Origin of the sequence: Rossellomorea aquimaris, assembly GCF_008180865.1 — a bacterium.
In the GTDB taxonomy this organism is placed as follows: domain Bacteria; phylum Bacillota; class Bacilli; order Bacillales; family Bacillaceae_B; genus Rossellomorea; species Rossellomorea yichunensis.
In genome coordinates this window covers 114,430-170,764 of sequence record NZ_VTEX01000002.1, presented here as the reverse complement: position 1 = coordinate 170,764, position 56,335 = coordinate 114,430, and the positions used below count along the sequence as shown (strand labels likewise).

Sequence of the window (56,335 nt, the reverse complement as noted above, 5' to 3'; positions counted from 1 at the left end):
CCTCTAAATAGGCAATTCCAATATGGATTTGGCTAATTGAAGGTCCGTCCCTCAAACCATATCTTCCCATCCTCAGCTGTTTGTGGTAAGATGATTATAATTTATGAGAAATGGAGGTTTTCCTTTTGATTTTAATCAGACTACGCATCCGCAATTTGAACGCTTAATTGAATATGTTCAAAGGCTCTGCCTGTGTGCAGGGTAAATGGGATCGGTCTGACTATTTTTAAAGGAATTCTTCATTTGACGTTGAATGAAGGAAAGAGCGGCTGAATGGCTCCTCTTTCTTTTCTTCTTGAAAAAATAGAACTGAATACTTACCGAGTGGTGCCATTTTGTGTGTTTTCTTGGGAAAACGCCAGGGGAAAATGCGGTCTTCTTCATGCGCCACCGGTTTATTCAAATCCATTTACGAAAAGCACAGGCAGAGGCCTGTGTTTTTTTCTGTACACACTAAAAGATAGGAAGTGACGAAGTAATGGAAGAACGTTTAAAAGCAATCGCCATAGGCGTTAATACAAAGGATAAGAATAATGACTTCGAATATTCGATGCTTGAGTTAAATGGATTGGCAGAAGCGAGGCATATTGATGTTGTCGGTGAACTGACTCAAAATCTGCCCCGTCCGAATCATGTTCATTATATTGGTAAGGGGAAGATCGAGGAGCTCCTGCCACTTATTGAAGAGTGGGAAGCAGAGGTGCTCATTTCGAATGATGAGCTGTCTCCTTCGCAAATTCGTGTACTGGAAGAGAAGCTCGATATTCGGGTAATGGACCGGACGATGTTGATTCTCGATATCTTCGCAGAACGTGCGAAAACCCGGGAAGCGCAACTTCAAGTAGAGGTAGCTCAATTGCAATACATGCTCCCGCGTCTTATAGGACGCCGTGAGTCACTGGGGCGTCAAGGCGGCGGCTCAGGACTCGCGAACCGTGGTGCGGGTGAAACGAAGCTCGAGCTTGATCGACGTAAGATTGAAGAGAAAATCACAGCGTTGAATAAAGAGCTGGATTCCCTCGTCGACTTGCGAAGTACCCAGCGTAAGCAGCGTCGAAAGAGTGAGATACCGGTCGTATCCCTTGTCGGATACACAAATGCAGGGAAGTCTACGACTATGAATGCTTTCGTAGAAAAATTCCATCCAAACGAGAATAAACAAGTATTTGAAAAGGATATGTTGTTTGCGACTCTTGAAACATCGGTGAGAAATATCACCTTACCGGACAAAAAGGCATTTCTCCTGACAGACACGGTTGGATTCGTTAACAAACTGCCCCATCAGTTGGTCAAAGCGTTCCGTTCAACACTTGAAGAAGTGGTGGAGGCTGATCTCATCATTCACGTGGTTGATTATTCCGATCCCCACTACGAGAAATTGATGAAGGTGACTGATAAAACCCTTGAAGGCATTGGAGTGGGCGACATTCCAGTCATCTATGCCTTTAATAAATCAGAGTTAGTAGAAGGAGAGGTTCCTAGAGTCGAAAAGGATCGAATTTATTTATCGGCTAAAAAGAGAATCGGGATGGACGAATTACTGGACGTCGTGAAGAGTTATATTTTTAAAAACTACAAAAAGTGTCAGATGGTTATTCCTTACGATAAAGGCCATTTGATTTTTTATTTCAATGAACAAGCGAATGTAGTGGAAACAGAATATGAAGAAGCTGGGACAAAATTGACAATCGAGTGTAAGGTAAGTGATTTTGAAAAATATCAACAGTATGTCATTCAAGAATAAATAGGAAAACAGGACCTTTTTTAGTCGAAAGGTCCTGTTTTTATTTTTGATATTATAGTAAGTACCTTCCGATAAGTCTTTCGGAACTAAGGGGGAAGGCGAGTTTTTCAATGGCTCATGAACCATTTAGACCTATTTAAGAAAAGTTTATCCCCATAAAGGAAGGGGTAGAATGGCTAATAATTTACAAAGGAGGGTCCTGTAACTATGAAAGCCACCTATACAAAGACGTCTTCAACAAGGAATCTATGGTCCGGTATCTTATTTGGGATGGGGATCGTTGCATTTATTGATGAAACAGTATTCCATCAGTTGCTTCATTGGCATCATTTTTATGACAAGTCCACAACAACGATAGGGCTAGTATCTGATGGTTTTTTTCATGCATTTAGCTGGTTTGCTACAATCGGCGGGTTATTTATGTATGCTGATTTACGCCGGAAAAAAGTATTGTGGATGAAGAGATGGTGGGGAGGCATTTTGCTAGGTGCAGGAGGATTTCAATTGTATGACGGGACAGTGCAGCATAAGTTGATGGGAATTCATCAGATACGCTATGTAGAGAATGTCATTGTGTATGATATTGTCTGGAATGTGATTGCGGCTGCTATGATTCTTGCAGGTTTCTTATTGGTTGTAAATACTGGATATAAAAAGAATGAGACTGTTGCCAATGCACGCTGATCATTCTATTACACAAGCATCTCAAGGCATCGGTTCGGTTTCTCAGATTCTTCTAACCATTCCATTTACAGTGATATTTGTCCTGTATCTGCTTGCTGTGGTCGTTTCCAATCGCAAACATAAACAATGGCCAATTTCCCGTACAATCTTATGGATCGTCGGTGTCTGCTGTGCTTTAAGCGCAGTATCAGGACCCTTGGTTCAGCGGGCACATATGGAGTTTATTTCCCATATGCTTGGTCATTTGCTCCTTGGAATGTTGGCCCCTCTACTCATGGTACTCGCTGCACCGGTGACACTTGTACTGCGGACCCTGCCTGTCACTTTGGCCAGGAGGCTTTCACGAATACTGAAAAGCCGTATGATGGGCATTATCAGTGACCCCATTGTCGCTGTCATCCTCAATATTGGAGGCCTGTGGGTTCTTTACTCAACCAGTGTGTACGAAGAGATGCATCAATACATTCTCCTTTATTTGTTCATACATATCCATGTTTTTCTGTCTGGATATCTATTCACAATTTCCATGATATATATTGATCCCGCTCCACATAGAACCAGTTATATTTACAGAGGAACTGTATTGATCCTTGCCTTGACCGGTCATGGCATTTTGTCGAAATACATATACGCCTATCCTCCAGCCGGTGTCCCGCGTGAACAGGCAGAGAGTGGTGGGATGATTATGTACTATGGCGGAGATATGATCGATTTGATCCTGATCATTATCTTCTGTTATCAGTGGTATAAGGCAGCCCGGCCGAGAGCTAATACAAGGAAAAGTAAAGGCAGTAAGAATTTTATGGGGACACGGAGGGGTTCTAGTACGCCTCGATAAATCTCTACATGTTTATCTGCTTCTGGAGGAGGTAAATATATAGAAATGTAGAGAAAGGAGCATGCAGATGCCAACATTAACTGTAGGATTTCAAACCATGCCAAACGGAAAAGACGTGGATACACATGGCGTTATCCCAAAAATGATCGAAGTGGTAAAAGAATCAGGCTTAACATACGAAGTGGGGCCGATGGAAACGGTGGTCGAAGGTGATTATGATAAAATTATGAGCGTCATTAAAGAGACCCAGGAAGTAGGGATACAACACGGGGCAACCGAGGTTTTCACAAATATTAAAATGCATTATAAAACGGACGGAGTATCAATCGCAGACAAAAAGAAGGATGTTTGAAAACCCACTTCCGATTATAAAGAGTGTGATTATTAGCACCTATGTTATAGGTGCTAAATTTTTTATGGGGAAGAATGGATATTTCTTTCATTAGAATCTATTTCAGTAACTGAGTTCTAAAGGCATTATATTCTTTTCGAAGTTTAAGAAGAGGTTATTCATTGACAAGAATTGTACATGCTCCTTCATCTGGGCTCCTGCATAAAGTAAATGCAGAGGAGGGATGCATATGTTTTTTCCGCGACGATATCCTGTGATACCGTGTGATGTTCAACAAGAATGCTATCCGTATTGGCCAGAAGTCAGAAACCATTATGAAGATGGTCTGTTGCCACATACTTATCAACAGTTCTATCCACCATACGAGCAGCAACGTGATTTAAATTATTATCCACAACAGCTGAACTATTATGATCCTTATAAAGGATTCTATGAACAACCTGTCTACGAAGATCCATTTGATTGGCGGGCAAACTGGAGGGAATGGGAGGACCTTGGGGCACCGCCACGGGGAATGAAGGGTTCACCTGCCGTTTCTTCCTGGCAGGCTAACAGGCTGGATACATTTGTACGAGGTGAGAATGACAGAATGTATCACAAATGGTGGAACGGTTCCCGCTGGAGTAATTGGGAGGATCTCGGTGCACCAAGGAGAGGTTTAAGGAGTTCCCCGGCTGCCGTGTCATGGGGACCGAACCGTATTGATACGTTTGTCAGAGGGAATCGGGATACACTTTGGCATAAGTGGTGGGATGGATCGAGATGGAATGAATGGGAAGACCTTGGAGGACCACCACGTGGGTTCAAGGGAGATCCTACGGTTGCATCATGGCAAGCAAATCGCCTCGATGTTTTCGTGCAGGGGAATGACAACAATCTCTGGCATAAATGGTGGGACGGAAGCCGATGGAGCCAATGGGAAAACCTCGGAGCTCCAAGAGGCGGTTTGAGGGATTCACCAGGTGCTGTATCCTGGGGGCCGAATCGAATCGATTGCTTTGTAAGAGGAAACAATGACCGGATGTGGCATAAGTGGTGGAATGGTTCCCGCTGGAGTAACTGGGAGGACCTGGGCTCACCGCCTAGAGGATTCGAAGGCGCTCCCGCAGCATCATCATGGGCTCCGAACCGGATCGATACCTTTGTTCGTGGAGACAACAACAATATGTGGCACAAATGGTGGAATGGTTCCCGCTGGAGTAATTGGGAAGACCTTGGAGCACCAAGAGGAGGCGTTCGTTCTTCACCGGGAGCCGTGTCATGGGGCCGTAACCGAGTGGATGCCTTTGTAAGAGGCAGAAACGATCATATGTGGCATAAGTGGTATGCTTGATAGGTGGAATCATCCCTGTGTGTAAATAATCCGTTCTTTTTTGGAGTGCATAACCTATAAATGACATAAAAAACGTCCTGTGAATTGGCACAGGACGTTTTATTTCTATATCATGGGTCATTCCACTTTTTATTTTATACCTATGAACTGTTTTTTTACTGAGAAAATTCCGTTTCACAAAAATAATTTGGATCAAATTAATTCGTTTAAAGGAGATAAACTTTCTCAGTCGGACTGCTTCACACTAAGGACGGTGATCGTAACAAGGATGACCACCATGCCAAGAATTTGAATGCGGGTCAAGTGATCCCCGATAACCAAAACGCCAAATAAGGAGGCTGTCACGGGCTCTACCATAGCGACCATCGAAGCATTTGTCGGAGTAGTCAATCGAATTCCAGTCACATACAATATAAAGGACAGTCCAGCCCCGAGGATCCCTAACAGTAAAAACCATCCTATATCCCTTGACGCCAACACAGCAGCTGCTTCACCCTTGTCCGTAAACAGAAAAAGGATAAGACAAAATGAAAAAAAAGCAATGGTTAGCGTAGTGTGTGGGTTTCCGATAGAAGAGGCATTTTTAAACCCGAATATAAACAAAGCATAAGAAAGGCCAGCAGCAAGTCCCGCTGCCACCCCAAAAAAACTCACTGAAATCGATTCAGTATTGTAGGCACCTGTAAGCAGGATGATCCCCAAAAGAACACCGGTAATACAGCCCCATTTAAACCAAGTAGAATGTTCTATTCGTAAAAAGAAAGAGGTTAACAGGACGAACACAGGTGCGGTGTACATTAAAGTAGCGGCAACCGCAACGCTTGAGGCTTCGATACTTAGAAAATAAAAAGTGAAGTTTCCAGCAACACCAACACCTGCAAATAAAGACCATAAATATAAACGGGTAGAAATGCCCCGATTTTGTCTAAAGCGAAGAAGAAACCACACCAAAAAACATATAAATCCAACAACCCCCCTGTAAAGTGAAATCACAATAGGATTCCAGCCCTTGTTCATTAAAACATCGGCAATCCCACCACTAATACCCCAGCATATAGCGGCCAGCATAACTAAGCCTATACCTGCAAATTTCATCGTGTGCCTCCTAAAGAAAAGTTATGGTGCGAATTTTTGAGCAAACCTAGCGTGACCTTAATAACTTAAATTTAATGACCAAACAACCCTCTATACGCTCTTGAACAAACATATGTTGATTAATAAAGGTATTAATGGTAATTCCTTTAGTTTTCCTTATTTAAACCCCTTAATTTTGAGTTACCAACAATCGGGGGACAATAACGGAGTAAGTAGGACATCATCTATTGTATCTCCTTTAAACTCAAATGAATTTGAGTATGTTCTAAATTCAGAATTCAAAGATAGGATATTTTCAGAAAGTCTTACCTCAAAACAGAACGGTTTAGTGTGTAAATAGGGAAGATTTTTTTCTTTGAAATGAAGGTATGGGCAAAGCTTTTGTCCAAATTACTATAACTAAATTGGAAAGGAGAAAAGAAAATGAAATCACGCAGGCAAAAAATGAGGATCTAAAAAAGGTTATGGGTCTGTTAGTGAATGCAGCCACCTGGTTAAAGACAAAAAGGACGAAGCAATGGAGATACTATCTGACTGATTTAGATGGAAACGAAGAAGAGGTCCTTCATTCAAACGAAAACGAGGCGACCCATTTTGTTGAAAAAGAAGGTCAACCCATTTTCCCTCTAACCCTTAAAAAAACAAAGTGGAAAGGTTTTGGACCTAATCCCTTAAAATGAATTTCCCATATCCACGGCCTTCCAGTAAATACGAAATCATACTATAAATATAAATCCCGGCATGATCATAAATCACACCGGGTTACTTTTTAACTGGCTTTCTTCCTTGGTTGGGCTTTCATCATGGGCATGTACTCATTGAAGTAATGATTCGTTTCACGAACGATGACCTTATAAAGTAAAATAAGGGCAATCAGGTTTGGAATCATCATCAAGGCGTTAGACATATCAGCGAATGCCCAAACGAGCTCCAGGTTAGCAACGGCACCAAGTCCGGTTGCTAAAATATATATGAGTCTGTAGGAGTTAGCAAAGCGATAATTCGTCAAATACTCGAAGCATTTCTCTCCATACATATACCAGCCGACGATCGTCGAGAATCCGAAGAAGATGACGGAGAAAGATACGATGTATTCCCCTACAGTACCGAGGGCGTGTCCAAATGCCGCACTCGTCAGTGCCCCGCCGTCAAGACTTGGCGCATGCTCGACACCCGATATTGCTCCGCCTGTCGGATCCCAGAAGCCTGTGATCAGCAGGACCAGACCAGTCATCGTACAGACGACAATTGTTACAATGAACGTACCCGTCATAGCGACAAGTGCCTGTTTAACCGGATGATCGGTTTTCGCGTTACCTGCAATCAATGCAGCCGTACCAAGACCAGCTTCATTGGAGAAAATCCCACGTGAAACCCCGCTTCGGATCGCTTCACTGATAATGATTCCTGTGAAACCTCCAGCGGCAGCTACAGGATTGAACGCATAATAGAAAATCATTTCAAATGCCGGAATGATCATGTCATAATTCAGTACGATGATGATCAATGAACCGCCAATGTAAAGGAATGCCATGACCGGTACAAAGAAGGACGCCACGGTACTGATCCGCTGAATCCCTCCAAAGATGATCAAACCTGTCAGGACTGCTAAAACGATTCCTGTTACGACATTGTTAATTTGAAAGCTTGATGTCATAACGTCTGCAATCGTATTGGACTGTACGCTGTTTCCGATTCCAAGGGCAGCAAATGCACCGAATAAAGCGAAGGCAACAGCAAGCCATTTCCACTTGCTTCCGAGACCTTTTTCAACGTAATACATTGGTCCTCCGGAGTATTCACCGTTTTTATTTTTCACACGGTACTTCATAGCAAGCAGCGCTTCTGCGTATTTCGTCGCCATTCCGAGAAGGCCGACAACCCACATCCAGAAGATGGCTCCAGGTCCACCAATCGTCAATGCCGTAGCAACCCCGGCAATGTTTCCGTTACCGATGGTCGCTGACAAAGCAGTCATCAACGTTTTGAAGTTACTGATATCTCCTTCAGATTTGTCAGCAGAAGAAGAGGGTTCTTCTTTTGTAAAAGCAAGTTTAAATGCATACAATAGCTTTCGGAACTGCAGCCCTCTAAGCATAAACGTCAAGAAAAGGCCTGTCCCAAATAACAGTACTAAACTTGGTGTCCCCCATAAGAATGAATTAATCTTGTCTAGCACATCTAACATAGAATCCTCCTTGTCATCTCATGTTGTAAACGTTTTCTTTGTGAGTTTCCATCTACTATTTATATAGTATTCCGAACAATCTGTCCATAATAAAAGTCGAATTTCCAGAGATTGAGCCTTTTTTAGTAGTAGGCGTAGTTGGAGGGACGGACCTCGGATACGGTCACAAGGGAAGTGCGTCCCAAGTATTATTGAAGGGTGGAAATCGCGTAACAAAAGGGACGGACCCTCTTCGGCTGAACGATGATTTTTCTTTATCGCTCAGTTTGAGAGGTCCGTCCCTCAAAGTTATATCAGTGTAATGATTACTATCACGAGCAGCGGTCCCACCAAAATGAGGTATCCAAGAGGTCTGGCGAAGTTCAGGGTCCAGCCTACTCCGAAGCGTTTTTCAACGAAGATGGAGGGGTCTTCAGGGTTGAAATAGAAAAGCCCTCCTTTCCAGTATTGATCGTCATCTGCATTGATCACATCGCCGGTGCCTTCATCGATGACTTCTACGTCCAAGTCTGAATCCTTTTTCCCCACCTTGATGGCCATAAGGACCGTCCCTATCAAGACGAGTGCAGAGAAGGCCAGTGGCATGGTGATGATCAGCAGGTCGCTGACGCTATTTTCATACAGGGTGGTGAATTGCAGGAATGTAAAGAGCATGCTTATCAGAATGGAGATGAAGAATAACAGCCAGCTTGTGTACTTGCGCAGACGGAGCTGTCGGACACGTGATGCTTTTATATTCCCTGCACTCAGCTTGATCCCGGAATTCCTTGTGAGTTCATTGACCCCTAGGAACATTGCATTCATCACCAATAATACAAGTGGCAAGGTCAAAGCAGACAGATAGGTTTTGGTCGTAAATGAATCCGGTTTGCCATCGGGTCCCCAGTGAGTAGGGATCTGGTCCGGCAAATTATTGTAATTCACTAATGTAAACACCATTAATCCAACGGTGATTACCATGGGGACTACATATACTATCCAGGGTAGCATTTCATCTCTCGTTCTTAAGTTCAATTCTGAAACTTTCACCTGTTTGCGATCCTTGAACCATTGCTTTTCCCGTTTCAGTGTTGTCACTTTCATATGAAAATAGAAATAAAGGGACATCGAAATAAATAGGATGACAAAAGGCAGTAATAAGCCTGCTAAAATGAGGTGATTTTCAGTGGATGGAATGTTTTTTGACCAGATAAAATAGAGAGCCAATGCCCCAATTGAAATGAAAAATGTTAAGATTGCGTAGAGTTTTTTGTAATGTAGCAACTGTTCGTTCCGTATTTCATCAACAGGTATCGTTACACCAAAAACCACCGTTCGTTTTACGATAAAAGGAATGGTAATTTGCAGAACCATCAAAAATCCCACCGTGACGAATAAAAGCGCCATTTCCATTTATTACTCCCCCTTAACCTTTAGGATAATAGATGAAACTAATTCTTGAATTTCTTTTTCACTCATGCCGAATACCATGGATTCCACTACAATCGGCCGCAATTCTTCTGATATCTGATCCAGTCGGGATGGCGGGATTTCTCCCTCAGATGGCGGACAAATAACAGCCCCAGACTTTGGAACAATGCGGATCACACCCTTGCTTTCCAATTCATGATAGCTTTTATTCACCGTGTGCATGTTTACACCCAGGTCACCGGCAAGACTGCGAACGGACGGGAGGATATCACCTGGCACTAATTCCCCGCGGACAATTCCCTCCATGATCCCATTCTTGACCTGAGAATATATCGGTATATCTGATTGAGGTTCTATTTGGATAAACAAGGATTCACCTCCTAGTTTGTTATATGTTTAGTATAACAGAATTGTTCTAGTTTATGTAGAACAAAACTATTTTTCCAGAAAAAGTTAGATTATTGAAGGAACGCTCGTTATAATTTGATTATAAAAAAGAAAATTCAGTGAACGGAAGCAATCAACACCCAAACCTTGTCATCACAACTGACAAATAGATTGCAAAAACTAACTTGGACCACTTTAATAAAGACGGGAAGTTATGCTAAGGAGTGAAAAATGTTCATGAAGAATCAAGGACTAAAAATCGTAGAATTGACATCGATAGAGCAGCACATTGAGGAACTTTCTGATCTTTTGATGAAAGTAGTGGATGACGGGGCTTCAATTGGTTTTTTATCCCCAATGGCTCGTTCAGCAGCGAGGGACTTCTGGCGACATGCACTGAGTCCTCATGTGATTCTATATATAGCCTGTGTGGATGGTAGTATTGCAGGAACCGTGCAGCTTCACCTATGCACCAAACAAAACGGTACCAACAGAGCCGAAATCGCAAAAATGATGGTCCATCCGAAATTCCGCCAAAAAGGAATTGTCCGGTCCCTCATGGAAATAGCGGAGAAAAGAGCTAAAGAAGAGGGACGGACCTTGCTCATCCTGGATACGGTCGAAGGGGCACCTTCTAATCATTTGTATACGTCCCTTGGATTCGTTCAGGGAGGCCGGATTCCCGACTATGCAGCTTCACCTTTTGGGGAATTAGAGGCAACCATTATCTACTACAAACAGATTTAGAAGTTTGTGAGAATAAAATAATTAGAGGGACGGACCTCAAATCCTCAAATCAATCCATATTCAGGTGATTTTTAACGATTAGAGGTCCGTCCCTCCAAATAGGTCGTATGAGTAGTAAGCACATTTATTTTAGGAGGAAAACATGGAGAAAAAATATCCCTTTTTGATTCTATTTTTGAGTTTGTTTGCAAGTTTCTTGTTGTTGACGGCATGCAGTGATTCGAATGCCAAGAGCGAGGAAACGATGGCGGGTAAAAAAGAAGAAGATTTGTATGAAAAAGAAAAGAAAGAGATGGAAGATAAAATAGGTGTAATGGAGCCACTTCAATTAACTTCCTACAGCGAGGAAATCGGTGTCACAATGAATGAGCCGTCATACAAGGAATTTGCGGCAAATGGGCAAGTGACCGTTGATGGGGAAATTGAACAGTATTCAGAGTTGAAGTCGGACTACGCCTGGATCAAGGTTAGGGCAAGCCAAGAAGGACCTGCGGGGAATCAGCTCGAATACTACACTCCCATCAAAGACGGCAAGTTCAAACAGGAGATCCATTTTTTCAATGGAGAAGGAAAGTATAGTGTGTCTGTGCAGCTGCCAAGCAAGGATCGAGAGAATTATTTCTATGATACAGCTTCCTTCACGGTTCATAATGTGAATCCTGACATAATGAGGGATGTGACGCTCACACCATTTGGCCAGGAGGCCGCCTTGTCCTTGAGTGCTGAATCAAGCTATATTAAAGGCAATGAAATTTTTCCATTGAAAGGAGAAGCGGTTAACCTGACGGATGAAGACACCATCATGCTCAGGTTAAAGAAGGATTCTCAAAACTGGACCCATGTCATTCCCGTTAAAAACGGACAATTCAGTTATGAGGTTCCTTTATTTTTCGGGAAAGGAAAACACGAGCTTGAGGTACTGGTACCGGATGAAGATCGTGAAAGCTACTACCAGACGGCCACCACTCTAATCATTGATAATGAATCTGTTAGGGTGATGAGTCCGATTGAGTACGCTGATAAATATCGTGAGCGTGGCGTAACTCTGGAATCTCCTCATTTTGGCGGGGAGAAGTCGGATGGTGTTTACTCTATCAAAGGGAGCATCGATCCAAAAGCTGAATTCGGTCCGGAAACGACGCATATTTATATCACCACGAAAAAAGGGGAGGACGAAGCTCTGGATGTTATACCTGTAGATGATTTTACCTTTGAGGATTCCTTTTATCTCCGGTTTGGACCAGGTACTTATGAGGTGACCCTCAGCGTACCTGAAATCAAGGAGGAGAATAGCGATTATTTCAGATTTTTCGGTTTTGCGAAGTTTGAAGTGGAATCGACAGGTGAAGACAAGCGGGACCTGCTGCCTTCCCGTGGGGTACAGTCAGGTGCGCAGGAAATCAAGGAGCAGGCGGAAACCGTCACAGCCGGGCAAACTAGCGACAGGGATAAGGCGAAAGCGATCTATGATTATGTCGCAAAAAATGTTTCCTATGACGTTGAGAAATATGAAAATGACGACTTTAACTGGGATGATAGTGCATTAAAAACACTGGAAACCAGAACGGGTGTGTGTCAGGACTATGCTTACCTGGCGATTGCCCTGCTTCGTGCCAGTGACATCGAGGCGCGATTCGTTGAAGGAAGAGCAGGGGGGATTTTCCCTGGAAGGCATGCTTGGGTGGAAGCGAATCTTGATGGGGAATGGGTCACTTTGGATCCGACATGGGGATCAGGCTATTTAAAGGACGGTAAGTTTGTACCGGCTTTCAATGAGGATTATTTTGATCCGGATATGAATGAATTTAAGAAGACGCATACACGGACAGGTGTGTCGTATTAGAAATGAATCATATAAAGGGACCGGCTCCAGTCGATGGAGGTGGTTCTTTTTTTATAAATTAGAGGTAATAATTAGCTATATTGTGAATGAAAGCCATAAATAGTACACTTGATTAATGAAAGAATTCTTATATTCAGGAGAGTAGTGAATGGATTTTACACAAAATAAGAAAACAGTATTCATGCTTTTTATCATAATGATCTTATTGGAGATTGCAGATTTTTCATGGAAAACAACTGATCAATCCAATGTGGGAGTGTCGCTATTTCTCCATATTGGTTTAGTGCTCTGTATGCTTTCTTTGTTATTCCTACTATTCAAAGGGAATTGGAATGCTTCAAAGGAATTAACGAAGAGTAATAGGAATTTAAACAACATTTTTGAGACGCTTGATGTTGCCATTTGGTCTCATGATATGAAATCCGATGTTCTCTTAATCACACCTGGAATTGAGAATTTGTATGGATATCCTTTGAACAATTTTTATCAGGATACACTTCTTTGGAAAAAAGTGATACATCCAGAGGATTTGCCGGTATTAAATGAGAGGGAAGAAAAACTGGGTGCCGGTCAGGCATGTGTGAGTGTATACCGCATCATCAAGCCGGATGGTAAGGTTCGCTGGATTCAGGATAGAGGCATTCCCTCTTTGGATGAAAATGGAGAAATGATTTCTTTTACCAGTGTGCTGTTTGATATCACCAATCGGAAAGAAAGTGAAGATCAATACCGTAGTTTAGTAGAAATGTCTCCAGATATCATTGCGGTCATTAGTAACCAAAGGTTTGTTTATATCAATGAAGCTGGCAGCAGATTGATTGGTGCCAAATGCCCCGAGGATATCATGAACATGGATGTTTCCCATTTTACCAGTCTTGAGAACATCGAGAAAATAAGGGAGCAGACAAAAGATTCGACCTCAGGGGAACGATTTGAACTGACCGTTTATCGCCTAAACGGAGATTCAATAGAGTTGGAGATTTCCGCGATGCCCATTTTATATGGAGGAAGGATGGCAATACAGTTGGTTGGACGAGACATTACGAATCGTAAAGAGACTGAGAAAACCATCCGTACCATGGCCTATTATGATTCACTGACAGGGCTTCCAAATCGAAACAAATTTAAACAATACTTAAATGAGTCAATTCGTGAAGCTCCTGATCAATCGATTGCCATCTTATTTCTGGATCTAGATCGATTTAAAGTCATCAACGATACGAAAGGGCACTCTACTGGCGATATCATACTTGAGAAGGTTGCCCTCCAATTGAAGAATGTGGTGAAAGACAAAGGGATTGTGTTTAGGCAAGGAGGAGATGAATTTATTATCTTACTCTCCAATTTGAATGAGCAAGAGGTCGAAGAAACGACGGGTGAAGTATTACATAGTTTCAACAGTCCAATCGTCATTCATGAACAGGAGTTCTTTGTGACACCAAGTATCGGTATCAGTATGTACCCAAAGGATGGAGCGGACCAGGAAAGTTTAATCAAACATGCCGATACAGCCATGTATTTAGCGAAGGAACGCGGTAAGAATAACTATCAATTCTATTTTCCGGAGCTTGAAAATGCCTCTTCAAGGAATATGGAGCTTGAAAATGGATTAAGAAAGGTATTGGAGCTCAAACAATTAACTCTCCATTATCAGCCCAAAGTGGACTTGGAAACGCATGAAATAATTGGTGTGGAAGCCTTGATACGCTGGGAACATCCGGAACTTGGAATGATCCCTCCGAGTGAATTTATTCCTTTGGCAGAAGAGACGGGATTGATTATTCCGATCGGGGAGTGGGTTCTTCGAGAGGCTTGTCGACAAAGTCAGGAGTGGGAAATGAGCGGGTTAGGCATCATTCCTGTTGCAGTTAATATATCTGTGAGACAGATAAAGGATGATGGATTTGTTGACATGGTAAAAGAAACCTTATCATACCTCCAGTTTGACCCAGATCGGCTTGAGCTTGAAATAACCGAGAGTATCATGCAGGACTTCGAAAAATCAACGAAAGTTCTCAATAAGCTGAAAAAGCTTGGCGTCATCATTTCCATGGATGACTTTGGAACAGGTTACTCTTCTTTGAATAATTTAAGGCATTTACCGATTGATAGTATTAAAATAGATAAATCGTTCGTAGATGATAACATGGAAGATTCAAATCAAGTTTCAATCGTAAAAGCGATTATTGATATGAGTCGAAATATGAACTTTACTACTATTGCTGAGGGAATTGAAACAGAAAATCAAGTCTTGTTCCTGAAACGGAATGCCTGTCAGGTAGGTCAGGGATACCACTTTAGCCGTCCATTAACTGGACCATTATTAGAAAAGTTTCTGGTGGAGTGGGGAAGGGAACATTCTGAACGTGTTTGGCTGTGACGAAAACACTTTGACTAAAAGGACGAACGAAAATAATATATGACTCACAGTGGGTCAGGTATAATGGAATGCGATGTATTTTAAATTGAACATGAATAAACAATCATTGGAGGAAATGAACACGATGTCAGAATGGCCAAATTGCCCAAAGTGCAACTCAGAATACACGTATGAAGATGGAAGTCTGTTCGTTTGCCCCGAGTGTGCTCATGAATGGACAACAAATGCAGCAACAGAAACGGCAGATGAAGAAAATGTGGTCAGAGACTCAAACGGAAATCTCTTAGCCGATGGTGACTCCGTTTCGGTCATTAAAGATCTGAAAGTAAAAGGAAGCTCATCCGTCCTCAAGATGGGAACCAAAGTCAAAAACATCAGACTCGTCGAAGGAGACCACGACATCGACTGCAAAATAGACGGCTTCGGAGCCATGAAACTAAAATCCGAATTTGTGAAAAAGATATAATGCGTGAGTAATGTGAGAGGGACGGACCTCTGATGAGCGATTAACCTGGTGGTTTGCTGATCAAAGGTCCGTCCCTCTTTCAGATTTACGGAAATGATAAACTTATATAGCAGGTACTCAGAGTTTTGGAGGGATGAATGGTGAATGAGAATGCAATGGGCAGTCCCCTTCAGGTTGGTGCCCCGATTATAGAGAGAAAGGTAGGTTATGACGGTAAATTGGTGGAACATCACTGCCGGCTCTTGAAGGCGGGAGTTGAGGATGTGGTCCTTTTTCATAGAATAAAAGATGCCTTTACCATGAGAACAAACCAATCAAGCTTAACCATCCCAGAGGGAAGCTACACCCTGGCGCACTATTGGAAGGCCCGCGCTTATAATGTGTATATTTGGAGAGATCATCGGGGTGAGTATTTAGGTTCCTATTTTAATATTGTCAGAAATACTAACATAAACAATGAAGTAGTATCTTTCGAAGATCTTATCATAGATGTCCTCGTATTTGCCGATGGAAAAGCTTCCGTTCTGGATGAAGAGGAGCTACCCGTTTCCATGGAGGAGTTTGAGAACGGGTATGTTCTGGAGGAATTGCAATTATTAGTGGATAGCCTTGGGGGGTTCCTTCCAAAGCTTATTTCTGATACGAGGGTTCATTTTCCTCATGATGATCTTCTTGGATGGCTTAGCGATTCAAAAGGTAGAAGGGAGGTATCTGAGCAACAGGATGAAATCTAAAGAAAATGAAGAAATCATCAATCCGGCTTCAGGTGCTGTCATTATGGCTCTTGGAATCTTTCTTTATGCTGCTATTGATGCTTTTACATGGATCAACCATACCACTGGAAAAATACTGACTGTGTCCCTGGTTGTGTTGGCTGCGATTATTTATAAATATCTTTTTAAACAATTGTTAATTAAACAATTTTTCATTGCTTTAATACGGAATCCTGTTCATTCTTTCGTGATTGGATCGTGGGTTGCCGGCATTTCGGTTTTGAGTAATGTGATCGTCAAATATTTCCCTGATATGAGCGTGGGTGTACAGGGGATTATGCTTATTAATACTCTTTTGTGGCTATGTTTTTTGGTAAACTGCTTCTACCACTTTAACGAGATCATGAAACGACCGACAGCGCATTCTACTCATGGGGTTGTGTTACTTTCTACCGTTGCTACCCAATCATTGGTGATATTTTGGGTGAAGGTTTTTCCTGCTCTTCCGGCGGGACTGCTGATTGCAGTGGTGTCACTTGGAATCTTTTATTACTTGATCGGTATGACTTTGATTGTGCTTCGATATGCGAGAGGAAATCCTTGGACGATGATAGAAGATTGGACAAGCGCAAACTGTATCATTCACGGGGCTTTATCCATTACAGGCCTGGCAATCGTTTCTTCACAGCTGATGTCTGGAATGTTTATAATGATTTTTTGGCTAATTGTGTTTGTCCTCCTGATAAGTGTTGAATTAATGGAGATGGTGAGAGCTGTTAAACGGATTCAGAAGCTGGGATGGAAAAAAGGGGTTTTTACTTATCATATAAGTCAATGGTCGCGTAATTTCACCTTTGGAATGTTCTATGCCTTTACCATCACCATGCATGAAAACCCTCATTATTTGAATGCGTTTTACGATTTTCATAGAGTCTTCTTGCATTTTTGGGCGTGGATTGTGTTCCTATTTCTAATAACCGAAATTAGTCTATGGGTGGGATCGAGTGGTTATCATTTCGAAAGAATCACCAGGGGGAATGTTTCTTGAGTACGTTTATCTTGTTTATGGTTATCATTTTATTTGCATCGATATTGCAAACTAGTACCGGTTTCGGATTTTCTATAATGGCAACACCATTTTTATTGCTCTTGTTTCCACCTAGAGAAGCGATACAGATTAATTTGATTTTATCCCTTGTGATCTCACTGGCACTTATTGTGAAAATTAGACGGGACATTGATTTTCCCCTTGTAGAAAGGTTTGTGGTCGGGAGCATACCTGGTTTACCCCTGGGTATATTGATTTTCACTCTTATTGATATGAGTCTCTTAAAGGTATTAATCAGCCTGATCATCATAGTGCTGACGGTTTTACTTATCATGAACTTCCGCATCAGGCAGTCCAAAATGCGGGACTTTCTGGCAGGGGGATGGTCTGGAGCACTGACCACGAGTATCGGTATGCCAGGACCACCTCTGCTTCTATATTTTTCAGGCACCGAGACAGGAAAAGAGAAGCTTCGGGGAACAACCCTTGCCTTTTATTTGTTCATCTATCTCGTCAGCCTAGGAATCCAGGTGAAAGTGGCGGGTACTACTCTACCAGTTTGGAAATCAAGCTTGCAAGCATTACCGGTAGTAGCTATAGGTCTAGTGTTGGGACAAGCATTATTCAACAAAATCAATCAAAAAATCTTTCAAATCGTTACCTATGTACTCCTGTTGTTTACGGGAATCTATCTGCTGATAGAAAGCATTTAACTTAGAGGGACTAATTTAGAGGGACGGACCTCCAATGAGTGATGAGCGATTAACCTAATGGTTTTCTGCTGATTCAGAGGTCCGTCCCTCTCACATATCGTCTAAAACTTCTTTTAACACAACGGCATGGTTGTGCTGCTGATCTTTTGCACCGTAGAGAAGCACTAAGCGTTCGTTAGCAGACATTTCCTTCAGTTCCCGTAGCTTCTTTTGTTTATCATCTTGAATGAGTTCTTCTTTGTAGGCTTTTTTAAATTCCTCGAACTTTTCCTGCTCATGATTAAACCATTTTCTTAAATGTAGACTTGGCGTAATTTCCTTCATCCACTCATCCAAGTTGGCTTCCTCTTTTGAAATTCCACGTGGCCAAACCCGGTCAATCAAAATGCGATGACCGCCTAATTGGGGAGGTTCATCATAAATTCTCTTTAGAACGATAGACATTGCTCATCCTCCGATCCTTGTTCACTTACTATAAGGATAAATTGAATCGAAGGATGAAGCAAAGATCTTTTATCTTTAGTTTCTCGGAAAAAAGTACATAAAGGATTAGAAACTCCGCATATATTAAATGACCTACTTTATAGCTTGACCGAGGTATTCAAGGGGGAATCCGAATTGAAGGTCCGTCCCTCTTTTACGAAAAACATGCATGGTACCATATCGCCGGGAAGGATGATTATCTTTTGAAAATACGGAGTAAAAATATAAAGGATCTGGATCACCTCATCAGTCATGAAATCAAGAGCATGCCGGCAAATGCCAGGACCCAAACTGCGATTGTCATGGGTTTGTTCAAAGTGAGTTCGGCACTGCGACTACAAACTCATGATTTTCCTTTAGAATAGCGGCAGGACCATGATTGATACCACTTTATTTTTAAAGAGTCTCATCATAGGAGTCACCATTGCTGCTCCTGTTGGTCCGGTCGGTATCCTTTGTATTCAGCGGGCATTGACATATGGGAGAAGGACAGGTTTTGTATCGGGGTTGGGAGCTGCCACTGCAGATGCACTATACGGTTTGATCGCTGTCATGGGGCTTACGATTGTTTCCGACTTCCTTCTTGCTCACCAATTCTGGATTCAATTATGGGGAGGGGTGTTTCTATTCTTATTGGGGTGGAAGACATTCACTTCACAGACGGAACCATTGAAGACTGGTGAACCGCAAACCACTTCTTCATTGAAGGGGTTCTTCTCAGTCTTTCTTTTGACGCTTACGAATCCAATGACTATCATTGCCTTTATCGCCATCTTTGGTGTCTTTCGGGTAACCGGTTCTGATGGCAGTGTAGTATCCGCATTGCTCGTCGTTTTGGGCGTGTTTTGCGGATCTGCTTTATGGTGGGGGACGGTTGCCTTAGTAGGCGGATGGTTAAGCAGTCGGATTGAATCGGACTCGTTAACAATGATCAATCGGGTGGCGGGAATCATCATTACAATATTCAGCTCGTATATTCTCATTGACTTGATTTAATTTCTGATTTTGTTATGAAGTGTGTAGAGGGACGGACCTCCAATCCTCCAATGAACCCCTAATTCCAATTATATAATGAATTAGAGGTCCGTCCCTCTCCTAAAACTCACCATGCTCCTTACCCCAGACATGCATCTGCTTGAGAATCGGCATTAGGGTCATACCTAATTCTGTCATGGAGTATTCTACTTTTGGGGGGATGGTATCGTACTGGGTTCGATTGATGAAGCCGTCTTCTTCGAGTTCTTTTAGTTGCTGGCTCAGTACTTTATGGGCCACACCAGGTAGTAACCTGCGCAATTCGTTATACCTGAGAGTACCGTCTGTCCCTAAATGCCATAGGATGACCGTTTTCCATTTTCCTCCGATTTTCTTCAGTGTGTACTCGATGGAGCACTTCAATTTTCCTTCTTGATCTATAGGCGTATCCATATTCTTTTCAGTCCTTTCTTACCATAAGGTTAGTTTCTCACAAAAAAGTGCATTCTTACATTAAGAAGCTCAGCTCCTTATAATGAAGACGTGTTAGATCAAACTAATCTAAAAGAGGAGGATTTATTACGATGTTACCATATCCAAGATCGTTTTCTCATATTGGACTATCTGTCCCAAATCTCGAAGAGGCCATTGCATTCTACACAGAGGTGTTCGGATGGTATACCATCATGGAGCCTTCCGATGTGGAAAATGATGATACTGCAATCGGGCAGATGTGCCGTGATGTATTCGGGAATGATTGGGAAAAATTCAGAATTGCTCATCTTGCTACAGGTGATAAAATCGGAGTGGAGTTGTTTGAGTTCCCGCACAACGAAAAGCCGGAGAATAACTTTGAGTATTGGAAAACAGGTCTATTCCATTTCTGTATCCAGGACCCCGATGTAGAAGGCATGGTTGAAAAAATCAAACAGCACGGCGGTAAACAGCGCATGCCGATCCGGGAATATTATCCTGGTGAAAAGCCTTATCGCATGGTGTATGTTGAAGATCCATTCGGGAATATTTTTGAGATATACTCCCACAGCTACGAATTAACGTATTCAGATGGGGCTTACTGATCAATTAATAAGGGCACGTTCAATTGAGAGCGTGTCTTTTCTTTTTTATTGAAATAGAGGTTTTCCTTTCCAAACGAAGAATCCTATAAAGATACTTCTATTTCAGTGAAGAGAGGAAAGCAACAATGAAAATATTGGAGCTACATAAGAATTCAAGGATTTTTGAGGAAGCAGTGAAAGCTTTCTGGGAACAGTGGGGAAGTGAGGAGAATTACAGGTTCTATTACGATTGTATGTTCCATTCCTGCCGAACCGAAGAGGACTTACCGCGATTTTATATCGCTTTAGAGGAAGAACAAATCATTGGGACGTACGCGCTGCTCAGAAATGACCTGAATAGTAGGCAAGACCTGTTTCCATGGTTTGCCTGCCTCTACATCGACCCGGATCACAGAGGGAAAGGACTTGGTTCGAATCTCCTGGAGCATGCTTTACAGGAAGCCCATGAAAAAGGCTACAAACATCTATACCTAACAACGGATCTGGAAGGTTATTATGAAAAATATGGATGGATTCACACAACAGAAGCCATTGGACTGAGTGGTGGTTCCATGAATGTCTACCAAAAAGCAACAGATCAAACTTCCTGAAAAAAAAGCAGTAAGGCATGAGTGGGAAATTCACTCATGTCTTGCTGCTTTTTTTAGAGGTCCGTCCCTCTCTTGAAAGGAAAGGTAATCTTCCCTTGGGAGAGGTCTATGGCATACCCAATTATGACGGCCACGAGGGTAGGCAGGGTCCAGGCCAGGCCATTTTCACTTAGGGGAAGGAATTCCAGGATAGCATGAATTTCTTCCATTTGAATTTCTAGCGTCATAAGCATTTCGTAAAAGGCAAATAATGTGGCGACTCCAACCCCATAAACATACATTCTCCTACTTTCTCCAAAGAAATGCTGAAAGAGAGAGAGGACTACAAGCACTATAGCTACAGGGTAAATCAGAACGAGTAACGGTGTAGCGACTTTCAATATCAAGTTCAGTCCAAGATTGGTAACGGCCAACCCGATGAGGATGAAAATCATTACGTAAGTCTTATATGAATACCTCGGGAAATTTTCATTAAAAAAACGTCCGCATGCATTGATGAGGCCGATACAAGTCGTTAAACAAGCAATCATCACTATGGCTCCAAATAACACATTCCCGCTATATCCAAATAATTGATGAGAAGCAAGAACCAATATTTCCGCCCCATTTTGAAGTGGCTCTTCATGGGGAACAACACGACCGATCCATCCGAGTGAGAGGTATACCATGATTAAGCCGACTGCTGCAATCATACCTGAACTGATTGTTCCTCGTATCAGATCCCTTTTATCCGTCGCTCCTTTATCTTTCAATCCATTGATGATGACAATCCCAAAGGCAAGGGCTGCCACGGCATCCATGGTGAAGTAACCTTCCAGAAACCCTTTGAGAAACGGATCGGTTTGGAAGTTTTCTGTTGCTTGTGCGTCCGTATAATCAAAGATCATAAAGGCACGTACACATAATATCGCTAATACAATGAGCAGGGCAGGCGTTAAAAACTGTCCGACAAGATCAATCACCTTTTTTGGATTGATACTGAGTAAGTAGGTCAATCCGAAAAAGACAAGAGAGAATAAGAATAAGGGTAACCGTCCATCCACACTGATCACTTGCATAAATCCTAATTCATAGGCAACATTCGACGCCCTTGGAATACCGTATAGTGCTCCAATCGACATATAAATCACGATGGCGAACACAAGTCCAAAGACGGGATGGACCCGTTGGCCAATTGACAATAATCCGTTAGTAGATAACGAAACGGAAACGATCGTTAAAAAAGGCAGGAACACTGCTGTTAAAATAAACCCGGCAATTGCGGCGGCAAAGTAGCCTCCAGATTCCATTCCAAGATAAGGCGGGAATATTAAATTCCCTGCTCCGAAAAATAGAGAAAATAGCATAAAACCTGAAACCAGCACATCTTTCTTTCTCAAATAAAACACTCCAAATCCTTACCAAACCATGATAGCTTCTATTGATTATTCTGATTATTTCACATAAAAAAACCCGCCCCTGACCAGGGACGAGTTATATTTTCTCGTCGTGGAATTTAATTAATAATCACAATCTAGCATAGGAAGAAAGCGCAGTCAATAAATTTTCCTAATATAATATCAATTTCTATTCTTCTAGATTTGTGTGATTATTTCAATCAGTAAAAATTGTATTAAATGGAACTTTTATCAAGTTTGATCTAAAAAAGGCACACATGTAATTGTGTGCCTTCAAGGTTTACAACCCTAATGAAATATATTTAACTTCCAGATACTCTTCAATGCCATGATGTCCGCCTTCACGACCAAGGCCACTTTGCTTGAATCCGCCAAATGGCGCCTGTGGGGTGGAAGGTAATCCATCGTTCAATCCTACAATTCCATATTCCAGTTGCTCGCTGATTCGTATGCCCTTTGTGATATTTTCAGTGAATACATAAGCAGCAAGACCGTAGATGGAATCATTTGCCCGGTCGATGGCTTCTTCTTCTGTTTTAAACGTAGTGATTGGAGCGACAGGACCGAATGTTTCGTCTTTCATGCAAAGCATGTCATCATGTACGTTGGTGATGACGGTAGGCTCAAAGTATAATCCGTTTTTACCTTTACCTCCGTAAACCACGGATGCTCCTTTACTCACAGCGTCCTCCACATGTTTCTGGACTTTTTCAACTGCATTCTCATCGATTAATGGACCAATGTCGACACCTTCTTCAAGGCCGTTACCGACTTTGAGATCCTTCACTTTCTCGACTAGTTTTTCGGTAAATGAATCAACAATGGACTCATGAACATAGATGCGGTTCGAGCAGACACAGGTTTGACCTGCATTTCTGAATTTGGAGGCAATGACGCCATCGACTGCTTTTTCCAGATCAGAGTCAGCCATCACGATCACTGGCGCGTGACCGCCAAGTTCCAATGATATTTTCTTGACGGTGTCAGCCGAACCTTTCATCAGGACCTTCCCGACTTCCGTTGATCCCGTGAATGTCAGCTTCCGTACGCGTGTGTCTTCCATCCACGCTTCACCAATGGATTTTGAATCACCAGTCACCACATTGATGACTCCTTTAGGGATGCCGGCTTTCTCTGCAAGTAACGCCATCTTTAAAGCGGTCAAAGGGGTTTGGTTTGCCGGTTTAATCACGACCGTACAGCCGGTGGCGAGTGCCGGTGCAACCTTACGGGTGATCATGGCGGCAGGGAAGTTCCATGGTGTGATGACAGCTACGACCCCGACAGGCTGCTTATGAACAAATAGACGTTTGTTTCGTTGAGTGGCGGGGATCTGTTCACCGTATACACGCTTTCCTTCCTCAGCGTACCAGGAGATGAAGCCGTTGGCATACTGGATTTCACCAAGCGCTTCCTTTAGTGGTTTCCCTTGCTCCATGGTCATGGTCCGGGCAAGGTCCACTTTATTCTCATCAATTAAATCATACCATTTTCGAATGAGTTCACTTCGTTCGTATGCAGAGTATCGAGACCAGTCCTTGAAGGCACCGTAAGCCGCGTCAACAGCACTGGCAGCTTCTTTTTTGCCTCCGTTCGGGATGGTGGCGATGACTTCTGAGGTGGCTGGGTTGGTCACATCCCTTTTCGAAAGATCAGAACCGATTTGTTCTCCGTTGATGATCATATTGTAGTGTTGCATAGTGTTCCTCCTTTAGAAAGATAGATTCCATATGCTGATGACTATGTACGTTTGTATTAAATTTACAATAGTGAGAGGGAACAATCCAGTAATACACCCTGTCTTATATGTCTATGGACATACCCTTGTTTAAATACCCTTATAGAGAGGGAATATAAACCGTATCACTAAAATCTAGGAGGTATCCATATGAAAGCCATCATTATTGATCAATATGGAGACAAAAACGTATTACAGGAAAAAGAAATCGACAAACCAGGAATCGGAGACAGTCAAATCTTATTGGAAAATCATGCGACATCCATTAATCCGATTGATTGGAAGGTACGGGCAGGATACTTAAAAGATATGCTGGACTTTGAATTCCCGATTATTTTAGGATGGGATGCAGCTGGGGTGATTGCAGAAAAAGGCAAGAATGTTCAGGGGTTTGAAGTAGGTGACAGAGTATTTGCGAGACCTGCTACAACAAGGGAAGGTACATATGCGGAGTATGTGGCAGTGGACGAAGAGCTGCTAGCCAATATGCCGGATAGCATGAGCTTTGAAGAAGCAGCGGCCATTCCCCTTGCCGGTTTGACGGCTTGGCAATGCTTAGTTGATTTCGGACAAATCAAAGAAGGGGATAGGGTGCTCATCCATGCTGGATCCGGTGGAGTAGGGAATTTCGCGATACAAATTGCAAAAAGCTTCGGGGCACACGTCGCGACTACAGCAAGCGGCAAAAATGAAGAGTTCGTGAAATCATTGGGAGCTGATCAATTCATCAATTATAAAGAAGAAGATTTCAGTGAAGTGCTTCACGACTTTGACTTAGTACTAGATTCCATGGGTGGGGAAGTTCAATCCAACAGCTACAAGGTGCTTAAGAAGAACGGAAAACTCGTATCTATTGCACAGCCTCCGTCTGAAGAGGAGGCAGAGAAGTATGGTGTGAAAGCTGAATTCTTATGGCTCGATCCCAAGGGGGCGCAGCTCGAGAAGCTGGCTGAATTATATGAATCGAATCAATTGAAGCCTGTAATTGGAGAGACGTTCGATCTGAGTGAGCAAGGGCTCAAGGATGCCCACACATTGAGTGAGACTCATCATGCTCAGGGGAAGATTGTGATACGTGTTAGATAGAGGATGAGGGACGGACCTTTGGAGGTCCGTCCCTCATTTTTTCTCATTTTATTTGTGAATCTTTTACTTTCTGCATGAAATGGTTAAGATCGATTCCATCATAAATAAGTAAGAATAGTATTGCTCCTAAAAGAGCACAGATGGCGATTTCAGGACCAATGAAAGCGAAGATGCCCCCTAAAATAAACCCAAGTAAAATAAATAAAAACCTCAATCTATCCACTCCCAATTAAAATTGCTTTTAAATGGTAACATGAATTTAGGCTTATATGGAGGGGAACGAGAGGTTTCACTACTTTTTTCCCTTCACCTTGATCTTCATCTTCCGCAATCACTTCTTGCTCCTCATGAAATTCCACTTCCGTCTGCCCAGTCACTTGACAAACGGTGTATAAAAGAGGGAGTCGCTTTTCTTTTTTACAAACACCTTATAAACACCGATCAGCACCAATATGGTTACCGCTGTTGGGAAACCTACAACCAAAAGATTGATCGGATCCATATCATGAATCTCCACCCGCGGTTGTCACGGAAACAGTCGAAATGGTTGCAATCATCGTTGCTTGCTGAGCTTGTATGAGTGTCTCAATGGCTGTCGATAAACTCGCCTGCATTACAGTAGAATTCTCAATCTTATCACTGATCAAAAGGTTCACGGCCATCATCAAATTAAGATCTTTGTGCCATTTGAAGTGCTTTTCAGAGTTAAGTTCTTCCCAGACATCCTTTACTTGATTCACCAGGTTCAAGTCGGCATTTACAAAAGATAGTAGAGCGATTTGGGGATAGAACATCGCCTTCGTCTTGATGCCTGCTTGCTTCATGATATCAAACAAATAGTTGCAGCGGCTGACAAGCTCATCTTGAGACGCTTCATCGTGTAGGGAAAGAATGTGACTCATGCTTTGCAGATCATTCCCTTTCCTGAATCCGGAATCGTTCAATTTCGTATAGAAACCTTCAATCTTATTGATCAACTCACTCTGATTACCTTCTCTTTGAGCAAGCAGAGTGGCAAAGGGATAATCACTATGCCCGGTTAAAAAGAAATGTTGTGCTCTCATTTCTTTATAAACCTTCATTGCATGATTGGGCAGGTCTGTACTGTAATCATCATTCGAAAGCAGGGTCATGGCTGCTATATAGGTGAACGTTCCTCTTGAAAATCCAGCTTCTACTAAAGAATCATATAAGACAAGGAATTCATGGAATTTTGCTTCCGGCGTTTCACAGCGTGTATCAAGCATCGCCGCAAAAGTAAATCGGATTTCATGCTTTAACGTCGAAAATGCACCTACTTCATTTTTAATATAATCACTGATCTCTACAAAACGGTCGAGGTCAAAAGCTCGTTCATTTGTTACGTACAATGAAGCGACCATCATTAAAGAACGGGAATCTGATACCTTCCAGCGCAATCGCTTCTTTAATTGTGAATAAATTTCCCTATATTCCTTCACTTTACTCATTACATCTTCCATCCAGTTCACATCCCTTATTTTGTTAGTTAGTAGGATATACGTTTGAATGGTAAAAAAGTTTCGTTAGAAAAATGTAAAGGGAACTTGACGTAAAGTTTCTTTTACATTATGATATGGAAATATAAGGAGGTATCCTTCTTGAAAAATAAACTAGTAGAATACCGGAAGACGTTTGGATACTCACAGGAAAGATTGGCGGCTAAGTTAGGGGTATCAAGGCAAACCATCATTTCAATTGAAAAAGGGAAGTATGACCCTTCTTTGACTCTGGCTTTTCAGCTGGCAAATGTATTTGAAACGTCAATTGAAAAGGTTTTTGTATATGAAGAGAAAGGGGATAAGAAATAGTGCTAACAAAAGGATATCTGATTTTAGGTTGGGTTCTTGCCTTACAGACTGCTTTCTTGTTCTTTGTCGGCATAACGGCAGAAGAATTTCCATATTTTGCTCTTACTCCCATGTCCTTGACTGTTTTGAGTTTTTGCATGCATTATCTATATCCACAGTTCAAGCAAAAGGATGAGCGGATGAAGGTGATCAGGGAGAAGGGGATCTTTTACTCGTATTTCGCCATCCTACTCTATCACCTTATTTTTATGACGGTTCTGCAATTCGACATGATCCAACTGACTGCAATAAATCTACTGAATATCATGACCAGCCTCATCATCATGACCGTATTCATCTCAATGGTCATTATGGCGAAGATCTACTAAATAGGAGGGACGGACCTATGATTTGAAGGTCCGTCCCTCCTTCAGTCCGTTCTGTTATTGACCTCATAGGCCGCACGGATGGCGGATTCGATTGCCCCTTCCACCCAGCCGTGGAAGGGGGATGTGTGCTCACCGGCAAAGTGGATGCGGTGTTCTGGTAAGTACAGATGGTCAGAAAAGTCCGAAGCCTGGTTGGGAGCGAATAGGGTAAAGCAACCTGCGGAAAACTGGTTTTCTCCCCAGCTGTAAGAAGCACCTTTAGAAAATTCTTTGTAAACCTGATTGCCATATATCTTATAAAGTCCCTGGAGTGCTTCACGAATCCGTTCATCCTCAGGCAAGCTGTTCCACAGATTTGCATTTTGTCCCCAGCTGTAACTGCCGAGCATGACACCCGGGCCGGCTACTCCTATATTATGGCTAGGACGGTACGTATACCGGATGGGAAGATCTGTTATGATATTTCCAATTTTAAAGGTTTCCCAGAACTTTGATTTAAACTCCAATCCGATCTTTACAGACGACACATAATTCAGTTCCCGTATCGCCTTCCATTTTTGAAAGGAAATCGATTCATGGGGGTAGACATCAATAAATTGAAAAACAGAGTATGGAACCGTAACGATGGTGTAATCCCCTTGAAAACGATGAAAACGGTTTGTGGTGCGGTCTCTCACTATGACTTCAACACCGTCATCCTTCTGAAAGATCCCATGGACTTTTTGAGAATAGAGGATGTTTTGCTGGAGTTCTGGCAAAAAGGAGTATGGAAGTTTATCATTCCCTCCATCAATTTCATAAAACTTTAATTTATCATTGAAAACAGTACGGACAATGTCCAGGAGAATATCAACGAATGCTAGTTCCGGGAACCCTTCAATGCCCAAGAGGACCTTTACGATCCGGATGGCTTCCGGGGAAAGGGACGTTCCGATCGGATTGAATCGTAAGAAGACATCGAATGAATAATGATCAAACTTGATTCGCAGCCGTTCTTGTTCTTCTGGGCTTGCTTTTTCGTACAAGTCTAAAAATGGCCTTACAGCTGACGATAGTAATTCAATGGCCGTTTTCCCCTGTTCTTCAGGAGGTAAAGGGTAATTGAAAATATCAGGGTTCGTGTTGTAATTGGAATCTGTCGTTTGAATTCCATTCACGAGATAGAGATCGCTCTTATTAATAAACTCATTTGTTGGTAAGTTGAATTTACGAATATATTCGAATACTAAATCATGTGTTTCCGGGAATCGCATAGCACCTACATCGAGGTATTGTCCTTCTGAAAAAGGCTGCCGCAACGTATATACCCTTCCGCCTATGCGATCATTTCCTTCGAGGATCGTAACGTTATGACCTGCTTTTTTCAAAAGGGAGCCTGCGACAAGACCGGCCATACCTGCCCCAATAATGATCACATTCTTTGGTTCCTGTTTGGGAGCCAAACCATTTTTTACGATGGATACCATGTCATCTGGATAAGAAAGATCACCATAATTGTGATTATCAGCTCTATTCCTCATTTCATTCTCCCCCTTAAGCCGAAGCCACACTACTTATATATATGATTGAAGAGAATGAGAATAGACGGTTTAAATGTAGTTCCTATTCTCTAACTTGTAAAAAATAAACAGGGACGGACCTTGAGAAAGGTCCGTCCCTGTTTGTGATCAATCTTCGTCTTCGACAAGATATTTAAGCTTGGACAACTTGTTGGTCCAAAACTGCTCATAATACGCTAACCAGTCCTTTAATTCTGCCAACGGCTCAGGCTGCAGGCGATAGATCTTCTCCCTGCCCACTTTTTTTCCATATACCAATTCGGCTTCAGAAAGAATGGTGAGATGTTTCGCTATGGCGGTACGGCTCATAGGAAAGTGAGAGGTCAGAGCCGAAATGGGCATTTCTCTTTCAGAGAGTAGCCGAAGGACTTCCCGGCGGGTCGGGTCAGCAATCGCTTGAAACACATCATGTTTAACAGCAGACATTTAACCTTCTACAACCTTTCTTAGTTTTTCACCCACAATGCCAACCCAACCGTTGGCCATTCTATCGCGGATGACAGAGCTTTTTTCATGAGCTTTTGAAACAACGGCATCATCATGCTTCCAGCCGCCATGGATAAGCGTAAATTCTGTTTGATCTCCTACCTCTTTTAAAAGAAAAGAAACCACCCATCCATCTGTATCCCATGAAAAAGACAACTTATGAGGGGGATCTAACTCCAATACCTTGCAAGGGGAAGGTCCAAAAGGGGATTGAATATGGAATTCATGTCCAACCTCAGGTTCAAAATCATTGGGCATGAGCCAAGAGGAAATCCCATCTGACGTAGAAACTGCGTCCCATACCTTTTGGATGGGAGCGTTGAATAGAACGATTTGTTTAATATCTTCTAATTGATTTGATTTCATGAACGTCTCCTGCTTTCTTTAGGGATAAGTAACACCAATTGGTTTCGTTTTTTATGATATAACACCATATGGTTTCATGTCAATGTGTTTAAATCAAAAAAGAAGGATATAGATGGACGTTTGTAGAAGTAGAGTCTCGGCATATAAAATTAGAGTAGTTTGTAGTATATGTTTTGCAGGTGAAATTTAACCGATAAACACGGTGGTCCTATCATCATATAGCCACCGGTCACACAAAAGCACAGAATGACAGGATGACTCAAATTGAGAATGATACATTTAGATAGCGGGAAGGAGAAACTCGAGTGGAAATGCTGCACAGGATGAATGATTGCATTCAGTATATAGAGGACAACTTGGACGGGGAAGTCAGGATGGAAGAACTTGCCCGGTTGTCACTCAGTTCGAAGTTTCACTTTCAAAGGCTGTTTTCTCTTGTAACCGGGTATACAGTGGCTGATTATGTCCGGAAGAGAAGGCTCACATTAGCCGCCCAGGAACTGATCAACCAGAATGCAAAGGTCATTGACGTTGCTTTCAAGTACGGATATGAAACACCGGAATCCTTCTCGAAAGCCTTTCGGAAGGCCCATGGAGTTTCGCCGTCCCAAGTAAGGGAAGCCGGGACATCATTGAAGGCATTTCCGCGAATATCCTTCCAAATACAGCTTAAAGGAGAAGTCGAAATGGATTATAAAATTGTAGATAAAGAAGCATTTCAAGTGATTGGAAAAGGAAAAAGAGTTTCTACCTGTAACGGTGAGAATTTGAAAGACATTCCTGCATTTTGGGATGAAGTGAACACGACTGACTTAGACAGGTTGATTTGTGAAGCAGCAGGAAATAACGAGATGCTGGGGATCTGTATGGAGTTTGACCATCCTAATGAAGAGTTCACCTATTTTATCGGGGCGGAGAAAAAGAGTGAGGAAGACCGTTCTTTGGAGGTAAAAGAGATTCCGGCTGCGACCTGGGCTGTCTTTGAATCTGTCGGTCCGATGCCACATGCAATCCAAGGAGTATGGAAGCGAATCTACTCTGAATGGTTTCCCTCTACCGGGTATGAACATGGCGGAGGGCCGGAGTTTGAATTGTACCCTCCTGGAAACCCGAATGACGAGAATTATCGCTGTGAGATTTGGATTCCGATAATGAAGAAATAAGGTTAGACAGCCCCTTTGCGGATGACGTAAAGGGGCTTTTCGTATGAAGAAGCTGGATAGTTTTTATTCGCTCTTGACCCACTCTTGCTTATCATGTTACTATAAAGTCACATATTACATGTGACCAATCATTCACATGTAAAACACAATGAAAGGATCGTTAATATGAAGGACGAACTTTCCACATTATTTAAGGCGCTGGGCCACCCGATAAGAAGGGAGATCCTGGACCTGTTGAAACAGTCAGCAAAAACAACCGGTGAACTGAATGAGCATTTTCCCGAGGTGACAAGATATGCGATTATGAAACATTTGACGATCTTGGAGGAAGGAAATTTAGTGGTGGTGAAGCGGGAAGGCAAGTATAGACGGAATTATCTTAACGCGGTTCCACTGCAGGAAATGCACAATCGGTGGGTAGGAAAGTATATGGAGTCTACCGCCAATTCGCTGTTAAAGTTACGGGCATTGGCAGAAAACAAAGGAGGAGAAGAAGGAATGGAACAAAGTAAAGTTTTTCGTATTGAGCAAGAAGTGATGATAGATGCACCAAGGGAACAGGTATTTAAAGCATTAACCGAGCAAGCGGGGGATTGGTGGGAGTTTAAATTGGCTCCTGAGGGAGTAAGTTCACAATTCACATTCGATCCTGTACCTGGCGGGCAATTTATTGAGAAATGGCGTGAAAATGAAGGGGCTCTGTGGGGAACGGTGTATTACGTAAACGCTCCGGAAGAAATCCGTCTTCACGGGCATCTTGGCATGCAAGGCGCAGTCAATAGTGCTTATACGTATAGGCTCGTTGAAAAAGGTGAATCCACTTTACTTCAATTATCCCATGCTGCTTCAGGAGTCATCGAAGACGATTGGGAAGAAAAACATTCTGAAGGATGGAAATATCTGCTTGGCACACTTCTGAAAAATTATGTTGAATCGAAATAATAATTAGGGATTAAATACAGTGGCATCTTATGCTTTATGAAGTTAAAGGAGATAAAGAAAATGGTAGATGTTTTTACAGATATCACGATTCGCTGTCCACATCAAAAGGTATCAGAATATGCAGCTGACCCTGATAACGCACCAGAGTGGTACGTCAATATTGATTCAGCCGAATGGTTAACGAATCAGCCCTTGTCCATTCATTCCCAAATCGCATTTAAAGCAAAGTTTTTAGGCCGGGAACTATCCTATGTATATGAAGTAAAAGAGTACTCACCAGGGGAAAAGCTTGTCATGAAAACAGCGAACGGCCCGTTCCCTATGGAAACGACCTATACGTGGGAAGCGATTGATGACCAGCTGACAAGGATGACCCTTCAAAACAAAGGGAATCCCACTGGTTTCTCAAAATGGATGACTCCACTTATGTCCACCATGATGAAAAAAGCGAATAAGAAGGATTTAAAGAGAATTAAGGAGATACTGGAGAATTAAGAGAAGGAAAAAAATCGCTCTTTTCGTAAAGATTGTTGTATTTAACATTAGTTCTGCAAGGCTCTGTCAATTAGTGTGTGCTGGATGGTGAGGGGAACTGCTCCGCTTGCAGCTAGCGTTCGGCCGAGCCTCCTCAGCTTAGCCGAACGGGGTCTCGGCACGCCCAAAATCCGCCGGAGTCTGCGCAGTTCCCCTCACCATCTTTAATAAGATCTTTGTGACAGAGCTTCAAGGTGTACCAGAAAACAAAATAACAAGAAAAAATAATTCTGCTTCATTAAGACAATGAATCTCTACTTACCTTATATGAGATTGTTTGCTAAAAAGCTTGTTTAAATTGTTTTTGATTAAGCATTCATGCTCAGAAAGTTGATTGGAGCGGAAGTATGATCGACTCCTGCGGGAATAGCTGGTCAGGTGAGACCCCGGAGGCGCAGCCGAGGAGGCTACCCGCCAGCCCCGCGGAAAGCGAGCATCCTGGAGCGGAAATCAACTATTACTTTCGTGTCTACAATAGCAACAAACTTTACGAAAAGAGCTAAAAAAATTCAATGATCGAACAATAGACACTCTCTCTATTTAGGGATGAGTGTATTTTCTTATGTATAGGGATATAAAAAACTCAAGCTGAATTCCTCCAACAATCACAGTGAATTTGTTACACTATTTAAGTTGCTAAATCGTTCAATCATTGGAGGAAGTCATGTCAAATCGAAATAAAGGAATACTCCTATTACTTCTATCAGCGTTTGGCTTTTCTTTGATGGCGGCGTTCGTGAAGCTGTCAGGGGATGTGCCGACGATTCAAAAGACATTTTTCAGGAACATTGTTTCTGCATTTATTGCATTCGGTTTTGTCCGTTATCATAAGGAGCGATTATTCGGGAAGAAAGAAAATCAGAAGCTGCTGTTGCTGCGCTCCAGTTTAGGTGCTGTCGGGATTGTCTTGTTCTTCTATGCGATTGATCATCTGGTGTTATCCGACGCCGATATGTTGAATAAGCTCAGTCCGTTTCTGACCATCATCTTCTCGGCTATTTTCCTGAAGGAACGAACGAAGGTGTTTCAAGTGGTGGCGATCATCATTGCATTCATCGGAACACTGTTCATCATCAAACCGGCGTTCTCCTTTGATGTTATTCCATATTTGGCAGGAGTATTTTCCGCTATTTTCGCAGCAGGGGCATATACGGTCCTTCGTGTGTTGGGAAGCAGGGAGAAATTCTATACGGTAGTGTTTTACTTTTCATTCTTTACGACTGTCGTACTTATACCGTTCGTGATCGCTTTTTATGAACCGATGAGCGCTCAGCAGTGGATTTATCTATTATCCGCCGGCGTATTCGCGACAGTTGGTCAGTTCGGAATTACAATGGCCTACAAGTTCGCACCTGCAAGGGAAATATCAATTTTCTTCTATTCAACCGTCGTGTATTCTGCCATGATTAGCATCTTCTTATTCGGGCAGATTCCAGACGTATTAAGCATCATCGGATACGTCATAATCTTTGCTGCTTCGTTTTATATGTTTTTGAGAAATAATCAAGCAGCCAAAAGGCAGGAAGCATAATCAAAAGCACCCATCCATCAATATGTGGATGGGTATTTTTTTATGGTGGTAAAATGAAACATTTTCCATTTTTCATTCGTAGATAAACTATAAAATTTTGAAACAGGAGTGAATGGGATGAAGATTGCTTTCATTATCGTTGGTGTCTGTTTTGTCATTGGAATCGCTGTAATCGTTGCAGGGAAATACTATTTAACCAAAGAAGATCCAGAATATCTATTAAAATACCTAAAGAACCGCAATAATAGCAGCCTAACTGTATCAAGGAACGGACAAACCCTAACCGCTATCAGGGAAAATGAAATGTTCCCGTTAGCAAGTACGGTGAAAATCATAATCGCAATTGAGTACGCCAAACAGTGTGATGAAGGAAAATTAGATCCGTCAAAAAAGGTATCATTAAAAGAATTAGATCAGTATTATATTCCTGATACAGACGGTGGAGCACATGAAACCTGGATTGATTACTCCAAAGAAAAAGGAGTGATTCTAGACGGGTCATCAACCCTGGAAAACGTCGTGAAAGGGATGATTTTATTCAGCTCCAATGCTAACACAGAATATATGATGAACCTTCTGGGAATTGACAACATCAATAAAGTGCGGGAAGAGATGGAAATGGAACAGCATGATCCTTTGTTCCCCATCAGTTCATCCATGCTGATCCCTACTTATATAAAAAATAAGTTTCCTGCTTATTCAGAAAAACAGATAGAAAGCAAACTGAGAAACATGTCTAAAGAAGAATACATCGAGCTTTCCCATATGATTTTCACTTCATTGACAAATGGAGAAAAGCATAAATACATTGAGAACCTTCATACGGATAAGAAACTTCAGAAAATGTGGTCAGACAGACTGACGAAAAGTACGACGGCCGAATATGCGGAGATCATGAGAAAACTGAATTCAAAGACGTATTTTTCAGAAGGAACACAGGAAAGATTGGATGCGGTGATGGAAGGAATGATGGAGAACTCTAAGAACCAGGAATGGTTAAAGCATGCTGGGCAAAAAGGCGGATCTACTTTATTCGTTGCCACAAATGCTGCGTACGCAACAGATAGAGATGGAAACTCGACGGAGATCATCTTTTTTGCCAATGATCTCGAGGAAGTGGAACGTCAAAAGATCTTAAACAATTTAAACCGTTTTAATTTGAAAATATTGAGAGATGAGGATTTCAGAAAAAAGCTGAAGGAGCTATAATGTAAGTATATGGAATAAATGTTGGGGAGGGGAGTGTTCATGGTACTGCGCAAAACGAAATTAGCCAAATGGGCAATCGCCTTGTTAGGTGTCGTTCTCCTTAGTAATCTATTATTGTATCAACCGATAGTTCAACGATTTCTATCGATAGAATTGGAGAGGGGAGTAGTCATAGGATCTCTGCTGGATTTAATGATTGTATCTCCGGCCCTGGCCTATGCCGCATTTAAACTGTCGAAGAAACAAGTCGTTGGATTGATGGTATTCGGCCTTGTGTTAGCCAGATTCATCATTCCTGAAGAATTATTTGAACCGTTCACTATCCTTCTATATTCCGGGATAGGTTTGGAAGTATTATTCCTGGCAGCAGAGTTGGGACTTATCTTCCTCGCAATTCGAGAATATCCCGAAATTCGATCGGCCATGAGATCATCCGGAGTAGGACCGATCTTTTCTTTCCTGCCGGCAGTAGAGAAGAAAGTGAGCAGCCACATTCTGATTCGGATCCTTTCCTCAGAAGTGTTAATGGCTTACTATGCCCTATTGTGCTGGCGCCGAAAACCGCCAGTCCATGCCGGTGCTGTAACGATGCATCATAAGACCAGTGCCGTTGCGATGAACATCATGCTCATCCATGCCGTCGTGATCGAGACGATCGGCATCCACTGGTGGCTTCATTCCAAGCTTCCGATTCTGTCTTTCATTCTCCTGATTCTGAACGTTTATACCGTTCTATTGTTTATAGCTGAAATTCAGATTACCAGACTGCATCCACTGGAAGTGAAAAATGGTCATCTTTATGTGACGCAAGGATTGATGCAACGAATAGGTTTACCTCTTAATCAAATTGAACAAATCGAATGGGGTAGGGAACATGGCAAAGAAGCACTCGTTTTCATGCAAAAAGATTTTGAAGAGATTCAGCCACAAGTCGTTCTATTTTTGAAAGAACCAGTGGAAGCAACGATGTTTATGGGGAGAAAGCAAAAGGTCTCTGAGATTGCTCTAAGGGTGGATGAGCCGGAGAGGTTGAAGGAATTGTTGGAGGTAATGAATTCATGAAAAAGAGTACCTGACTTTTAATAAAGCCTGGCACTCCGCACCGATCACGTCATCCGATACACCCAATCACAATGCCCGATCATCGTCTCATCATGTGTCACCATGATGGTGGCGATATTTCTTTCCTTCGTTTCCTTGGCGAGAAGTTCCACCACGGACTTGCCGCGAGCTTGATCCAGGCTTGCAGTAGGTTCATCTGCAAGGATCAATCTGGGTTCATTCATGAGGGCACGGGCGATGGCAACCCGCTGCTGTTCTCCGCCTGACAGCTGTTCAGGATAATAGGAACTGCGTTCAGCCAAGCCGAGATGAGACAATAATTCCCCTGCACGTTTCCGCAGACCGTCCCCTTGTTTGTTCAGCTTTCCAACAAACACTAATTGCTCTTCCACCGTTAAAAAAGGTACCAGATTTGATTGCTGAAAGATAAAACCGATTTCTTTGAGACGGAGGGATGTTTGTTCTTTCTCACTTAGATTGTGGACGTTTCGCCCGTTCATTTTCACTTCACCACTGGATGGACTGGTTAAGGCTCCTATGATGGAGAGAAGCGTACTTTTCCCCGATCCGGAAGGTCCTAATATGGCACCGAACTCACCTGGATTCACCTTCATGGATACATGGTCCAATACCGTCAGCTTCTCATTTCCCTGTTCATATGTTTTGCTCACAACATTTAACTCTAAAATGGTGGTCATCTTATTTCACACTCCCGATCGCTTGTAATGGATCCACAGTCACGATGCTTCTAAAGGATAAAAGTGAACCGATCCACGCCATCAGTAGAATTAATGCACTGTTGAATAGAATCATGGTGACCGGTAATTCAAAAGGTACGCCTGCCGGAATCACTAATGTAAGTCCAAAGGTAACGACATTCCCTGCAACGATGCCTGCGATGGTAAGAGTGGAAATTTGCGCGAATAGTGCACGGAGAAGAATGCCCGCTTTCGTCCCGATCGCTTTTAGAACACCGTATTGGTGAAGCTTTTGTAAGGTCATGACATAGAAGAAAGTGGCTAAGACAATCGCTGATATGATGAGCAGAAAGATCACCATCATATTCAGTGATCCTTGTTCTGCAGAATAGCCAGGCACATTAGAGAGAATGTCTTCTTTAGAGGCGATATCCATTTTTGAAGGCGTGTCTATCGTTCCTCCATTCGTAAATAGAATGGCTTGGTATGTGAGCGAATCTCCAAAAAGATCCTCCCATGTTTCTAAAGATGTAAAAATGGCCGGCGTGTGCCCGTAGCTGAATCGTTTTTCAGTAAATCCCTTGACTATCCAATTTTTATCCTCATAGGCGAATGAATCTCCTATCTCTAACCCTTCTTCCTTCAGGCTCGGATCGGCAAGCACTTCATAGGGTGCGAGCTTCGGGAGATCTGCTGAAATTGGCATGAAAGCACTATCGGGGTCAACGGCAAACAGGCTTACATTTACGGTCCTGCCTTCCTTGTTGATCTCCACCATTTTCAGACCAAGGGGAGATCCCCCTTTTATAGAAGAAATATCTTGTTTTGTTAACTGTGATCGTTCAAGCTGATGAGTGTCGCCCGCTTCCACAACATAGGTATCAGCAGGCATATTCTTTATAGCCGAAGCGTTATCCACCGATAATCCATTGGCGAGTCCTGAGATTGATAGGACCAGGCTTGTGATTAATGTGATGATGCCAATAATTAATAAAAACTTTACCTTCGCATAACGCATTTCTTTCCAAGCTAGAAACAAAAAAATCACCTTCCCTTTCATTACTTCTCCTTCATGATAAAAGAGAAGTATGAACGGAAGATGAACATAGGATTAAGGAAGAGTCACCGTAAAGGTGGTTCCTTTATTGGTCCTGCTCTCAACATGGATTTCACCTTGGTGAAGGGTAATGATCTTTTTGACAATGGAAAGGCCAAGGCCGCTGCTATCCTTTTCTTTACTCCGTGAAGGATCCGCTTTGTAAAAACGTTGAAATATCTTTACCTGGTGCTCAGGAGGAATTCCGATTCCGCTGTCTTGAATAATAAACTTGAACCCCCTCTGGTGTTTGTGAAGGAACAGGTTGATTTCGCCACCTGGGGGAGTGTATTTGATACTATTTGCCAACAGGTTTTCAAATGCCTGATAGAGCAACTCTTCGTGTCCGTTATAGGTTACATCATCGGCTACGATGGACACAGCGAGGTCTTTTTTTTCCCACAGCCATCGTGTCTGTTTCATGAGACCATGGAGCAATTGAGTCACGTTAATGGGTTCATGTTGAATCAATCCATTATCCTTATCGAGAGAAGCGAGGGTCAGCAGCTGCTTACTCAGCTTAGACAGCCGGTTGCTTTCTGATTCTATCACCTTTAAATAGTGTTCCCGATCCTCTTCTGACAAGGAAGGAGAGAGAAGCAGATTGGCATAGCCCTTCATGGAGGATAGGGGCGTTTGGATTTCATGAGATACATTTGAAACGAACTCCTGTCGCATATTCTCCACCTGCATCAGCTGCCGGCTCATAGATGTAAAGGAACGAGCAAGGGTGCCGATTTCGTCCTTGCGGCTTTCATTCAATTGAATCGAATACTCACCACCGGCAATTTTCTTCGTGGCATTCGTCAATTCACGAATCGGTTTCACAAGATAGCGGGTACTGAAGAACACAATCAGCATGCTGAGAAGTATCGTGAAAAGAAGCAGGACGGATAAAAGAATATGAATTTCATTAAATTGTTGTTTCACATTGGGTCTCATGAACAGGGCATGGGGTTTTCCGTCGATTTCAATCGGAACACCAATGCTATTGGTTAATTCATTGGAGAAAAATCCAGTCACAAATGTGGTAGCGGGATAATTCGCAATTCCATGATAAGTGGATCCGTTCACAACACTTTCTACAATTTCTGGAGAAATGCTGCGATCACGAAAGTCCTCTCCGTAGAATGTTCCAGGAGCTTTGCCATCGGTTACATAAAATTGATAGCTGAGCTTCGTCGTTTTCTGAAAAAAAGCAGGAGCATCCATTGAAGCTGCATTATATAGATCAACGATGTCTTTTGCGATTTCAGTATTTTTTTCGTCGTTGGCAGGCTTTAAAATATGCTGATAGTAAAAATTCGAACCGATGAAAGCAATGACACTGCTCGTCATCATGATAAGAAGGGTGACGACAACAATCCGGACATACAGCGAGCGCATTCAGGTCACCTCCAACTTATAGCCGATTCCACGGACAGTAGTGATCAAGAAATCATCGGAATGACGGAAACGTTCACGAAGCCTTTTAATATGGACATCAATCGTTCGGTCATCCCCTTCAAAATCTATTCCCCATACATGTTGAATGATCTCTTCCCGTGAAAAGGTTCTGTTAGGGAAAGTTGCTAAATAATATAATAGTTCAAATTCCTTAAGAGGAAGAATGATTGTTTTTGATCCGTCCTTCACTTCGTACGATCGTTTATCAAGAATCATTTCATTGAGGCGGATTTTCTGGGGAGCGGCTCGGTGAAATCTCCTCAGGATCGCTTGTACTCGAAAGAGGAGCTCTTCCTTTTCAAAGGGCTTTACCATGTAATCATCGGTTCCGGCTTCATAGCCTTTTGCTTTATCTGTAAGACTGTCCTTGGCGGTTAAAATAATAATCGGGATATCGTAGTACTCCCTGATTTCCTTCGCCAATTGAAAACCGTCCTTATTCGGCATCATCAAATCGACAATCGCCAAATCGATCGACTGTGCTTCAAGAATGACAGAAGCTGCGTTTCCGTCTTGTGCTTCAGTAACCCAATAGCCATTCTGCTCTAAATGAACACGTATAAGCTTACGTAAATGGTGATCGTCATCCACGACAAGTATTGAAATCATCACTAATCCTCTTTTCCGTCACCTGTTTTATGACTCAACTTTAGCACAATTCACGCTGCATAAACCAATTTATGACCCATTCCAGTACTGTTGGATATAATATAGATAAAAATATCTTTCACCCATATCTTTTTCACACATTCATCCGTTATAAGTATGAGAGGATTCAAAGGAGTGAGGACGATGCAAACGAGGTCTGGCTTAAAAATGAATGAACGAATGCCAAACGATGAAGTCATGGAAGAGCTTGTTCCCAAGCTATATCGATACTGCTATTTTCTGACGAAGAGCAAATGGGACGGTGAAGACTTGGCTCAAGAGTCCATCTGTAAAGCACTGAGTCATTACCCTGCTCAACAGTGGAGGTCATCTTTACTTAATAAAATCGCTTATCATCTATGGGTGGATAAAGTCCGCAAACAGAGTAAGGAATCGATTGGCGGAGTCCCGGAAGTGAAGGCTGAAGAGTTTCCTAAAGAGGGGTTCAGTCTTGAAATCATGGAGAAGCTTTCGAGAAAGATGACCCCAAAACAGTTAGTCACCTTTGTTTTGAAAGAGGCGTTTCAGTACAAGATTTCTGAAGTGGCAGATGTTCTGGGGATGACGGAAACCGCTGTGAAAGCCTTGCTGAATCGATCGAGGGAAAGGCTGAAAAAATTCTCCGAAGATGGAGACGGGATCGGCGTTCAAACCTACTGGAATGAAGCTCTTCAGGAAGAGTTGAACGCGATTTTATACCGCAGCCTGATGGCACAGGATCCCCGTCTTCTTTTGGCATACATTCCAATCCTGCTGGCACACGCTCCAGCCCAAGGCAAATTTGTACGAACTTCTGACTCTCCTTCAAGCGTCCTCTCATTAACTGCATAACGAATGAAGGAGGAAGTATAGATGAATGCCATACCTTATGTCATTGAACAATCCAGTAAAGGGGAACGATCCTACGATATTTATTCAAGATTGTTAAAAGACCGGATCATCATGGTGAGTGATGAAGTGAATGACCAGATGGCCAATAGCATTGTCGCCCAATTGTTATTCCTTGCTGCAGACGATCCGGAGAAAGACATTTCTTTATATATCAATAGCCCGGGTGGCTCCACTTCAGCAGGGTTTGCCATCTTTGATACGATGAACTATATAAGTCCCGATGTTCGGACGATCTGCACCGGAATGGCGGCATCATTCGGCGCAATGCTGCTGCTTGCAGGCACAAAAGGAAAACGCTTTGCCTTACCAAACAGCGAAATCATGATCCACCAGCCATTAGGCGGCGCCCGTGGGCAGGCGACAGACCTGGAGATTTCAGCGAAGCGGATTCTGAAACTTAGACAGCACATCAACGAAATCATTGCTGAAAAAACGGGGCAGCCCGTTGAAAAAGTTGCCCTTGATACGGATCGTGATTATTTCATGAGTGCCTATGAGGCAAAGGAATATGGGATTATTGATGAGATTATTGAGAAGAAGTGATGGAAGGAGGAACGGTCGTTGGACCGTTCCTTTTTATGTTTTTGGGAGGAGGGGCAGTGCCAGGCAAAAGGTGATTGTATCAGGTACAAACCAAACCTTAACCGATGTGCATTTCCAGCTTATTAAGGGGTATGGTATTTCACAAGTTGAAAGACGGATTTGCCAGGATTCCGATTCTTTATTTTTCCCTTCCTTTCTATTATCCTTAGAGAAAACAGTCTTATAAAAAAGAGGGACAATCATGAAAACAATACATAGCGATGTGATTCAATTCCGTGGATCTCATTACGATTTTGGATATATGCAAGGGTTAAGGATAAAGGATTCGATCACGTTGAGAAATCGAGAGAACCAATGGAAAGTGAGAAAGCCCCGTTTCTCGATAAACATAGAGGAAGCGAAGCGCGCGATCCTGAGATTTGCTCCGGGTGTTTGGGATGAGCTTATCGGATTACAGGAAGCGCTAGGGTGGCGGATGGAGAAAGTGCTGCAGGAGTTTGGCGGATACCGCGTTGAATATACGAAGTCCGGCTGCTCGATTATGACAGGTGAAAATTATTTGATCAGAAATTACGATTATCATCCGAAGACGTATGAGGGAAGGTATACGTTTTTCCAACCGACGGATGGCGGGTATAGTATCATCGGACCGAGTCAGCGGGTAACAGGACGGATGGATGGCATGAATGAAAAAGGATTGGCAATTGGATATAACTTCATGCATCGGAAAAACCCAGGGGATGGTTTCATTTGCTGTATGATAGGGCGATTGATTCTGGAATCATGTGGAGATGTTTCGGAAGCCGTTGGGATGCTGAAAGAAATTCCTCACAGGCACTCGTTTAGTTATGTGGTGTATGACAGAAGTGGTGAAACGTTTATTGTTGAAACGTCTCCTCGTGGCGTGGAGATTCGCCAGTCAAATGCGTGTACGAATCATTTTGAAGTGATGACTCAAGAAAATCGAAATCATCTGGTCGATTCGAAACGCCGATTGAGTATCATTCAAGATAAGCAGGCTACCGATGCCCATGAAGCTTTCCGCTTAATGAATGACACGGATAAAGGCGTATTTTCTGATTTATATGGAAGCTGGGCCGGCACCATCCATACATCGGCCTATTTTCCCAAAGAAATGAAAGCATGGTTTGCCCTGGGGGGAGATCGGGAACCGGTTGTGTTTGATTTTTCCCAGTGGCTTGGGGGAGAAAATGTTTCTCTTAATCAGATTAAGGGAGAAATTGATACAGATATTCCGTTTGTTCATATGGATGAGGGAGCGGATTGGTTTAGTAAATGATAGTAGAACCTGGGGAGTATTCCCAAGGTTCTTTTTTTGATAGATTTAGAGTGCTGAGGCATTCTTCCATTTTACTAGAAAATATTTTCTGATTTTTCCTTAATTATGGGCCTTTTAGTCGGTTTTACGTATTTTTGCAATAGTGACAAAATAGTCACATAGTTTTTGAAATTAGAATCAGTATAATAGAACTAGAAAGGTTGCTTTACAGGAGGGATGCGAGTGAGTCAGCAGAAAAGAAATTGGCTTGAAAGATTAAGGAAAATCAAAGGATATAGCCAAGAAGAGATTGCACAACTAGTTCACATCGACAGATCCTATTATTCAAAGATTGAAAATGGTGTGAGAGTACCAAGTAGGAAGCTGGCAGAGGACTTGGCCAATCTACTGAACTTTCATGTTTCCATCTTCGAATTGGAGGTAAGTCCATTTTATTTTGCCCTGCAAGATTCCCCGATGATTGTTGCCCATTTTGATCTAGAGCTCAGGTATACTTGGATTTTTAATCCCCACCCGGATTTCGATCCTGTTTTCGTGATTGGCAGAAGCGATGTGGAGCTAGAAGATAATGATGGAACCAGAGAGCTAATGAGAATAAAGCAAGAGGTCATCAAACAACGTAAATCGATTAGAAAAAAAATCTCCTTTCCCCTATCAGATAGTACTTATGAGTATGATGTTACTTGTCATCCATTATTTAATGAGAAGGGTGAATTGATTGGGGGAAGCTCTGCCTCCACTCAATTATTAAAGGAAGAGGTAACGAATTGTAGTCAAAAAATTCACTCCTGACCGGTAATTTTGATAGAAATGAGATAGGGGGTGTTTTCATATGATTGATTCTGCTTTAACGAACTTATTATTAAACTTTTTATTTATTATCGTAGGACTACTAGCCTTTGCATTGTATTTTGATTTCAAAAAGAAGACCCCTTCAAAAGGTATCGTCATAATTCTTTCAACCTTTACGATACTGTTATGTGTGTTGTTTAGTTACAAGCTTACGGCCGGAGTTTATGTGGATTTAAGAAGGATTCCTTTTTTCTTGGCAAGTTTATATTTTGGTCCACTAGTTTCCTTCGTTTTAATGTTGGTCATCATTTTATTACGATATTTGTTCATCGGTAGTGGACTTATCCACCTTGTCATTCTGAATTATTTTATTACGTTTTTAATTTTGGCAGCGTTTTCTAGTGGGTTTCTAAGTGCTAAGAAAAAAGTGAAAATGCTTTTCACTGTAGTGATATGTTTTATCATGACTGTATTCAATTTGGTGTTTGGATATGTTTATGAAGCTGAAATCTCGAGGAACGAATACATATATCTTGTGCTCATTCCTCTAGCCGCAACCATTATCTCAGTTATGATTGCTGAGATGATCCGAAAGCTAATCATAATGAGAAGAACATTGTCTCAACACGAAAAGCTTCAGGTTGTAAGTCAATTAGCGGCCAGTATTTCCCATGAGGTGCGAAATCCTTTAACTTCCTCCAAAGGATTCCTGCAGCTGGTGCGTGAGGAAAAAGATGAAGAACTTCAAAAGCAGTTTATTGATTTATCCTTGAAAGGAATTGATCAAGCTACTCACGTCATAGAAGACTATCTGACTTTTACCAACTCAACACCTGATAAAATAGAGCGTATCAATGTAAAACATTCGATTGTGGAACTAATAGAGATGGTGGAGCCATTGGCTCAACATGTTTCATTCAGCCATCAACTCATTGATGATATATATGTAGAAGGCCAGGCCCATAGTTTTCGGAAATGTATCGGGAATATTATGAATAACGCCATAGAATCCATGCCACAAGGCGGGAAGCTTTCTGTAGAGATGATCGTGAATGAAAACCTTATTATTGCCGTAACTGATTCAGGATTGGGGATGACCAAGGAGCAGATCCAACGTTTTGGAGAACCTTTTTTTACGACGAAAGACGAAGGAACTGGTTTAGGGGTAATGGCGGCAAACATTATTGTTCATTCTATGAAGGGTAATATTCAAGTGAAAAGTGAATTGAATAGAGGGACGACGGTTTATATAGAATTGCATAAATCTTTAAATCTAGATGCTGGGTAAATGTGAAGAAAAGGAATCCGGCAGATAATCCGGATTCCTTTTTTTCATTAAACAAACTTTACGATATCCTCATAAGGCCGACGCGTTTTCGGTGCCGGATCCTTCACCCGGTAACCGAATGCAACCATGACGGAAATGCTGAAACGACCATCTTCCAACAATTCTTCCTCATCTAAAAGCTTATTCATCTTTTCGATGTCAAAGCCTTCGATTGGACACGAGTCGACACCGATTTGAGCGGCTGCTGTCATCATATTCCCAAGGGCTAAATAGGTTTGCTTACCGGCCCAATCGTATAGGGGACGATTGCCGTCGAGTAAATCGAAATCAACCTTTTGGAACTGCTCGATCTTTTCTAAGTATTTTGCCATATGATCTTCCGGCAGGTTTTTCACGTTTTTAAAATGATCCTGTAAGTATTGTGAATCGTATTTCGTATCTTTTTTCGTTCTGGCCAGGATCACGACGAAATGACTGGCTTCAGGCAGTTTTCCGTATGCTCCCCAAGCTGTGTTTTTAATTTTTTCCCTAAGTTCAGGATTTTGAATCACGACGAATCTCCAAGGCTCGAAGCCAAATGAGCTTGGCGACAAACGACCTGTTTCCATAATGAATTGGAAATCCTCATCGGATACTTTCTTGTTTGGGTCGAATTCCTTTGTTGCATGTCTGAAATGGTAAGCATCTAAAATGTCTTGCTTTACTTGTTCTTTACCAACCATTGAACATTCACTCCTTATCCATTGATTCAATCATGTTTAATTTATCATAAGTGAAGAGGGGAATCATGTGATGTGCCTGAACAATATTGTTTTGGTTGGAATTTTGGGAAAATTGAAACATACTGCCTATCGGTCGCGTAGATGAGGGAAGAGAACTATAGAGAGGCTTATTGATAGGTAAAGGCGTGCCTGGGCACGCCTTTTGATGTTTAAAATAATACATACGATACGACAATATACAAAACGGTTATAATAAAGGATGGAGCCATGTATCTCCACTTATTCAGAACATTGGCTGGCCGCAAAAGCAAGTATACGATGACGAGTGTCATCAATAATCCCAGTCCTGCGATAAAGATATGGGAAGTGTCGACTGCTTCAAGTATGGCACCTTTTCGGTAAAGCACATCGGTCAGGACGAGCAATTGTATGTTAAACAGATTGCTTCCTAGAATAGAGCCGATCGCCATATTGTAGTTTGCCAGTTTAAAAGCAGCAAGGACCGTCACGAGTTCAGGCAGGGAAGTGGAGGCAGCGATGAGAAAGCTCCCAACAAAGCTTGCGTTCAAGCCCGTTGCCTTTGCCAATTGGTCACCTGCAATCGATAACACACTTCCTGATGCAAATACGACCAGTGCAGCAATGATAAAACCGATGACAGCTGTTTTGAGGGAATAATCCTTTGTAGGTATGGATTCTCCTTCAGTATCATCGCTGGAAACGAATTTCATCGCAACGAAGTATAGGATAATGATGATGAACATCTCAAGCCCAACACCAAAAAATTCAATGGAACCCGGCATGTAAAGGGCGAAAATAATGATCGTGAGAAACAGGAATCCAAATAGGGCAGAAGGAATATTTGCCTTCCTGTTCACCTTTTGGAACAATCTTCTTTTACGATAAATCAGATCGACCACTGCCAGGATAAAAAGATTGAACACATTACTACCGAGCATGTTCCCTACGGCAATATCAGGGTTATCGATATAGACCGCCGTTAAGCTCGTTGTTAATTCAGGGAGTGACGTTGCCCCTGCAATGAGGAATGTCCCTACGACAGCCCCACTTAATGAAGACTTCTTACTGATGACATCTCCGAACTGATTCAGGTAAATAGCGGCCGCAACCACGATGGCTGCAGCTAGTAAAAAAACAATGTAAACCATATAATCTCCTCCAAGCCAGCGCATACAAAAAAGACCCCGGCACAAATTTTTGTACCAAGGTCTTGCGTGCTGAAGAATGAGCTAAAGCCTGATGAACCAGGTATTTTCATACCGGGATGACGATTCATCAGCCGATTACCGGTCGCTACTCCCCTTGTTACTATTAATGTATTAGGATTTTGAAGGTTTGTCAACGAAAGTGCTTATATTATTTATGAGGAGGCGAACGTATGAAAGTGGAAAGGGAATATCAAGTGAAACAAATAGTTGATTATGATATCAAAGGAAAAATGAAAGCTGAAATACAAGAATTATTAACTGAATGTTTTGGAGATGGCTATCCTGATGATAGAATTTACTTTAAACAGATTCCTCATTTCAGGTATCTCGTCCATAACGAAGATCAACGTTTAGTGGGGCATGTCGGGGTGGATTACCGAGTCATGAAATTGGAAGGTGAGCCTATAAATGTATTGGGGATAATCGATTTGTGCGTTTCAAAGGGTAGTCGCTCCCTGGGAATCGGATCACAGCTTCTCTTCGAATTAGAAAGGTTCTGTGATGGCCGAAACATCGATTTCCTTCTTTTGTTTGCCGATGATCCATCCTTATATGAAAAAAATGGCTTCCAATCGGTGTCCAACCAATGCACGTGGATGAAGATCAACGACCAAAACCAGACCACCCGGGGCATCGGCACCGAAACCATAAACGAACTCATGATCAAACGAGTAGGTACCAAAAAATGGTCAAGCGGCCAACTGGACATGCTTGGTTACCTCTATTAAAATTTGAGGTCCAAGAGGGACGGACCTTCAAAAAGGAGTATGTATGAAGGAAGAGTATTATGATGAATTATTAGGTGTTCGTACGAGTGAGTTGCAGATGGGGTTTCACCGGTCTTTTCATTATCATCGGTACGAGCCGACTCCGTATCAGGCATTGGATGAATTATTCCGACATTATACATTGAATGGCAGTGATCGTGTGGTCGATTTCGGTTGTGGAAAAGGACGATTGAATTTCTTAATTCACCACCTATTTCAATCCACCGTTGTTGGCATTGAAATGAATGAAGAATTTTATGAAGAAGCCGTGGCGAACCGGGAAAGCTATTTAAAAAAGGCGAAAGCCAGTGATAATCTCTACTTTTATCACTGCCTGGCAGAAGAGTATACGATCCATCCAAAGGATAACCGTTTTTACTTTTTCAATCCGTTCTCTGTTCAAATTTTCATGAGGATTATCAATAACATCCTCTTTTCAGTGGAACAATCACCACGTGATATCGAGATCGTGTTGTATTATAGCTCGGATGATTATGTGCATTATTTAGAAAATCACCCCCTTTTCGTTTTGCGGAAAGAGGTGAATTTGTCAGGGGATTATGAAAAGAATGAGTATGAGCGATTTTTGGTGTACGGTTTGATGTATTGAATGGGGTGTCTCCTGACTAGCTTTGGGAGGGCACCTTATTTTTCTTTTTTCTGCAAAGCCAATATTTTTGATTTATGCGCTTTCATATCGGAGAATAGTGACATGGCATGTGAAAAGTAAAAGGAGGCGGATGGAATGAGAATACTAGTTGTTGGTGCAGGTGCCGTTGGTGGCTACTTCGGAGGTAGATTGATAGAGAAAGGCGAGGATGTTACGTTTCTCGTTCGTGAGCGAAGAGAGCAGCAACTGAAAAAGCATGGATTGCATATTGAAAGTGTTCATGGCGATTTTCACTGCAAGCCGAAAACGCTGAGATCAGTAGAAAATGCAGAGCCCTTTGACGCCATTATCCTCTCAACCAAGGCTTATCATCTTAAGGGAGCAATCGAAAGCCTTCACTCCTTCGTAGGTGAAAAGACGATGATACTTCCACTTTTAAACGGAATGTCTCACGTCGACGATCTTATAGAAGCATTCGGGGAAGAAAGAGTGATAGGCGGTTTATGCTTTGTGGAGTCGACGCTTGACGAAACAGGGAAGATCATTCAATCAAGTCCCATTCATGATCTCGTTTTTGGAGAAAGAAGTGGTGAGCGGACGGATAGAATTGTGAAGATTGAAGGGGCCTTTTCAGGAACGAAGGCAAACTTTCGATTATCTGACACCATCGATCAGGAAATGTGGCATAAGTATTTATTTATCACCACTCTTTCAGGCGTAACATCCATATTCCGGGCACCGATTGGACCGATTCGGGAAATAGGTGAGGGTGCAGATATGATCAAAGGAGTCCTTTATGAAGCGGCTATGATTATGAGAGGCTTGAAAGCTCCACTTGCTGAGAAAATAGAAGATGCTCAATATGACAAAATCAATCAAATGGGCTACAGTATGAAATCATCCTTACAGCGGGATATGGAAAAAAACCTCTCCGTGGAAGCAGAGCATTTATACGGGTATTTATTGAAGGCTGCTGAAACTCAGGGAATTGAAGCTCGTGAGTTGCGTTTGATTTATGGGAATCTGAAGATATATGAAAGTGCGAATACGTAAGGAATGAGAAATATCCGATACTTTAAAATGGTGTCGGATGTTTTTTTATGAGCTCGGCTGTTGAATTTTTGGTGGGATGGGCAGCTGAATACCACATCACCCAGCTGTCCATCCCAAACACATTTCCATTCCTCTTATACTTACTTATTAAAAGAGGAGCTCAAATTCCTTGAAGGAGCCACCTTATACAACCGTTGCAGGACCACAAGAGAAACAACGGTCACGACTATATCCAGTGGCAGATACGCAACCATCCATCCCCAGGCAACCGTGTAACTGAATTCGCCAGGTGCTTCCGCCCAAAATGTTAGGGCAAGATACATGAAATTCGTTCCGATTATGTAATTTAACAATAAAGCCAGAATTCCAGCAGTGAGATATCCTCCAAATGTGCGATTCCTTTCCAAAATGATTCCCACGGCGAACGCAACCGCGATAAAGGATAGAATAAATCCAAAGGTAGGACTGAGCAGGCTTGACGGTCCTCCTTTAAATTGTGCAAACACCGGTGCCCCTACTAATCCGAGAGCTAAATATACCGTCATTGCCTTCGCTCCCACCCTGCTTCCGAGCATTCCACCTGCAATGATGGCAAACATCAACTGAAGGGTGACCGGAACTCCTCCGATCATTAGAAACGGAGACACATTCGCTCCCACTGCCATTAAAGCAGCAAAAAGGCCACATAAGACCATTTCTCTAGTTTTTCCCATTTCCATTTTCTCCTCCTTAAAACTGTGGTATGATTGTTATTATCTTAAATGTTAACCTATTTGTAAATAAGGTTAACATAAAAGGAGGGAAATGATGAAAGGGTTTTTCATTACCGGCACAGATACGGATATCGGAAAAACGATAACAACTGGATTGTTAACAAAGTACTTCTTGGAAAAGGGCATTGATGCATTCCCCTATAAGCCAGTGCAAAGTGGAGCTGTCTTGAAAAAAGATAGACTAGTAGCCCCCGATACTGAATTTTATGAAAAGGTCACTAATCGTTCTTTTGGAAAAAATGCGAATACATATTTATTAAAAACGCCAAGCTCTCCTCATCTGGCAGCTGCATTAGACGGTGTTTCGATTGAATTGAAGCCAATTTTAGAACAAGTGGAGAAATTACAAGGCATTCACGAACTTTTACTGATTGAAGGAGCGGGAGGACTGATTGTCCCGTTAAACGAAGAAGCAACCATTCTTGATTTAATCGAACGAGTGTCATTGCCTGTCATTCTTGTCGCGCGGGCTGGTCTTGGCACAATTAATCATACGGTCCTGTCTGTGATGGCATTGAAACAACGGAGTATTAATATCGCAGGCATCATCCTGAATCAGACATCCAGAGATGAAATGCCGGAGATCGAGCGGGACAACAAACGAATGATCGAAACATTAACCGGTGAAAAGGTAATTGGTGTGCTGGCTAATATATCGCAGGATTCTTTTGCAACAGTCGATGTAGGTGAATTATTTAAGAATTGGAAACTTGAAGAGTCAGAGGAGGATATACAGAGTGAATCAACAACAGCTTATTGAAAAAAGCAGTCAATATATGTGGCTTCCGTTTACACAGATGAAGGATTATGATGAGAACCCGTTGGTGATTGAGAGCGGGGAAGGCGTTTATCTTCGGGACATCTACGGGAACGAATATCTTGATGGCTATTCTTCCCTTTGGCTAAATGTCCATGGTCATCGCAATGAGGAAATCAATCAAGCGATCAAGGATCAGCTTGATAAAATCGCTCACTCTACTTTGCTCGGTGCTACCAATGTTCCATCTATTTTGTTAGCCGAGAAGCTGGTTGAACTTTCTCCGGAGAGATTAGCGAGAGTCTTTTATTCAGACAGCGGTGCAACCTCTGTAGAGATTGCCCTTAAAATGGCTTATCAATACTGGCAAAATAAAGGGAAGCCGGAAAAGCAGAAGTTTATCACTCTCCAAAATGCTTACCACGGAGATACAGTCGGTGCGATCAGCGTCGGTAAGGTGGACATTTTTCACAGAGTCTACAAATCTCTTATGTTCGAATCACTCGTTGCCCCGTTCCCGGACGTGGTTCATCATCCTGATTTAGTAGATGAGGAAGAGATTCGAGATCGTGCACTTGAAGAACTGGAAGGGATTTTGAAAGAGAATCACCATGAGATTGCCGGGATGACAGTGGAGTCGTTGATACAGGGTGCTGGGGGCATGAATATTATGCCAAAGGGCTACTTCAAAGGGGTCGAAAAGCTTTGCCGAAAATATGAGGTGCTCCTGATTGTCGATGAAGTGGCTACAGGCTTCGGCCGTACAGGAAAAATGTTCGCTGTCGAGCATGAACAGGTCCAGCCGGACATCATGACAGTGGCAAAAGGGATCACCGGAGGATACCTCCCGATTGCAGCAACCCTCACCACCGAAGAAATCTATGAAGCTTTCTATGATGATTACACATCACTGAAAACCTTCTTCCACGGTCATTCCTATACAGGGAACCAGCTTGGTTGCGCTGCTGCATTGGCGAATCTGGAAATCTATGAAAGAGAAAATCTGATTGGGAAAATTCAAGAGAAAGCGGGGATCATTGAATCATTGTTAGCTCCATTAAAGGAACATCCCCATGTAAGCAGCATTAGACAACTTGGGATGATATGCGGCATTGAGTTGGTACAGGATAAAGCCAGTAAAAAGCCGTTCCTATGGGAAGACAGAGTCGGCTACCGTACCACCATAAAGATGCGTGAACTTGGTATGCTGACCCGGCCGATCGGAGACACCATCGTCTTCATGCCGCCACTCGCCACAACCGAAGAAGAGCTTGAGAAAATGATACGGATCATGGAAGAAGCAATAGAAATCACAACGAAGGAAGCAGTTGGGGTTTAGGGACGGACCTTCAACCACCTGCGCAGCTAATCAAAACGGTAGAGAGAGTAGAGAGAGGGACGGACCTTGAGTGGGTTCGTCTTTTTTTGTTTGACATGGTAGTAGTTCAACAGGTGATATAGAGATGGATTTTAACAGTCAAATAATGTGATTTGTGAAAAAAAGAAGGGACGGACCTCCAATCACCCCACCCAAAACCAAAACATTGATTTAACGGGACTTGAGTAAATGAAGAGGTCCGTCCCTCTCACTGAATTGCTTCCAATAAAAAGTCTACGATGTGGATTGCACGCATTTTATTGGATAGGCCTTCTCGTTCGATGCCGAGTTTCATTTGGAGGAGGCAGCCCGGGTTTGATGTGATGATGGTGGTTGCCTGGGTTTGTTCGACGTTGTCCATTTTGTGATCGAGGATCTTCATGGACATTTCGGATTCAATGATATTGTAGATTCCGGCTGACCCACAGCAGTGATCGGCTTGCTTCATCTCAACGTAATCAGCACCTTCCACTGATTGAAGGAGGATCCTTGGTTCCAAAAATGTACGCTGCACGTTTCGCAAGTGACACGAATCCTGATACGTGATTCGTTGAGAGGAAACGTTCAATTTCTTTTTATGAAACTGTAATTCTACAAGAATGGACGAGATGTCTTTGATTTTATTTTTAAACTGAACCGCACGTTCTTTCCACTCGGGATCATCCTTCAGTAAGTGATCATAATCGACGAGAAAGGCTCCGCATCCCCCGGCATTGGTGATGATGTAATCGACGCCATCCGCTTCAAAGGCCTCAATGTTTCGCTTTGCCAAATCCTTTGCCAAGTCCTTTTCACCGCTATGACCATGCAAGGCTCCGCAACAGGTTTGCGTCTTTGGAATCACGATGTCACAGCCTGCCAGCTGCAATAGTTTCGTAGTGGCATTATTTGTTTCCAGAAACATCGTATCCATTAAACAGCCAGAGAAGAAAGCGACTTTTTTACGAACGTCACCAATCGAGGAAAGAGACGTTGGGCGCCCCTTCATGTCTTTCAGCTTTGGAACTTGAGGAAGTACACGTTCCATTGTCGCCATGCTTTCCGGAAATAGTTTCATAACCCCCGTCGTATGGACTGCTTTCTGCAACCCTGAGCGTTGGTAGATTCCAAGAAGGTTCGTGACCATTCTCATTCTGTCAGGGTGCGGGAATAATCCTTCAAAAACGGTTTTTCTAAGAACCCGTACAGGAAGGGAGTGTTTTTTATTTTGATTGATGATATCGCGTGCCTCTTCTAATAGGTGACCGTAGTTAACACCGGAAGGACAAACGGGTTCACAGGCTCTGCAGCCCAAGCATAGATCCAATGTTCGTTCGACTTCTTCATCAGGTTCGATGACGCCATCCACCACCGCCTTCATTAATGCGATCCGACCGCGCGGAGAGTGGGATTCTTTAAATCCTGACTCGATATACGTAGGGCAGGAAGGGAGACAGAAACCGCATCTCATACAATTCAATAGTTCATCTTCATCCATACGGTCTTTGAATTCCTGCTGTATCTTTTGTTTTTCTAGAAGGGTTGTCATCTTGAAATCACCACACGTTTTCTTGATTCTTTTGCGAATACTTTATTCGGATTCATTATGTTGTTGGGATCGAATGATTGCTTGATCATTTTCATGGCCCCAATGCCTTCAGGTCCCAGTTTCCATTCGAGATAAGGGGCTTTCATCATACCGACACCGTGTTCTCCGGTGATGGTGCCGCCCAATTCGATGGCATGAGCAAAGATTTCTTCGAATGCCGCTTCGACACGTTCCATTTCATCATGGTCCCTGGCATCAGTCGCAACCGTCGGGTGAAGGTTTCCGTCCCCGGCATGACCAAAGGTACAAATCTTCAATTCATAGCGTTCAGCGACATCATTGATTGCTTTCACCATCTTGGCGATTTCCGAGCGTGGAACAGTCGCGTCCTCTAAAATCGTCGTCGGTTTGAGACGGGCGAGTGCAGATAGGGCAGAACGGCGGGCGGTACGAAGGGCATCTGCTTCTACTTCTGTTTTGGCTAATTGAACGGATACAGCGTTGTTCTGTGAACACACTTCTTCCATTCGTTTCATATCACGTGCAACCACTTCAGGAGGACCATCCTGTTCGATCAAGAGCACCGCTTTTACATCGGTTGGCAACCCGATTTTGGCGAAATCCTCAACCACCTCAAGTGTAGGCTGATCTAAAAATTCAAGAGTAGTCGGAATGATGCGATTGGCTATGATACTGGAAACACTTTGGGCCGCTGCTTCAATATCCTGATATAGGGCGAGCATCGTCTGCTTTGTTTCAGGCATGGGAACGAGCTTTAATGTCGCTTCGGTAATGACACATAGCGTTCCTTCCGAGCCTACAAAAAGACGGGTCAAATCATAGCCAGCTACGTCTTTCGCGAGTTTCCCCCCGGTACGGATGATGTCCCCATTGGGGAGGACGGCTTCCAGTGCCAGCACATAATCTCGGGTTACGCCATATTTCAGCCCTCTCAAACCACCGGAGTTCTCATTGATGTTCCCACCGATCGTTGATATTTTCATGGAACTCGGATCAGGAGGATAGAAAAGCCCCTTTGATTCAACATTATGAATGAGATCCAGGGTCACAACACCAGGCTGGACGGTAACGGTTAGATTCTCTTCATCCACCTCCAGAATCTTATTCATATGGGTAAATAAGAGAACAAGGCCGCCTTCTGTAGGGCAGGTGCCTGCGCAGAGATTCGTTCCGGACCCTCTAGGTACGATCGGAATGTGATGCTCATTGCAGATTTTCACGATTTCTGATACTTCCTCTGTCGAGCGGGGAACGATGACCCCGTCAGGCATGGATTGGTAATTAGGAGTTGCGTCATAGGAATAGACAAGCTTTTCAGCGGGAGAATCCCTGTAATTTTCTTCGCCGACGATTTCGATGAACCGTTTTTTGATGTCAGGAGTGATCATACTAATTTCCACCTTTTTTAACATGTTTTTCAAATATTGTATAAAAAGAGTAAAGAGACGATACCTGACGATGGGTCAAGGTCCGTCCCTCCTAAAAGGTTATTTAATTGCGGCTTTGATGGCTGAGCGCAGGTGGCCTTCGTGAAGGGTGAGAAGGTTGTAGACTTCTTTTTCTTCAAGGCCAGTCAGAAGCGATAGGATGGCAGGTTTGACGCTGCCGTATGTTTCGAGGGCTTCGGTTGCTTCCTGTTCGGAAACGTCCGCTGCTTCCATGATGATGTTGCGCGCTCTGACTTTCAGTTTTGCGTTTGAAGGCATCACGTCGACCATGAGATTGCTGTATACTTTGCCAAGTTTGATCATGGCTGCCGTTGTTAGCATATTCAGGATCAGTTTTTGGGCTGTCCCTGCTTTCATGCGTGTCGAGCCTGTGACGACTTCCGGACCGACTTCAGCGACGATTGAGTGATCGGCCACTTCACACATCGGGGATTTAGGTGAGCATACAACAGACGCCGTTACAGCACCTCTTGATTTTGCTTCCTTTAAGGCTCCGATCGTATAAGGAGTACGTCCGCTTGCGGCAATACCAACAACGACATCATTTGCACCGACTTCATGACTGGCGATTTCGTTGCGGCCGCCTTCTTCATCATCCTCTGCGCCTTCTAAGGGAAACTGGATGGCTCTTTCACCACCAGCGATGATCCCGATCACCTGGCCGGGGTCTGTGCTAAAGGTAGGCGGGCACTCTGATGCGTCAAGGATGCCCAGGCGTCCGCTTGTACCTGCACCTACATAAAGAAGACGGCCGCCATTTTCTAGGCTTGCTACGATGGAATCGACCACAAGTGAAACAACTGGGATGGTCTTTTCCACGGCGTAGGCAACGGTTTGATCTTCTCCGTTTATTTTTTCTAAAATCTTCTCCGTGCTTATTGTATCTATGTTCAATGTATTAGGATTTCTTGTTTCCGTCAGGATCTTATGAAGGTCCATTTGTATTGTTACCTGCCTTTCAAAGTATGGGCCGTGGTGTGATGGTGCCTAATATAACAGATTTACTTGC

The 56,335-nt window shown here is 42.7% G+C and carries 61 protein-coding genes and 1 pseudogene (2 of these 62 running past the window's edge); 37 read left to right on the top strand and 25 right to left on the bottom strand.

All coding sequences use genetic code 11. From position 1 onward, the window contains the following. From FZC88_RS08420 to FZC88_RS08395, 6 genes are all read left to right on the top strand, one after another. On the top strand, positions 1-7 hold the final stretch of the coding sequence (locus FZC88_RS08420; RefSeq protein WP_187443551.1) for a CBO0543 family protein. Its footprint begins 845 nt before the window's first position; 7 of the gene's 852 nt are visible here — the last part of the coding sequence; its start codon lies off the left edge, out of view; the stop codon is at positions 5-7. Positions 8-478: 471 nt separating this feature from the next. Next, positions 479-1,744 carry a GTPase HflX gene (gene hflX, locus FZC88_RS08415; RefSeq protein WP_148994435.1) on the top strand — a complete coding sequence of 422 codons (1,266 nt, stop codon included), beginning with the start codon at positions 479-481 and terminating at the stop codon, positions 1,742-1,744. Between the two features lie 207 nt (positions 1,745-1,951). Further along, the gene (locus FZC88_RS08410; protein WP_148994434.1) at positions 1,952-2,428 is read left to right on the top strand and encodes a DUF2243 domain-containing protein; all 477 of its coding nucleotides are present in this window, start codon (positions 1,952-1,954) and stop codon (positions 2,426-2,428) included. Then, a complete protein-coding gene (locus FZC88_RS08405; protein WP_148994433.1) occupies positions 2,418-3,266 on the top strand; it encodes a cytochrome c oxidase assembly protein in 849 nt (282 codons plus the stop codon). Before FZC88_RS08410 ends, FZC88_RS08405 begins: the two co-directional genes overlap by 11 nt. A 67-nt stretch (positions 3,267-3,333) precedes the next feature. Next, complete coding sequence (locus FZC88_RS08400) at positions 3,334-3,618, top strand: thiamine-binding protein (protein ID WP_148967989.1); 285 nt, start codon at positions 3,334-3,336, stop codon at positions 3,616-3,618. A gap of 229 nt (positions 3,619-3,847) precedes the next feature. Beyond that, entirely contained in the window at positions 3,848-4,951 is a 1,104-nt protein-coding gene (locus FZC88_RS08395) for a PLL family lectin (RefSeq protein WP_262371800.1), read from the top strand. A gap of 225 nt (positions 4,952-5,176) precedes the next feature. Here the strand turns inward: FZC88_RS08395 and FZC88_RS08390 are convergent, their stop codons facing one another. Then, entirely contained in the window at positions 5,177-6,046 is an 870-nt protein-coding gene (locus FZC88_RS08390; RefSeq protein ID WP_148994432.1) for a DMT family transporter, read from the bottom strand. Positions 6,047-6,510: 464 nt separating this feature from the next. On the opposite strand from FZC88_RS08390, the gene FZC88_RS08385 reads away from it, so the two are divergent. Next, positions 6,511-6,726, top strand: coding sequence for a hypothetical protein (locus FZC88_RS08385; RefSeq protein WP_148994431.1), 216 nt, complete (start codon positions 6,511-6,513; stop codon positions 6,724-6,726). A gap of 89 nt (positions 6,727-6,815) precedes the next feature. Here the strand turns inward: FZC88_RS08385 and FZC88_RS08380 are convergent, their stop codons facing one another. The 3 genes from FZC88_RS08380 to FZC88_RS08370 all read right to left on the bottom strand — a co-directional run bounded on the left by FZC88_RS08380 (position 6,816) and on the right by FZC88_RS08370 (position 10,013). Further along, a complete protein-coding gene (locus FZC88_RS08380; RefSeq protein ID WP_148994430.1) occupies positions 6,816-8,234 on the bottom strand; it encodes an alanine/glycine:cation symporter family protein in 1,419 nt (472 codons plus the stop codon). A 288-nt stretch (positions 8,235-8,522) separates the two neighbouring features. Continuing rightward, entirely contained in the window at positions 8,523-9,626 is a 1,104-nt protein-coding gene (locus FZC88_RS08375) for a DUF1648 domain-containing protein (RefSeq protein WP_148994429.1), read from the bottom strand. A 3-nt stretch (positions 9,627-9,629) separates the two neighbouring features. Then, entirely contained in the window at positions 9,630-10,013 is a 384-nt protein-coding gene (locus tag FZC88_RS08370) for a GntR family transcriptional regulator (protein ID WP_148994428.1), read from the bottom strand. A gap of 255 nt (positions 10,014-10,268) precedes the next feature. Between FZC88_RS08370 and FZC88_RS08365 the strand changes: the two genes are divergently transcribed. The 7 genes from FZC88_RS08365 (at position 10,269) to FZC88_RS08335 (ending at position 17,941) form a co-directional block, all read left to right on the top strand. Further along, complete coding sequence (locus FZC88_RS08365) at positions 10,269-10,778, top strand: GNAT family N-acetyltransferase (RefSeq protein ID WP_148994427.1); 510 nt, start codon at positions 10,269-10,271, stop codon at positions 10,776-10,778. Between the two features lie 142 nt (positions 10,779-10,920). Continuing rightward, positions 10,921-12,621, top strand: a complete 1,701-nt coding sequence (locus FZC88_RS08360) for a transglutaminase domain-containing protein (protein WP_148994426.1) — start codon at positions 10,921-10,923, stop codon at positions 12,619-12,621. 148 nt (positions 12,622-12,769) lie between these two features. Then, a complete protein-coding gene (locus FZC88_RS08355) occupies positions 12,770-15,001 on the top strand; it encodes a sensor domain-containing protein (RefSeq protein WP_262371799.1) in 2,232 nt (743 codons plus the stop codon). Positions 15,002-15,125: 124 nt separating this feature from the next. Continuing rightward, entirely contained in the window at positions 15,126-15,467 is a 342-nt protein-coding gene (locus FZC88_RS08350; protein WP_148994425.1) for a zinc ribbon domain-containing protein YjdM, read from the top strand. Between the two features lie 155 nt (positions 15,468-15,622). Next, positions 15,623-16,201, top strand: a complete 579-nt coding sequence (locus FZC88_RS08345) for a ribonuclease FAU-1 family protein (protein WP_148995127.1) — start codon at positions 15,623-15,625, stop codon at positions 16,199-16,201. Continuing rightward, positions 16,128-17,228 (top strand): TDT family transporter, encoded by a 1,101-nt coding sequence (locus tag FZC88_RS08340; RefSeq protein ID WP_148994424.1) that lies wholly within the window; start codon positions 16,128-16,130, stop codon positions 17,226-17,228. Before FZC88_RS08345 ends, FZC88_RS08340 begins: the two co-directional genes overlap by 74 nt. Further along, on the top strand, positions 17,225-17,941 hold the full coding sequence (locus tag FZC88_RS08335) for a sulfite exporter TauE/SafE family protein (protein WP_316247528.1): 717 nt from the start codon (positions 17,225-17,227) through the stop codon (positions 17,939-17,941). The genes FZC88_RS08340 and FZC88_RS08335 overlap by 4 nt, the downstream gene beginning before the upstream one ends. Before the next feature lie 90 nt (positions 17,942-18,031). Here FZC88_RS08335 and FZC88_RS08330 read toward each other — a convergent pair whose 3' ends face one another. Beyond that, on the bottom strand, positions 18,032-18,385 hold the full coding sequence (locus FZC88_RS08330) for a DUF488 domain-containing protein (RefSeq protein ID WP_148994422.1): 354 nt from the start codon (positions 18,383-18,385) through the stop codon (positions 18,032-18,034). A gap of 155 nt (positions 18,386-18,540) precedes the next feature. On the opposite strand from FZC88_RS08330, the gene FZC88_RS08325 reads away from it, so the two are divergent. Together FZC88_RS08325 and FZC88_RS08320 are read left to right on the top strand one after the other, a co-directional pair. After that, the gene (locus FZC88_RS08325; protein ID WP_148994421.1) at positions 18,541-18,789 is read left to right on the top strand and encodes an Lrp/AsnC ligand binding domain-containing protein; all 249 of its coding nucleotides are present in this window, start codon (positions 18,541-18,543) and stop codon (positions 18,787-18,789) included. Between the two features lie 10 nt (positions 18,790-18,799). Beyond that, a complete protein-coding gene (locus FZC88_RS08320) occupies positions 18,800-19,420 on the top strand; it encodes a LysE family translocator (protein WP_148994420.1) in 621 nt (206 codons plus the stop codon). Between the two features lie 99 nt (positions 19,421-19,519). On the opposite strand, the gene FZC88_RS08315 is transcribed toward FZC88_RS08320, so the two are convergent. After that, positions 19,520-19,852 carry a winged helix-turn-helix transcriptional regulator gene (locus FZC88_RS08315; protein WP_148967999.1) on the bottom strand — a complete coding sequence of 111 codons (333 nt, stop codon included), beginning with the start codon at positions 19,850-19,852 and terminating at the stop codon, positions 19,520-19,522. A 131-nt stretch (positions 19,853-19,983) separates the two neighbouring features. Here FZC88_RS08315 and FZC88_RS08310 point away from each other — a divergent pair, with 131 nt between their 5' ends. Continuing rightward, positions 19,984-20,478 (top strand): lactoylglutathione lyase family protein, encoded by a 495-nt coding sequence (locus tag FZC88_RS08310; protein ID WP_148968000.1) that lies wholly within the window; start codon positions 19,984-19,986, stop codon positions 20,476-20,478. Between the two features lie 125 nt (positions 20,479-20,603). Further along, the gene (locus FZC88_RS08305) at positions 20,604-21,068 is read left to right on the top strand and encodes a GNAT family N-acetyltransferase (RefSeq protein ID WP_148994419.1); all 465 of its coding nucleotides are present in this window, start codon (positions 20,604-20,606) and stop codon (positions 21,066-21,068) included. Positions 21,069-21,121: 53 nt separating this feature from the next. Here the strand turns inward: FZC88_RS08305 and brnQ are convergent, their stop codons facing one another. Further along, complete coding sequence (brnQ, locus tag FZC88_RS08300; protein ID WP_148994418.1) at positions 21,122-22,447, bottom strand: branched-chain amino acid transport system II carrier protein; 1,326 nt, start codon at positions 22,445-22,447, stop codon at positions 21,122-21,124. 298 nt (positions 22,448-22,745) lie between these two features. After that, positions 22,746-24,164 (bottom strand): NAD-dependent succinate-semialdehyde dehydrogenase, encoded by a 1,419-nt coding sequence (locus FZC88_RS08295; protein ID WP_148994417.1) that lies wholly within the window; start codon positions 24,162-24,164, stop codon positions 22,746-22,748. Positions 24,165-24,353: 189 nt separating this feature from the next. Here FZC88_RS08295 and FZC88_RS08290 point away from each other — a divergent pair, with 189 nt between their 5' ends. Beyond that, positions 24,354-25,289, top strand: a complete 936-nt coding sequence (locus tag FZC88_RS08290) for an NADP-dependent oxidoreductase (protein WP_148994416.1) — start codon at positions 24,354-24,356, stop codon at positions 25,287-25,289. 43 nt (positions 25,290-25,332) lie between these two features. On the opposite strand, the gene FZC88_RS23945 is transcribed toward FZC88_RS08290, so the two are convergent. From FZC88_RS23945 to FZC88_RS08280, 3 genes and pseudogenes are all read right to left on the bottom strand, one after another. Beyond that, positions 25,333-25,503: a hypothetical protein gene (locus tag FZC88_RS23945; RefSeq protein WP_187443550.1), complete on the bottom strand. Its 171-nt coding sequence runs from the start codon at positions 25,501-25,503 to the stop codon at positions 25,333-25,335. A gap of 1 nt (position 25,504) precedes the next feature. Further along, positions 25,505-25,791 (bottom strand): annotated as a pseudogene (locus tag FZC88_RS08285) (DUF3951 domain-containing protein). 1 nt (position 25,792) lies between these two features. Beyond that, positions 25,793-26,770, bottom strand: coding sequence for a DUF4003 family protein (locus FZC88_RS08280; RefSeq protein WP_148994415.1), 978 nt, complete (start codon positions 26,768-26,770; stop codon positions 25,793-25,795). A gap of 138 nt (positions 26,771-26,908) precedes the next feature. On the opposite strand from FZC88_RS08280, the gene FZC88_RS08275 reads away from it, so the two are divergent. Together FZC88_RS08275 and FZC88_RS08270 are read left to right on the top strand one after the other, a co-directional pair. Next, the gene (locus FZC88_RS08275; RefSeq protein ID WP_148994414.1) at positions 26,909-27,118 is read left to right on the top strand and encodes a helix-turn-helix transcriptional regulator; all 210 of its coding nucleotides are present in this window, start codon (positions 26,909-26,911) and stop codon (positions 27,116-27,118) included. Further along, positions 27,118-27,486: a permease gene (locus FZC88_RS08270; RefSeq protein WP_262371798.1), complete on the top strand. Its 369-nt coding sequence runs from the start codon at positions 27,118-27,120 to the stop codon at positions 27,484-27,486. The genes FZC88_RS08275 and FZC88_RS08270 overlap by 1 nt, the downstream gene beginning before the upstream one ends. A gap of 41 nt (positions 27,487-27,527) precedes the next feature. Here FZC88_RS08270 and FZC88_RS08265 read toward each other — a convergent pair whose 3' ends face one another. From FZC88_RS08265 to FZC88_RS08255, 3 genes are all read right to left on the bottom strand, one after another. Next, positions 27,528-29,006, bottom strand: a complete 1,479-nt coding sequence (locus tag FZC88_RS08265; protein WP_148994412.1) for a flavin monoamine oxidase family protein — start codon at positions 29,004-29,006, stop codon at positions 27,528-27,530. 147 nt (positions 29,007-29,153) lie between these two features. Beyond that, positions 29,154-29,471 (bottom strand): ArsR/SmtB family transcription factor, encoded by a 318-nt coding sequence (locus tag FZC88_RS08260; protein WP_148994411.1) that lies wholly within the window; start codon positions 29,469-29,471, stop codon positions 29,154-29,156. After that, positions 29,472-29,897, bottom strand: a complete 426-nt coding sequence (locus FZC88_RS08255; protein ID WP_148994410.1) for an SRPBCC family protein — start codon at positions 29,895-29,897, stop codon at positions 29,472-29,474. It lies immediately after the preceding gene. A 305-nt stretch (positions 29,898-30,202) separates the two neighbouring features. On the opposite strand from FZC88_RS08255, the gene FZC88_RS08250 reads away from it, so the two are divergent. The 6 genes from FZC88_RS08250 (at position 30,203) to FZC88_RS08225 (ending at position 36,338) form a co-directional block, all read left to right on the top strand. Next, entirely contained in the window at positions 30,203-31,060 is an 858-nt protein-coding gene (locus FZC88_RS08250; RefSeq protein WP_262371797.1) for an AraC family transcriptional regulator, read from the top strand. Between the two features lie 165 nt (positions 31,061-31,225). Beyond that, complete coding sequence (locus tag FZC88_RS08245) at positions 31,226-32,002, top strand: SRPBCC domain-containing protein (RefSeq protein WP_148994409.1); 777 nt, start codon at positions 31,226-31,228, stop codon at positions 32,000-32,002. Between the two features lie 60 nt (positions 32,003-32,062). After that, positions 32,063-32,497 (top strand): SRPBCC family protein, encoded by a 435-nt coding sequence (locus tag FZC88_RS08240; RefSeq protein WP_148994408.1) that lies wholly within the window; start codon positions 32,063-32,065, stop codon positions 32,495-32,497. Positions 32,498-33,200: 703 nt separating this feature from the next. Beyond that, positions 33,201-34,067 carry a DMT family transporter gene (locus tag FZC88_RS08235; protein WP_148994407.1) on the top strand — a complete coding sequence of 289 codons (867 nt, stop codon included), beginning with the start codon at positions 33,201-33,203 and terminating at the stop codon, positions 34,065-34,067. Positions 34,068-34,184: 117 nt separating this feature from the next. Further along, entirely contained in the window at positions 34,185-35,276 is a 1,092-nt protein-coding gene (locus tag FZC88_RS08230) for a serine hydrolase (RefSeq protein ID WP_148994406.1), read from the top strand. A 39-nt stretch (positions 35,277-35,315) separates the two neighbouring features. Continuing rightward, complete coding sequence (locus FZC88_RS08225; protein WP_148994405.1) at positions 35,316-36,338, top strand: hypothetical protein; 1,023 nt, start codon at positions 35,316-35,318, stop codon at positions 36,336-36,338. Between the two features lie 44 nt (positions 36,339-36,382). Here FZC88_RS08225 and FZC88_RS08220 read toward each other — a convergent pair whose 3' ends face one another. The 4 genes from FZC88_RS08220 to FZC88_RS08205 form a co-directional block, all read right to left on the bottom strand. Next, positions 36,383-37,036, bottom strand: a complete 654-nt coding sequence (locus FZC88_RS08220) for an ABC transporter ATP-binding protein (protein ID WP_148994404.1) — start codon at positions 37,034-37,036, stop codon at positions 36,383-36,385. Between the two features lies 1 nt (position 37,037). Then, complete coding sequence (locus FZC88_RS08215; RefSeq protein ID WP_187443549.1) at positions 37,038-38,075, bottom strand: ABC transporter permease; 1,038 nt, start codon at positions 38,073-38,075, stop codon at positions 37,038-37,040. Between the two features lie 72 nt (positions 38,076-38,147). Then, on the bottom strand, positions 38,148-39,518 hold the full coding sequence (locus FZC88_RS08210; RefSeq protein ID WP_148994402.1) for a sensor histidine kinase: 1,371 nt from the start codon (positions 39,516-39,518) through the stop codon (positions 38,148-38,150). Further along, positions 39,519-40,187 carry a response regulator transcription factor gene (locus tag FZC88_RS08205; protein WP_148994401.1) on the bottom strand — a complete coding sequence of 223 codons (669 nt, stop codon included), beginning with the start codon at positions 40,185-40,187 and terminating at the stop codon, positions 39,519-39,521. It abuts the gene before it with no gap. 183 nt (positions 40,188-40,370) lie between these two features. Between FZC88_RS08205 and FZC88_RS08200 the strand changes: the two genes are divergently transcribed. The 5 genes from FZC88_RS08200 (at position 40,371) to FZC88_RS08180 (ending at position 45,040) form a co-directional block, all read left to right on the top strand. Further along, complete coding sequence (locus tag FZC88_RS08200) at positions 40,371-41,057, top strand: sigma factor-like helix-turn-helix DNA-binding protein (RefSeq protein WP_187443548.1); 687 nt, start codon at positions 40,371-40,373, stop codon at positions 41,055-41,057. 21 nt (positions 41,058-41,078) lie between these two features. Further along, entirely contained in the window at positions 41,079-41,660 is a 582-nt protein-coding gene (gene clpP / locus FZC88_RS08195) for an ATP-dependent Clp endopeptidase proteolytic subunit ClpP (RefSeq protein ID WP_148994399.1), read from the top strand. 241 nt (positions 41,661-41,901) lie between these two features. Further along, complete coding sequence (locus FZC88_RS08190) at positions 41,902-42,960, top strand: C45 family autoproteolytic acyltransferase/hydolase (RefSeq protein WP_148994398.1); 1,059 nt, start codon at positions 41,902-41,904, stop codon at positions 42,958-42,960. Between the two features lie 222 nt (positions 42,961-43,182). Next, positions 43,183-43,752: a helix-turn-helix domain-containing protein gene (locus FZC88_RS08185; RefSeq protein WP_397541176.1), complete on the top strand. Its 570-nt coding sequence runs from the start codon at positions 43,183-43,185 to the stop codon at positions 43,750-43,752. 40 nt (positions 43,753-43,792) lie between these two features. Then, entirely contained in the window at positions 43,793-45,040 is a 1,248-nt protein-coding gene (locus FZC88_RS08180) for an ATP-binding protein (RefSeq protein ID WP_148994396.1), read from the top strand. A gap of 47 nt (positions 45,041-45,087) precedes the next feature. On the opposite strand, the gene FZC88_RS08175 is transcribed toward FZC88_RS08180, so the two are convergent. Both FZC88_RS08175 and FZC88_RS08170 read right to left on the bottom strand, forming a co-directional pair. Then, a complete protein-coding gene (locus tag FZC88_RS08175) occupies positions 45,088-45,762 on the bottom strand; it encodes an NAD(P)H-dependent oxidoreductase (protein WP_148994395.1) in 675 nt (224 codons plus the stop codon). A gap of 209 nt (positions 45,763-45,971) precedes the next feature. Further along, entirely contained in the window at positions 45,972-46,931 is a 960-nt protein-coding gene (locus FZC88_RS08170; protein WP_148994394.1) for a sodium:calcium antiporter, read from the bottom strand. A gap of 230 nt (positions 46,932-47,161) precedes the next feature. Here FZC88_RS08170 and FZC88_RS08165 point away from each other — a divergent pair, with 230 nt between their 5' ends. From FZC88_RS08165 to FZC88_RS08155, 3 genes are all read left to right on the top strand, one after another. Beyond that, positions 47,162-47,719, top strand: a complete 558-nt coding sequence (locus FZC88_RS08165; RefSeq protein ID WP_148994393.1) for a GNAT family N-acetyltransferase — start codon at positions 47,162-47,164, stop codon at positions 47,717-47,719. A 43-nt stretch (positions 47,720-47,762) separates the two neighbouring features. Next, complete coding sequence (locus FZC88_RS08160) at positions 47,763-48,368, top strand: methyltransferase (RefSeq protein WP_148994392.1); 606 nt, start codon at positions 47,763-47,765, stop codon at positions 48,366-48,368. A 135-nt stretch (positions 48,369-48,503) separates the two neighbouring features. Next, complete coding sequence (locus FZC88_RS08155) at positions 48,504-49,421, top strand: ketopantoate reductase family protein (RefSeq protein WP_148994391.1); 918 nt, start codon at positions 48,504-48,506, stop codon at positions 49,419-49,421. 140 nt (positions 49,422-49,561) lie between these two features. On the opposite strand, the gene FZC88_RS08150 is transcribed toward FZC88_RS08155, so the two are convergent. Then, a complete protein-coding gene (locus FZC88_RS08150; protein WP_148994390.1) occupies positions 49,562-50,140 on the bottom strand; it encodes a biotin transporter BioY in 579 nt (192 codons plus the stop codon). An 88-nt stretch (positions 50,141-50,228) separates the two neighbouring features. Between FZC88_RS08150 and bioD the strand changes: the two genes are divergently transcribed. Then, positions 50,229-50,954: a dethiobiotin synthase gene (bioD, locus tag FZC88_RS08145; protein ID WP_148995125.1), complete on the top strand. Its 726-nt coding sequence runs from the start codon at positions 50,229-50,231 to the stop codon at positions 50,952-50,954. Positions 50,955-50,970: 16 nt separating this feature from the next. Further along, complete coding sequence (gene bioA / locus FZC88_RS08140) at positions 50,971-52,290, top strand: adenosylmethionine--8-amino-7-oxononanoate transaminase (RefSeq protein WP_222928941.1); 1,320 nt, start codon at positions 50,971-50,973, stop codon at positions 52,288-52,290. Positions 52,291-52,537: 247 nt separating this feature from the next. Here bioA and FZC88_RS08135 read toward each other — a convergent pair whose 3' ends face one another. From FZC88_RS08135 to anmK, 4 genes are all read right to left on the bottom strand, one after another. After that, the gene (locus FZC88_RS08135) at positions 52,538-53,857 is read right to left on the bottom strand and encodes a (Fe-S)-binding protein (protein WP_148994388.1); all 1,320 of its coding nucleotides are present in this window, start codon (positions 53,855-53,857) and stop codon (positions 52,538-52,540) included. Continuing rightward, on the bottom strand, positions 53,854-55,266 hold the full coding sequence (gene glcD / locus FZC88_RS08130; protein ID WP_148994387.1) for a glycolate oxidase subunit GlcD: 1,413 nt from the start codon (positions 55,264-55,266) through the stop codon (positions 53,854-53,856). The genes FZC88_RS08135 and glcD overlap by 4 nt, the downstream gene beginning before the upstream one ends. A 99-nt stretch (positions 55,267-55,365) precedes the next feature. Then, positions 55,366-56,265 carry an N-acetylmuramic acid 6-phosphate etherase gene (murQ, locus tag FZC88_RS08125; RefSeq protein WP_148994386.1) on the bottom strand — a complete coding sequence of 300 codons (900 nt, stop codon included), beginning with the start codon at positions 56,263-56,265 and terminating at the stop codon, positions 55,366-55,368. Between the two features lie 19 nt (positions 56,266-56,284). After that, positions 56,285-56,335, bottom strand: the end of a protein-coding gene (anmK, locus tag FZC88_RS08120; RefSeq protein WP_148994385.1) for an anhydro-N-acetylmuramic acid kinase AnmK. Its footprint extends 1,110 nt past the window's final position; the window shows 51 of its 1,161 coding nt (coding positions 1,111-1,161); its start codon lies off the right edge, out of view; it ends in the stop codon at positions 56,285-56,287.

What these genes read in the sequence shown, in the direction of transcription:
- hflX (WP_148994435.1), top strand. Translation starts at nt 479, where the DNA reads ATGGAAGAACGTTTAAAAGCAATCGCCATAGGCGTTAATACAAAGGAT.
- FZC88_RS08410 (WP_148994434.1), top strand. Translation starts at nt 1,952, where the DNA reads ATGAAAGCCACCTATACAAAGACGTCTTCAACAAGGAATCTATGGTCC.
- FZC88_RS08405 (WP_148994433.1), top strand. Translation starts at nt 2,418, where the DNA reads ATGCACGCTGATCATTCTATTACACAAGCATCTCAAGGCATCGGTTCG.
- FZC88_RS08400 (WP_148967989.1), top strand. Translation starts at nt 3,334, where the DNA reads ATGCCAACATTAACTGTAGGATTTCAAACCATGCCAAACGGAAAAGAC.
- FZC88_RS08395 (WP_262371800.1), top strand. Translation starts at nt 3,848, where the DNA reads ATGTTTTTTCCGCGACGATATCCTGTGATACCGTGTGATGTTCAACAA.
- FZC88_RS08390 (WP_148994432.1), bottom strand. Translation starts at nt 6,046, where the DNA reads ATGAAATTTGCAGGTATAGGCTTAGTTATGCTGGCCGCTATATGCTGG.
- FZC88_RS08385 (WP_148994431.1), top strand. Translation starts at nt 6,511, where the DNA reads ATGGGTCTGTTAGTGAATGCAGCCACCTGGTTAAAGACAAAAAGGACG.
- FZC88_RS08380 (WP_148994430.1), bottom strand. Translation starts at nt 8,234, where the DNA reads ATGTTAGATGTGCTAGACAAGATTAATTCATTCTTATGGGGGACACCA.
- FZC88_RS08375 (WP_148994429.1), bottom strand. Translation starts at nt 9,626, where the DNA reads ATGGAAATGGCGCTTTTATTCGTCACGGTGGGATTTTTGATGGTTCTG.
- FZC88_RS08365 (WP_148994427.1), top strand. Translation starts at nt 10,269, where the DNA reads ATGAAGAATCAAGGACTAAAAATCGTAGAATTGACATCGATAGAGCAG.
- FZC88_RS08360 (WP_148994426.1), top strand. Translation starts at nt 10,921, where the DNA reads ATGGAGAAAAAATATCCCTTTTTGATTCTATTTTTGAGTTTGTTTGCA.
- FZC88_RS08355 (WP_262371799.1), top strand. Translation starts at nt 12,770, where the DNA reads ATGGATTTTACACAAAATAAGAAAACAGTATTCATGCTTTTTATCATA.
- FZC88_RS08350 (WP_148994425.1), top strand. Translation starts at nt 15,126, where the DNA reads ATGTCAGAATGGCCAAATTGCCCAAAGTGCAACTCAGAATACACGTAT.
- FZC88_RS08345 (WP_148995127.1), top strand. Translation starts at nt 15,623, where the DNA reads ATGGGCAGTCCCCTTCAGGTTGGTGCCCCGATTATAGAGAGAAAGGTA.
- FZC88_RS08340 (WP_148994424.1), top strand. Translation starts at nt 16,128, where the DNA reads ATGATGATCTTCTTGGATGGCTTAGCGATTCAAAAGGTAGAAGGGAGG.
- FZC88_RS08330 (WP_148994422.1), bottom strand. Translation starts at nt 18,385, where the DNA reads ATGTCTATCGTTCTAAAGAGAATTTATGATGAACCTCCCCAATTAGGC.
- FZC88_RS08320 (WP_148994420.1), top strand. Translation starts at nt 18,800, where the DNA reads ATGATTGATACCACTTTATTTTTAAAGAGTCTCATCATAGGAGTCACC.
- FZC88_RS08315 (WP_148967999.1), bottom strand. Translation starts at nt 19,852, where the DNA reads ATGGATACGCCTATAGATCAAGAAGGAAAATTGAAGTGCTCCATCGAG.
- FZC88_RS08310 (WP_148968000.1), top strand. Translation starts at nt 19,984, where the DNA reads ATGTTACCATATCCAAGATCGTTTTCTCATATTGGACTATCTGTCCCA.
- FZC88_RS08305 (WP_148994419.1), top strand. Translation starts at nt 20,604, where the DNA reads ATGAAAATATTGGAGCTACATAAGAATTCAAGGATTTTTGAGGAAGCA.
- FZC88_RS08295 (WP_148994417.1), bottom strand. Translation starts at nt 24,164, where the DNA reads ATGCAACACTACAATATGATCATCAACGGAGAACAAATCGGTTCTGAT.
- FZC88_RS08290 (WP_148994416.1), top strand. Translation starts at nt 24,354, where the DNA reads ATGAAAGCCATCATTATTGATCAATATGGAGACAAAAACGTATTACAG.
- FZC88_RS08280 (WP_148994415.1), bottom strand. Translation starts at nt 26,770, where the DNA reads ATGGAAGATGTAATGAGTAAAGTGAAGGAATATAGGGAAATTTATTCA.
- FZC88_RS08265 (WP_148994412.1), bottom strand. Translation starts at nt 29,006, where the DNA reads ATGAGGAATAGAGCTGATAATCACAATTATGGTGATCTTTCTTATCCA.
- FZC88_RS08260 (WP_148994411.1), bottom strand. Translation starts at nt 29,471, where the DNA reads ATGTCTGCTGTTAAACATGATGTGTTTCAAGCGATTGCTGACCCGACC.
- FZC88_RS08255 (WP_148994410.1), bottom strand. Translation starts at nt 29,897, where the DNA reads ATGAAATCAAATCAATTAGAAGATATTAAACAAATCGTTCTATTCAAC.
- FZC88_RS08245 (WP_148994409.1), top strand. Translation starts at nt 31,226, where the DNA reads ATGAAGGACGAACTTTCCACATTATTTAAGGCGCTGGGCCACCCGATA.
- FZC88_RS08240 (WP_148994408.1), top strand. Translation starts at nt 32,063, where the DNA reads ATGGTAGATGTTTTTACAGATATCACGATTCGCTGTCCACATCAAAAG.
- FZC88_RS08235 (WP_148994407.1), top strand. Translation starts at nt 33,201, where the DNA reads ATGTCAAATCGAAATAAAGGAATACTCCTATTACTTCTATCAGCGTTT.
- FZC88_RS08230 (WP_148994406.1), top strand. Translation starts at nt 34,185, where the DNA reads ATGAAGATTGCTTTCATTATCGTTGGTGTCTGTTTTGTCATTGGAATC.
- FZC88_RS08225 (WP_148994405.1), top strand. Translation starts at nt 35,316, where the DNA reads ATGGTACTGCGCAAAACGAAATTAGCCAAATGGGCAATCGCCTTGTTA.
- FZC88_RS08220 (WP_148994404.1), bottom strand. Translation starts at nt 37,036, where the DNA reads ATGACCACCATTTTAGAGTTAAATGTTGTGAGCAAAACATATGAACAG.
- FZC88_RS08210 (WP_148994402.1), bottom strand. Translation starts at nt 39,518, where the DNA reads ATGCGCTCGCTGTATGTCCGGATTGTTGTCGTCACCCTTCTTATCATG.
- FZC88_RS08205 (WP_148994401.1), bottom strand. Translation starts at nt 40,187, where the DNA reads ATGATTTCAATACTTGTCGTGGATGACGATCACCATTTACGTAAGCTT.
- FZC88_RS08200 (WP_187443548.1), top strand. Translation starts at nt 40,371, where the DNA reads ATGCAAACGAGGTCTGGCTTAAAAATGAATGAACGAATGCCAAACGAT.
- clpP (WP_148994399.1), top strand. Translation starts at nt 41,079, where the DNA reads ATGAATGCCATACCTTATGTCATTGAACAATCCAGTAAAGGGGAACGA.
- FZC88_RS08190 (WP_148994398.1), top strand. Translation starts at nt 41,902, where the DNA reads ATGAAAACAATACATAGCGATGTGATTCAATTCCGTGGATCTCATTAC.
- FZC88_RS08180 (WP_148994396.1), top strand. Translation starts at nt 43,793, where the DNA reads ATGATTGATTCTGCTTTAACGAACTTATTATTAAACTTTTTATTTATT.
- FZC88_RS08175 (WP_148994395.1), bottom strand. Translation starts at nt 45,762, where the DNA reads ATGGTTGGTAAAGAACAAGTAAAGCAAGACATTTTAGATGCTTACCAT.
- FZC88_RS08170 (WP_148994394.1), bottom strand. Translation starts at nt 46,931, where the DNA reads ATGGTTTACATTGTTTTTTTACTAGCTGCAGCCATCGTGGTTGCGGCC.
- FZC88_RS08165 (WP_148994393.1), top strand. Translation starts at nt 47,162, where the DNA reads ATGAAAGTGGAAAGGGAATATCAAGTGAAACAAATAGTTGATTATGAT.
- FZC88_RS08160 (WP_148994392.1), top strand. Translation starts at nt 47,763, where the DNA reads ATGAAGGAAGAGTATTATGATGAATTATTAGGTGTTCGTACGAGTGAG.
- FZC88_RS08155 (WP_148994391.1), top strand. Translation starts at nt 48,504, where the DNA reads ATGAGAATACTAGTTGTTGGTGCAGGTGCCGTTGGTGGCTACTTCGGA.
- FZC88_RS08150 (WP_148994390.1), bottom strand. Translation starts at nt 50,140, where the DNA reads ATGGAAATGGGAAAAACTAGAGAAATGGTCTTATGTGGCCTTTTTGCT.
- bioD (WP_148995125.1), top strand. Translation starts at nt 50,229, where the DNA reads ATGAAAGGGTTTTTCATTACCGGCACAGATACGGATATCGGAAAAACG.
- bioA (WP_222928941.1), top strand. Translation starts at nt 50,971, where the DNA reads ATGTGGCTTCCGTTTACACAGATGAAGGATTATGATGAGAACCCGTTG.
- FZC88_RS08135 (WP_148994388.1), bottom strand. Translation starts at nt 53,857, where the DNA reads ATGACAACCCTTCTAGAAAAACAAAAGATACAGCAGGAATTCAAAGAC.
- glcD (WP_148994387.1), bottom strand. Translation starts at nt 55,266, where the DNA reads ATGATCACTCCTGACATCAAAAAACGGTTCATCGAAATCGTCGGCGAA.
- murQ (WP_148994386.1), bottom strand. Translation starts at nt 56,265, where the DNA reads ATGGACCTTCATAAGATCCTGACGGAAACAAGAAATCCTAATACATTG.